This is a genomic window from Blautia sp. RTP21359st1_E11_RTP21359_211015 (assembly GCF_040910705.1).
GTDB lineage: Bacteria > Bacillota > Clostridia > Lachnospirales > Lachnospiraceae > Blautia_A > Blautia_A fusiformis.
This window is the reverse complement of record NZ_JBDGAB010000030.1, coordinates 1-44,765: the sequence shown is the minus strand read 5'-3', so window position 1 is coordinate 44,765 and position 44,765 is coordinate 1. Positions and strand designations below refer to the sequence as shown.

41 protein-coding genes are annotated in these 44,765 nt (G+C 46.6%); 6 read left to right on the top strand and 35 right to left on the bottom strand.

The features are described 5' to 3' along the window. Positions 1 to 390 precede the first annotated feature (390 nt). On the bottom strand, positions 391 to 2,634 hold the full coding sequence (gene pcrA / locus AB5026_RS11530; RefSeq protein WP_368213355.1) for a DNA helicase PcrA: 2,244 nt from the start codon (positions 2,632 to 2,634) through the stop codon (positions 391 to 393). Positions 2,635 to 2,779: 145 nt separating this feature from the next. Here pcrA and AB5026_RS11525 point away from each other — a divergent pair, with 145 nt between their 5' ends. Beyond that, positions 2,780 to 3,400, top strand: coding sequence for a DUF1836 domain-containing protein (locus tag AB5026_RS11525; RefSeq protein ID WP_021651658.1), 621 nt, complete (start codon positions 2,780 to 2,782; stop codon positions 3,398 to 3,400). A 130-nt stretch (positions 3,401 to 3,530) separates the two neighbouring features. On the opposite strand, the gene AB5026_RS11520 is transcribed toward AB5026_RS11525, so the two are convergent. Then, positions 3,531 to 3,848 carry a YerC/YecD family TrpR-related protein gene (locus AB5026_RS11520; RefSeq protein ID WP_015526079.1) on the bottom strand — a complete coding sequence of 106 codons (318 nt, stop codon included), beginning with the start codon at positions 3,846 to 3,848 and terminating at the stop codon, positions 3,531 to 3,533. 239 nt (positions 3,849 to 4,087) lie between these two features. Between AB5026_RS11520 and AB5026_RS11515 the strand changes: the two genes are divergently transcribed. From AB5026_RS11515 to AB5026_RS11505, 3 genes are read left to right on the top strand one after another with little or no spacing between them, the layout of a single operon-like run. Further along, a complete protein-coding gene (locus tag AB5026_RS11515) occupies positions 4,088 to 4,777 on the top strand; it encodes a YesL family protein (protein WP_021651657.1) in 690 nt (229 codons plus the stop codon). Beyond that, on the top strand, positions 4,777 to 5,718 hold the full coding sequence (locus AB5026_RS11510; RefSeq protein WP_059086751.1) for a TIGR01212 family radical SAM protein: 942 nt from the start codon (positions 4,777 to 4,779) through the stop codon (positions 5,716 to 5,718). The genes AB5026_RS11515 and AB5026_RS11510 overlap by 1 nt, the downstream gene beginning before the upstream one ends. Before the next feature lie 14 nt (positions 5,719 to 5,732). Next, a complete protein-coding gene (locus AB5026_RS11505) occupies positions 5,733 to 6,245 on the top strand; it encodes a DUF4364 family protein (RefSeq protein ID WP_021651655.1) in 513 nt (170 codons plus the stop codon). Positions 6,246 to 6,273: 28 nt separating this feature from the next. On the opposite strand, the gene AB5026_RS11500 is transcribed toward AB5026_RS11505, so the two are convergent. From AB5026_RS11500 to infC, 11 genes are all read right to left on the bottom strand, one after another. Further along, positions 6,274 to 7,596, bottom strand: coding sequence for a replication-associated recombination protein A (locus tag AB5026_RS11500; protein ID WP_015526083.1), 1,323 nt, complete (start codon positions 7,594 to 7,596; stop codon positions 6,274 to 6,276). A 182-nt stretch (positions 7,597 to 7,778) separates the two neighbouring features. Further along, positions 7,779 to 8,543, bottom strand: coding sequence for a polysaccharide deacetylase family protein (locus AB5026_RS11495; protein WP_173760728.1), 765 nt, complete (start codon positions 8,541 to 8,543; stop codon positions 7,779 to 7,781). Between the two features lie 102 nt (positions 8,544 to 8,645). Beyond that, complete coding sequence (locus AB5026_RS11490; RefSeq protein WP_173760730.1) at positions 8,646 to 9,266, bottom strand: AAA family ATPase; 621 nt, start codon at positions 9,264 to 9,266, stop codon at positions 8,646 to 8,648. A 10-nt stretch (positions 9,267 to 9,276) separates the two neighbouring features. Next, the gene (locus tag AB5026_RS11485; protein WP_092071187.1) at positions 9,277 to 9,987 is read right to left on the bottom strand and encodes an ABC transporter ATP-binding protein; all 711 of its coding nucleotides are present in this window, start codon (positions 9,985 to 9,987) and stop codon (positions 9,277 to 9,279) included. A gap of 14 nt (positions 9,988 to 10,001) precedes the next feature. Then, the gene (locus AB5026_RS11480; protein WP_147603281.1) at positions 10,002 to 10,760 is read right to left on the bottom strand and encodes an ABC transporter ATP-binding protein; all 759 of its coding nucleotides are present in this window, start codon (positions 10,758 to 10,760) and stop codon (positions 10,002 to 10,004) included. 2 nt (positions 10,761 to 10,762) lie between these two features. Further along, entirely contained in the window at positions 10,763 to 11,836 is a 1,074-nt protein-coding gene (locus AB5026_RS11475) for a branched-chain amino acid ABC transporter permease (protein ID WP_021977872.1), read from the bottom strand. Positions 11,837 to 11,846: 10 nt separating this feature from the next. After that, a complete protein-coding gene (locus AB5026_RS11470) occupies positions 11,847 to 12,731 on the bottom strand; it encodes a branched-chain amino acid ABC transporter permease (protein ID WP_015526088.1) in 885 nt (294 codons plus the stop codon). Between the two features lie 96 nt (positions 12,732 to 12,827). After that, positions 12,828 to 13,985 (bottom strand): ABC transporter substrate-binding protein, encoded by a 1,158-nt coding sequence (locus tag AB5026_RS11465; protein WP_059086747.1) that lies wholly within the window; start codon positions 13,983 to 13,985, stop codon positions 12,828 to 12,830. A 236-nt stretch (positions 13,986 to 14,221) separates the two neighbouring features. After that, entirely contained in the window at positions 14,222 to 14,578 is a 357-nt protein-coding gene (gene rplT / locus AB5026_RS11460) for a 50S ribosomal protein L20 (RefSeq protein WP_015526090.1), read from the bottom strand. A gap of 33 nt (positions 14,579 to 14,611) precedes the next feature. After that, on the bottom strand, positions 14,612 to 14,809 hold the full coding sequence (rpmI, locus tag AB5026_RS11455; protein ID WP_021651646.1) for a 50S ribosomal protein L35: 198 nt from the start codon (positions 14,807 to 14,809) through the stop codon (positions 14,612 to 14,614). An 83-nt stretch (positions 14,810 to 14,892) separates the two neighbouring features. Then, positions 14,893 to 15,387, bottom strand: coding sequence for a translation initiation factor IF-3 (infC, locus tag AB5026_RS11450; RefSeq protein WP_015526092.1), 495 nt, complete (start codon positions 15,385 to 15,387; stop codon positions 14,893 to 14,895). A 440-nt stretch (positions 15,388 to 15,827) separates the two neighbouring features. On the opposite strand from infC, the gene AB5026_RS11445 reads away from it, so the two are divergent. Beyond that, positions 15,828 to 16,151, top strand: a complete 324-nt coding sequence (locus AB5026_RS11445; RefSeq protein WP_021651645.1) for a DUF1540 domain-containing protein — start codon at positions 15,828 to 15,830, stop codon at positions 16,149 to 16,151. A gap of 123 nt (positions 16,152 to 16,274) precedes the next feature. Here the strand turns inward: AB5026_RS11445 and ftsZ are convergent, their stop codons facing one another. From ftsZ to AB5026_RS11385, 12 genes are all read right to left on the bottom strand, one after another. Further along, entirely contained in the window at positions 16,275 to 17,426 is a 1,152-nt protein-coding gene (gene ftsZ, locus AB5026_RS11440; protein ID WP_015526094.1) for a cell division protein FtsZ, read from the bottom strand. Positions 17,427 to 17,677: 251 nt separating this feature from the next. Next, on the bottom strand, positions 17,678 to 18,961 hold the full coding sequence (locus tag AB5026_RS11435) for a cell division protein FtsQ/DivIB (protein ID WP_059086746.1): 1,284 nt from the start codon (positions 18,959 to 18,961) through the stop codon (positions 17,678 to 17,680). After that, a complete protein-coding gene (murA, locus tag AB5026_RS11430) occupies positions 18,958 to 20,238 on the bottom strand; it encodes a UDP-N-acetylglucosamine 1-carboxyvinyltransferase (RefSeq protein WP_021651643.1) in 1,281 nt (426 codons plus the stop codon). The genes AB5026_RS11435 and murA overlap by 4 nt, the downstream gene beginning before the upstream one ends. Before the next feature lie 27 nt (positions 20,239 to 20,265). Next, positions 20,266 to 21,366: an FtsW/RodA/SpoVE family cell cycle protein gene (locus tag AB5026_RS11425; protein WP_015526098.1), complete on the bottom strand. Its 1,101-nt coding sequence runs from the start codon at positions 21,364 to 21,366 to the stop codon at positions 20,266 to 20,268. 54 nt (positions 21,367 to 21,420) lie between these two features. Further along, positions 21,421 to 22,776 carry a UDP-N-acetylmuramoyl-L-alanine--D-glutamate ligase gene (gene murD / locus AB5026_RS11420; RefSeq protein ID WP_368213353.1) on the bottom strand — a complete coding sequence of 452 codons (1,356 nt, stop codon included), beginning with the start codon at positions 22,774 to 22,776 and terminating at the stop codon, positions 21,421 to 21,423. 14 nt (positions 22,777 to 22,790) lie between these two features. Further along, positions 22,791 to 23,747 (bottom strand): phospho-N-acetylmuramoyl-pentapeptide-transferase, encoded by a 957-nt coding sequence (gene mraY, locus AB5026_RS11415; RefSeq protein ID WP_015526100.1) that lies wholly within the window; start codon positions 23,745 to 23,747, stop codon positions 22,791 to 22,793. A 63-nt stretch (positions 23,748 to 23,810) separates the two neighbouring features. Next, positions 23,811 to 25,577, bottom strand: coding sequence for a penicillin-binding protein 2 (locus tag AB5026_RS11410; protein ID WP_215638556.1), 1,767 nt, complete (start codon positions 25,575 to 25,577; stop codon positions 23,811 to 23,813). 67 nt (positions 25,578 to 25,644) lie between these two features. Further along, a complete protein-coding gene (locus AB5026_RS11405; protein ID WP_227588587.1) occupies positions 25,645 to 27,714 on the bottom strand; it encodes a penicillin-binding protein 2 in 2,070 nt (689 codons plus the stop codon). 30 nt (positions 27,715 to 27,744) lie between these two features. Further along, entirely contained in the window at positions 27,745 to 28,314 is a 570-nt protein-coding gene (locus AB5026_RS11400; RefSeq protein WP_015526105.1) for a hypothetical protein, read from the bottom strand. A 22-nt stretch (positions 28,315 to 28,336) separates the two neighbouring features. Beyond that, the gene (gene rsmH / locus AB5026_RS11395; RefSeq protein ID WP_015526106.1) at positions 28,337 to 29,272 is read right to left on the bottom strand and encodes a 16S rRNA (cytosine(1402)-N(4))-methyltransferase RsmH; all 936 of its coding nucleotides are present in this window, start codon (positions 29,270 to 29,272) and stop codon (positions 28,337 to 28,339) included. Positions 29,273 to 29,307: 35 nt separating this feature from the next. Beyond that, on the bottom strand, positions 29,308 to 29,739 hold the full coding sequence (gene mraZ, locus AB5026_RS11390; protein WP_021651636.1) for a division/cell wall cluster transcriptional repressor MraZ: 432 nt from the start codon (positions 29,737 to 29,739) through the stop codon (positions 29,308 to 29,310). Positions 29,740 to 30,042: 303 nt separating this feature from the next. Next, the gene (locus AB5026_RS11385) at positions 30,043 to 33,087 is read right to left on the bottom strand and encodes a glycoside hydrolase family 2 TIM barrel-domain containing protein (RefSeq protein ID WP_265190955.1); all 3,045 of its coding nucleotides are present in this window, start codon (positions 33,085 to 33,087) and stop codon (positions 30,043 to 30,045) included. 140 nt (positions 33,088 to 33,227) lie between these two features. On the opposite strand from AB5026_RS11385, the gene AB5026_RS11380 reads away from it, so the two are divergent. Further along, positions 33,228 to 34,034, top strand: a complete 807-nt coding sequence (locus tag AB5026_RS11380; RefSeq protein WP_015526109.1) for a helix-turn-helix domain-containing protein — start codon at positions 33,228 to 33,230, stop codon at positions 34,032 to 34,034. A 189-nt stretch (positions 34,035 to 34,223) separates the two neighbouring features. Here the strand turns inward: AB5026_RS11380 and lgt are convergent, their stop codons facing one another. The 10 genes from lgt to AB5026_RS11330 form a co-directional block, all read right to left on the bottom strand. Continuing rightward, on the bottom strand, positions 34,224 to 35,342 hold the full coding sequence (gene lgt, locus AB5026_RS11375) for a prolipoprotein diacylglyceryl transferase (protein ID WP_173739729.1): 1,119 nt from the start codon (positions 35,340 to 35,342) through the stop codon (positions 34,224 to 34,226). Positions 35,343 to 35,398: 56 nt separating this feature from the next. Further along, positions 35,399 to 36,496 (bottom strand): redox-regulated ATPase YchF, encoded by a 1,098-nt coding sequence (ychF, locus tag AB5026_RS11370; RefSeq protein WP_044961563.1) that lies wholly within the window; start codon positions 36,494 to 36,496, stop codon positions 35,399 to 35,401. Positions 36,497 to 36,641: 145 nt separating this feature from the next. Continuing rightward, positions 36,642 to 37,316 carry a thiamine diphosphokinase gene (locus AB5026_RS11365; RefSeq protein WP_021651620.1) on the bottom strand — a complete coding sequence of 225 codons (675 nt, stop codon included), beginning with the start codon at positions 37,314 to 37,316 and terminating at the stop codon, positions 36,642 to 36,644. 2 nt (positions 37,317 to 37,318) lie between these two features. Further along, positions 37,319 to 37,993 carry a ribulose-phosphate 3-epimerase gene (rpe, locus tag AB5026_RS11360; RefSeq protein ID WP_015526113.1) on the bottom strand — a complete coding sequence of 225 codons (675 nt, stop codon included), beginning with the start codon at positions 37,991 to 37,993 and terminating at the stop codon, positions 37,319 to 37,321. Positions 37,994 to 37,996: 3 nt separating this feature from the next. After that, positions 37,997 to 38,875, bottom strand: coding sequence for a ribosome small subunit-dependent GTPase A (gene rsgA, locus AB5026_RS11355; RefSeq protein WP_227588583.1), 879 nt, complete (start codon positions 38,873 to 38,875; stop codon positions 37,997 to 37,999). Between the two features lie 2 nt (positions 38,876 to 38,877). After that, complete coding sequence (gene pknB, locus AB5026_RS11350) at positions 38,878 to 41,121, bottom strand: Stk1 family PASTA domain-containing Ser/Thr kinase (protein ID WP_368213352.1); 2,244 nt, start codon at positions 41,119 to 41,121, stop codon at positions 38,878 to 38,880. Next, complete coding sequence (locus AB5026_RS11345; RefSeq protein WP_021651617.1) at positions 41,115 to 41,861, bottom strand: Stp1/IreP family PP2C-type Ser/Thr phosphatase; 747 nt, start codon at positions 41,859 to 41,861, stop codon at positions 41,115 to 41,117. The genes pknB and AB5026_RS11345 overlap by 7 nt, the downstream gene beginning before the upstream one ends. 1 nt (position 41,862) lies before the next feature. After that, positions 41,863 to 42,903, bottom strand: coding sequence for a 23S rRNA (adenine(2503)-C(2))-methyltransferase RlmN (gene rlmN, locus AB5026_RS11340; protein WP_015526117.1), 1,041 nt, complete (start codon positions 42,901 to 42,903; stop codon positions 41,863 to 41,865). Between the two features lie 6 nt (positions 42,904 to 42,909). Further along, entirely contained in the window at positions 42,910 to 44,262 is a 1,353-nt protein-coding gene (rsmB, locus tag AB5026_RS11335; RefSeq protein WP_368213354.1) for a 16S rRNA (cytosine(967)-C(5))-methyltransferase RsmB, read from the bottom strand. Next, positions 44,258 to 44,765, bottom strand: a 508-nt coding sequence (locus AB5026_RS11330) for a zinc metallopeptidase (protein ID WP_368213351.1), incomplete at its 5' end; no start/stop codon positions are given. The genes AB5026_RS11330 and rsmB, both read right to left, overlap by 5 nt.

The following is a 44,765-nucleotide window of genomic DNA, read 5'->3' as shown; positions in this document are numbered from 1 at the left end:
GAGCGAAGAAACGGTATACTGCAAACGCAATACCGGCAACAGCTGCAACAGCACCGATGATCGCCAGTACCCAAAGGACTGTGTTCTTATCTTTCTCTTCTTCTTTTTTCTTCAGTGTTGCAAGCAGTTCTTCAAGCTTTGTTGTATTTAAATTCATAACACTGCACCATCCTTTCTTTCTGTTCGGCTGTACTGTCTGACAGTAAACCGGCAGCACAGCAAAAATATTCTATCACTGTACCGACCTTTCCTAAGTGTTCTTATTATACCACCATATGTCTGATTTTACCATAACTTACGCAAATTTTAACAGGAACATTCCGGAATAATGTTATTTGCAGCTGCTTCGAAATATTTTCACAAAATATATGCAAAACGGCCATTTCATTTTCAGATCTTCTTCAGTTTGGCAAAACCTGCGAACATTTTTTTCACACCGACTTTGTCAAAATCTACCGTTACCTCGTAATCCCGGCCGCCTTCTACAATATTCTTCACGATACCAACTCCGAATTTCACATGGCGCACGGTATCACCGACTCCGTAATCCAGCTTCGCTGCCTTGGTAACGGTGAAATCCTTCTTCTGAAGGCTTGTTTTTGCCTGGAAATTCATTTTCATCTGGGCATAGGCGCTTTTCGGAGATACGATATCATCTACCCTGGGCTTTTTCTCCTGAATGGTATGTCCAAGATCTACCAGCTCCCGTGGAACCTCCCTTACAAAACGTGACACACGGTTATACTGAGTCTCCCCACGGATCATCCGCTGTTTTGCACAGGTTAAGGTCAGTTCCTTCATGGCACGGGTGATCCCCACATAACAGAGCCTTCGCTCCTCCTCGATATCCGACGGATCACCGGACCAGATGGAAGCATACCCCGGAAAAACACCGTCCTCCATTCCCACGATAAATACATTTGGGAATTCCAGTCCCTTGGCACTGTGAAGGGTCATCAGCAGCACATAATCCTGATCCGGATCAACAGAATCGATATCTGCCACCAGTGCGATCTCCTCCAGAAATGCAGAAAGTGTTGCCGGCTGTCCGGCCTCCTCCATGGCTTCCTGGAAGGATTCTGTCTTGGAGATCAGCTCATCGATATTTTCGATCCTCGCCTGGGCCTCCTCCGTTTTCTCTGCCTCCAGTTCCTTCACATAACCGGTAAGCTCAATGACCTCTTCCAGGGTTTCACGGACTGTATAGGCCTCTGCCTTACTTTTCAGTCCCTGGATAAAGGATACAAAATCATTGATCTTTCCTGCTGCCCTGCCAATGGACGGTACTTCCTCCACCACGCGGAGCGCATCGTAAAAGCTCAGGTTCATCATATCCGCATAGTCCTGGACACGGCCGATGCTGGTGAGTCCGATTCCTCTTTTTGGCACATTTAAGATCCTGCGCACAGCCAGATCATCACTGGCATTGTCAATGGTCTTCAGATAGCTTAACAGATCCTTGATCTCTTTGCGGGCATAAAAATTCACGCCGCCGACAATCTTATAAGGAACATTTGCCAGGAGAAATTTCTCCTCAAAGAGACGGGACTGGGCATTGGTCCGATAAAGTACTGCACAGTCCTTGTACTGGAATTTCCCGTTGCGGCGCCCCTGGATGATCTCTCCTGCAACATACTCCGCTTCCTCAAATCCGTTGTTGAACTGACGGAAATGTACTTTATCTCCCTCTTCGTTCTCTGTCCAGAGGCGTTTTTCCTTACGCTCTGTGTTATTGACGATCACCTCATTGGCTGCATTGAGGATGTTCTGGGTAGAACGGTAATTCTGTTCCAGGCGCACCACCTTAGCCTCTGGAAAAACCTTCTCAAATCCTAAGATATTCCCGATATTTGCTCCACGAAAACGATAGATGGACTGATCATCATCACCAACCACACAGAGATTCTTGTATTTCTCAGCAAGAAGACTTACAAATTTAAACTGGGCAGTATTGGTATCCTGATACTCATCCACCATAATATATTTGAAACGTTCCTGATAATAGTCCAGGATATCCGGATTATGCTGAAAAAGCTCCACAGTCTTCACGATCAGGTCATCAAAATCCAGTGCATTGTTTCCCCGGAGGATAGACTGATATTCCTTATACATACCTGCAATCTTCCGTGCATCCGGATCGCCGCCCGCATTCAGCTCCATCTCTTCCGGTGTGATCAGTTCATCCTTGGCATGGGAAATCTCAGCAAGAACGCCTCGTTCCTTGTAGATCTTGGTATTGATATCAAACTTCCGGAAGATTTCCTTCATGACTGTTTTCTGGTCGTCGGCATCATAAATGGTAAAATTACTGCCAAAGCCCAGCACCTCAATATGTCTGCGCAGGATCCTCACGCAGGCGGAATGGAAGGTGGAGACCCATACGCTCTCCGCACCCATTCCCGCAATTTTATTCACGCGTTCCCGCATCTCACTGGCGGCCTTGTTGGTAAAGGTGATCGCCAGGATATTCCATGGGTTTACACCCTTTTCTTCCATTAAATAGGCGATCCTGTGGGTCAGCACTCTTGTTTTTCCGGAACCGGCTCCTGCGAGGATCAGAAGTGGTCCCTCTGTATGTACGGCAGCTTCCCGCTGCATAGGATTCAATGTGTCCAAAGCATCATGTATACTCATTTTGATCTCCATTTCTTTTTCCATATGAACAGTATCTTTATATACTATCATGACTTTACTTTCCGGTAAACCCACCTCTCTGAAAAAAAGTTTCTTTACAAGTAGTATTTAAAACTATATAATAGGGAGCAGAGGTGATAATGCGATGACAGAAAACGAAAAAGAAATGATGAACAGCATTTTTGCAAAAATTGCTGAGCTTGATTATATAAAACCCGATGAAATTCCCAATATTGCTCTTTACATGGATCAGGTCACAACCTTTATGGAAGATAATCTCGCTTCCACCAAGCGTCATGATGATGACAAGATCCTGACCAAGACCATGATCAACAATTACGCAAAGAACAAGCTCCTTCCCCCGCCGGAAAAAAAGCGGTATTCCCGGGAGCATCTGCTGATGCTGATCTTTATCTACTATTTTAAAAATATCCTCTCCATCAGTGATATCCAGACCCTTCTGGGACCGATCACCGAGAAATACTTCAAGTCCGTTACAGAAAAGGACATGACTTACATCTACCAGGAGGTTTTCAGTATGGAGCAGTCACAGATCCGTTACCTGGAAAAGGATCTTATGCGCCGTTTCAAAAGTGCCGGAGAAATTTTTGAGGACGCCGACCCGGAGGATAAGGAATTCCTTCACCAGTTTTCCTTTATCTGTCTTCTTAGCTTCGACGTATACATGAAAAAAATGATCATCGAAAACATGATCGACCACATGAATTCCTCAAAAGATACGGATTCCTCAAAAAAAGACAAATAATATCCGGAGCTCACATCCGGTCATAAACGTGCGTCGCCGGGCGCACCGAAAAAAAAGAGACAGACGCACGATCGCCTGTCTCTTTTTCATTACAGCATTATCCGTTATCATCACGGTATGGACGTAAGCCTTATTCTGCTTCGCCGCCCTGCTCCCCGTTATCCTTCTTCATACGTGCAAATACCATCTCATAACCATCATTTCCATAGTTCAGGGAACGGTTCACACGGCTGATCGTAGCTGTGGAAGCTCCTGTTTTCTCGGAAATATCAAGGTATGTACGCTTATCAGTAAGCATCTTGGCTACCTCGAAGCGCTGAGATAAAGAAAGCAGCTCATTGATGGTGCACACATCCTCAAAAAATGTATAACACTCTTCCTTGTCCTTCAGGCACAGGATCGCTTCAAAAAGATGATCCACAGCCTCCGTCCTGATTTTTTTGCTCATTGTTACGCTCCTTTAAAATACATGAATTTCGTCTAATACAATACTGATATTTTAACACTCTAAATCGTGATAAGCAAGCCTTTTAGGAAAATTTAATAAACTATTTCTCTTTTTTGTCTTTCTATGGCGGACACATGATTTTCCCATTTCCACTGCCCCGGAAAACATTTGGGATTTGCTTTTTCTGCTGTGATTGGGTATACTTAAAGTAATATCCAAAAGAAAAGGAGACTTATCAAATGAATCGTTTTTTCAACATGGACAACAAATTCTTCGTGTTCATGGGACGCGTAGCAGACCTGCTTCTTCTGAATTTTCTGTGCATCCTCTGCTGCATTCCGGTTGTCACCGCAGGCGCCTCCATAACAGCTCTCTACTATGTCACACTGAAGATGGCAAGAGACGAAGAATCTTATATTGCCCGCAGCTTTTTCCGCTCATTCAAACAGAACTTCAAACAGGCGACCATCATCAATATCATCATGCTCCTCACCGCTGCTGTTCTGTTTATCGATCTTCGGATCGCCAGAGCCGGAAGCGGAGCTATGTACAAAGGACTTTTCAGTCTGTTCATTGCATTTGCACTGATCTATGCGATGATCCTTCTGTACATTTATCCGATCCTTTCCAAATTTTTTAATTCCGTCAAGAATACCTTTGTAAATGCATTCCTGATGTCCGTCCGCCATCTTCCGCTGACACTTTTGATGCTTGTGATCTCTGCGTCTCCACTCCTACTGATGTGGCTTTTTGCTTATGTGAGCTACGCACAGTTTACATCCATCCTGATCATGCTTTTTATTCTGATGGGATTTTCCACGCTGGCCTACTGGAAATCAAAGATCTTTGTAAAGATCTTCGATAACTATATACCGAAAGATGAAAACGAAGAAAACGGCGAAGAGAAAAACGAACCGAAAGAGGCATAATGAAGCGCTGGAACGACAAGCCTTATCATTCTCTGGACTATATGCTCCGGGAGCGATACGGCGAAAAGGTCTACCGGGTTGCATTAAACGGCGGCATGTCCTGTCCCAACCGTGACGGCACCCTGGGCAAAAAAGGCTGCATCTTCTGCAGCCAGGGCGGAAGCGGAGATTTTGCAGCAAACGCCGCTCTTTCCATTACAGAGCAGATCAACACACAGATCAAAAGTCTCTCTTCCAAACGCCCGATTCATAAATATATCGCCTATTTTCAGGCATATACAAACACATACGCTCCTGTGGAACACCTGCGTAAGATCTTCACAGAAGCCATCTCCCATCCGGATATCGTGGCACTGTCCATTGGTACCAGACCGGACTGTCTGGGAGATGATGTACTGGAGCTTCTTTATTCCCTGAACCAGATCAAACCGGTGTGGGTGGAGCTGGGACTCCAGACTATCCATGAAGATACCGCCAGATATATACGGCGCGGCTATCCACTGTCCTGTTTTGATACCGCAGTGAAAAATCTCCGCGCAGGCGGCATCGAAGTGATCGTCCACACCATCCTGGGGCTTCCCGGCGAAAGCCGGAAGGATATCCTGGAAACAATGGCTTATCTGAACGCCATGGATATCCAGGGGATCAAGCTGCAGCTTCTTCATGTACTGCGTGGTACAGATCTTGCCGCTGATCATGAAGCCGGTCTTTTCCGCACTTATGAACGGGACGAGTATCTGAACCTTGTCATTGACTGTCTGGAACATCTCAGACCGGATATCGTGATCCACCGGGTCACCGGCGACGGACCGAAGGATCTGCTGATCGCACCTTTATGGGCCAGCCGCAAACGAGAAGTTTTAAACCTTCTTCATCACCGGATGAAAGAAAGAGCAAGTTTTCAGGGAAAAGCTCTCGAAGCCCTTTCCCGCAGCCAGTAAAAAGGAGGATTCTTATGGCATCACCTTTTACAACCTATAAGCTTATTATTTTATATATGCTGCAGAATTCCGATGGGGATCTCACAAATTCCCAGATCACCGATTTTATCCTGGACCGGAAATACACCAATTATTTTCAGCTCCAGCAGGCAGTTTCCGAACTTGTGGAGGCAGATCTGGTGGAAATGTCTTCACAGTCCAACCGCAGTTACTATCGACTGACCTCCGAGGGAAAAAACACTCTGAAATATTTTTCCAAAGAACTTTCCTCTGACATCAAGAAAGAAGTGGAAGAATATCTCAATTCCCTCCACCGCAAGATCGAAGAACATCTCCTGACTCCTGCAGATTACTATCCCACCAAAGAGGGCAGCTACTCAGTACGTCTGCGGATCATCGAAAGCGGCGTCAGCATCGTTGATCTCAGCATCAATGTGCCAAATCTTGCTGCTGCACAGTCTGTATGTGAAAGCTGGCCTTATAAATACCAGAATGTTTATGACAAAATAATGGAGGAGCTTCTCTGAGAGGCTCCTCCGTTTTACTTATATTCATTTATTTCGCTTCTTCGTGGATCTTCTTCATATGCTCTTTCAGTTTCTTTTCATATCCCATATCACTGAGCTCGTAAAAATGTTCTCCTTCGATTTCTGATGGCAGATACTGCTGGTTTACATAATGATTCGGATAATCATGGGCATATTTATATCCGATACCATGACCCAGACTTTCGTGGCCACCATAATGGGCATCCTGCAGATGCACCGGAACGGTTGTCTTCTTCGCCTTCACGCAGCGCATGGCTTCCTGTATGGCATTTACTGCAGAATTGCTCTTGGGTGCACAGGCCATGTATGTAACTGCCTGGGAAAGAATGATCTGGGACTCCGGCATTCCCACACGTTCCACTGCCTGTGCTGCTGCCGTTGCCACGCAGAGGGCCTGGGGATCTGCGTTTCCGATATCTTCGGAAGCAAGGATCATGATCCTTCTTGCGATAAATTTCACATCTTCTCCTGCATAGAGCATTTTTGCCAGATAATAGACTGCCGCATCCGGGTCGGAGCCTCGCATGCTCTTGATAAAGGCAGAAATGATATCATAATGATTGTCCCCGTTCTTATCGTAGCGCACCACCCGCTTCTGGATACACTCAGAAGCCACCTCAAGGGTCAGATGGATCTTACCGTCTGTATCACGAGGTGTGGTGAGGATTCCCAGTTCTATGGCGTTTAAGGCGCTTCTGGCGTCTCCTCCTGCCATATCTGCCAGAAATTCCAAAGCATCCTCCTCGATCACCGCCCCATAGCTTCCCATTCCACGTTCCGGATCGTTAACCGCACGCAGGATCAGTTCCTTTATCTCCGGTATCTCCAGGGACTTCAATTCAAAGATGATCGATCTTGAAAGAAGCGCTCCGTTTACCTCAAAATATGGATTCTCTGTTGTGGCCCCGATAAGAATGATGGTTCCGTCCTCCACAAAGGGAAGAAGATAATCCTGCTGTCCCTTGTTGAAGCGGTGGATCTCATCAATGAATAGAATGGTCTTTTTTCCATACATGCCGAGATCGTCCTGTGCCTGCTTTACAACTGCTTCCATATCTTTCTTCCCTGCTACGGTTGCATTGATCTGGGTAAAGCTGGCGCTTGTGGTATTGGCAATGACTTTTGCTAGGGTGGTCTTTCCGGTTCCCGGAGGGCCGTAAAAGATAACAGATGTCAGCTTATCCGCCTTTATGGCACGATACAGCAATTTATCTTTTCCTACGATGTGCTGCTGTCCCACCACCTCATCCAGTGTTCGCGGACGCAGCCTGGATGCAAGAGGTGACTCCTGATCCAGCGTTTTTGACTTTGCGTATTCAAATAAATCCATGGCTTTCACTCCTGTATTTTCTGTAAAAAGCGGATATTCACGATCCGTATTCTTTTCATAGATCTGTATCCGGCAACGATCGTTTCATTTGTTTCCGGCATACGGACAGATTCCTTATTTTTATAATTTTACCTGTTTGCACATAAAAAAGCAATCGTTTCTGCCTTTTCGGCAAATCACAGTTACATCACCAGCAACTGATCTGCAGTTACCAGGTCATATCCTTCTTCCGTAAGCATATCCGCGATCTCCAAGGCCGCTTCCACGGAGGTAGAAAAGCTGTCATGCATCAGAATAATGGAGCCATCCTTCACTTCCCGCTGAACGATATTTTCCACAGAACGGACATTTTTTGATTTCCAGTCCAGAGTATCCACATCCCAGAATACCGGCAGCATGGTCACACAGAGCTCCAGATCCTTCGGCCAGGCCCCGTAGGGCGGGCGAAGATACATGGGATACTCTCCGGTGATCTCGTAGATCTCATTATTCGTCTTTATGATCTGCTGACAGGCCTGATCACCGGGAAGCTTATCAAGCTGCACGTGATCATACGTGTGATTACCGATGAGATGACCGTCTCTCTGCATCTGCGTTACGATCTCCTCATTTCCCCGGATATTTTTTCCCATAAGAAAAAATGTGGCATGGATCCCACGCTTCCGCAGGCCATCCAGAAGCAGAGGTGTATATGTTGCATGCGGTCCATCATCAAAGGTAAGAGCCACACGTGGACGATCCTCTTTTTCGCTTCTGTCAGAGGCTGTCTCAGCCACCGGTTCTGCTGCTTTTTGTCCGTACTGCGCCGCCACCAGCCGGAGCATCCCCTCACCGGCGATCATTCTGGTCACCCACATCCGAAATGCACTGTCTGAGATTTTTCCATATCCGCTGAGCAGGATCAATACCATTGCCACTACACAGAAATATTTTTTTCGCTTATCCATATTTCCCGCCGGATCAAATATACTTTTCCACAATATATGAAAAAATCCCCGGGAAAAGACTTTTGGCTTTTCTTTCCCGGGGAATATTCTCTGATATATGTCTTATTTTTTCAGGATCTCAAGTGCACTCTCGATCTCTTCCACGCATTTTTTATAGCCAAGGGTACCGTTATCCAGGCACAGATTGTATTTCGTCATATCTGCCCAGTCAACACCCATGAAACGTTTGCAGAAATCTTCTTTGCGTTTGTCATCCTTCTGCATAAATTTCTCAATATCCTTTGTAGTTCCGCTGAGCTTCTTGCTTGCCTCGCGGATACGGAAATCCCAGTCTCCGTAAACAAACACACGGAGAACATTGGAATAGTCTTTCAGGATCATGTTTGCACAACGTCCGATGATCACACAGGACTCTGTCTCTGCCAGCTGACGGATGATTTTTGCCTGATAATTGAACAGGTTCTCATCGGATGTGAAATCCTTGCTCTGAGGCGGGATCAGCTCACCCTTGTAGATTCCGGACTTTGCAAAAAATCTCTGCTTGGTGCTGACATTTTCGTCTGCCCGTCCGAAAAGTTCCTGGCGGATACCGCTCTCATCAGATGCCATGCGGATGATATCCTTATCATAGTAAGAAATCCCTAATTTCTTTGCAAGCTCCTCTCCGATGGTACGTCCACCGCTTCCATACTGTCTTGCAATGGTAATTACGAAATTATCCATGTCTTTCCACCTACTCTCCAAGATATGCCTTCTGAACGGCCTCGTCATTCAGAAGATCCTCTGCCTTTCCATCCATAGTAATGCTTCCTGTTTCCAGAACGTACGCTCTGTCCGCAATGGAAAGAGCCTTCTTCGCATTCTGCTCAACCAGAAGCACTGTAGTTCCGCTCTCACTTACCTCGCGGATAATGTCAAAAATCTCATTTACAAAAATCGGCGACAGACCCATGGACGGCTCATCCATCAAAATGATCCTTGGTCTGCTCATCAGTGCACGTCCCATGGCAAGCATCTGCTGCTCACCACCGGAAAGTGTTCCGGCACGCTGTCCTTTACGTTCTTCCAGACGCGGAAATCTCTTGTATACACTTGCAAGACTTTCTGCGATCTCTGCCTTGTCCTTTCTTGTATAGGCTCCAAGGAGCAGATTCTCATAAACGGACATATCCGCAAATACACGTCTTCCCTCCGGAACATGCGCCATACCCATCTCTACGATCTTATGCGCCGGTGTTCTTGTGAGGTCTTTTCCCTCAAACACAATGCTTCCGGACTTCGGAGAAAGAATTCCGGTAAGTGTCTGAAGTGTGGTTGTCTTTCCGGCGCCATTGGCACCGATCAGCGCAATAACCTCTCCCTGATTTACATGAAAAGAAATTCCCTTCAGAGCCTGGATCACACCATAGTAGACCTGGAGGTCCTTTACTTCCAACATTGCCATTGTCTCGTTCCTCCTTATTCTCCCAGATATGCAGTGATAACCGTCGGGTCTTTCAGCACTGCAGATGTCTCACCCTGGATCAGTACCTGACCGAAGTTCAGAACTGTAAGTTCCTCACAGATACCGCCCACCAGTTTCATGTCGTGCTCGATCAGAAGAACAGTCATATCAAAATGCTCCCGCACAAAACGGATAGTATCCATCAGCTCCTGTGTCTCATTCGGGTTCATACCAGCCGCCGGCTCATCCAGGAGAAGAAGCTTCGGCTCTGTGGCAAGAGCTCTAGCGATCTCCAGTTTACGCTGTTTACCATAAGGCAGATTTCCTGCCAGAGTGTCTGCTTCCTTATCCAGATCAAACACCCTCAGTATCTCCATGGCACGTTCATTCATCTCTTTTTCTACCTTGTAATATTTCGGCAGTCTTAAGATCCCGGTCAGTGTGGAATATGGATGATGATTGTGAAGTCCTACTTTTACATTGTCAAGAACCGGCATATCCTTGAAAAGACGGATATTCTGGAAGGTTCTGGCGATTCCGGCTTTGTTGATCTCGATGGTGCTTTTTCCGGTGATGTCCTGGCCGTCCAGTCTGATGATTCCCTCTGTTGGTTTGTATACACCTGTGAGAAGGTTGAATACCGTTGTCTTACCGGCACCGTTGGGTCCGATCAGTCCATAGAGCTGTCCTTTTTCAATGGTCATGTTAAAGCCGTCAACAGCACGAAGACCGCCGAACTGGATAGACAGGTTATTTACTTCCAGCATTGCCATGATCAGGCCACCTCCTTTTTCGCTTTTTTGCCTTTGAATTTTTCTACCATACGTGCTCTCCAGTCTCTTGCTGCCGGTGCCCAGTTAAAGAGCATCATGATGATCAGCACGATTGCGTAGATCAGCATACGGTAGTTTGCGAATCCACGGAGAAGCTCAGGCAGTGCATAGAGGATAATGGTTGCAATGATCGATCCTCTGATATTTCCAATCCCGCCAAGTACCACATATACCAGTACCAGGATGGACATGTTGTAATCAAATACAGATACCTTCAGAAGAGAAAGGTTATGTGCATACAGCACGCCTGCCACTCCTGCAAGGGCTGCGGAAATCGTAAATGCAAGCAGTTTGTATCTGGTGATATTGATTCCCACGGATTCTGCTGCGATACGGTTATCTCTGGTTGACATGATCGCACGTCCGCTTCTGGAGTTAACCAGGTTCTGCACGATAAACAGAGTCAGAAGAAGAAGGATCACACCGATCAGGAAAAAGTAATTCTTGATATCTTTATAAAGAGTTGCTGTTCCTGAAATACCAAGGGCACCTTTGAGGATCTGTTTTCCGCCCGGATCCATATGAAGACCGGCTGCACTGGTTGCAACGTGAAGTCCTTTGTCATCCACGCCAATGTAAAGTACATTGATCAGGTTCTTGATGATCTCACCAAAAGCCAGTGTAACAATAGCCAGGTAGTCACCGCGGAGACGAAGTACCGGAATACCGATGATCACACCGAACAGTGCTGCAACTGCCGCACCTACAAGGATTGCAAGGATAAAGCGAGGAACCTGCGGAATGGAGTCTGCAGCAACCTGTGAAAACAGGGCACTGGAAAAAGCTCCCACGCACATGAAGCCCGCATGTCCAAGGCTCAGCTCACCGGAAAAACCGACTACCAGGTTCAGGGAAACTGATGCAATGGTATAAACACAAAGGGGAACAAGAAGTCCCATAAGAAGTCTGGAAAGATTTCCAGTTGAGGAAAGTGCCTGTACGATCACAAAAAGCACAATGACAATTCCATAGTTGATCATGTTATTTTTTGTTGTTTTGTTTTTCATATTCTTCATATCGGCCACCTTACACTTTCTCCTGGATGTTCTTGCCGAACAGTCCGGTAGGTTTTACAAGAAGCACGACGATCAGGACTGCAAATACGATCGCATCTGCAACCTGGGAAGAAATATAAGCTTTTCCGAAGATCTCGATGATTCCCAGAAGGATGCCGCCGACCATAGCTCCCGGAATCGAACCGATTCCACCGAATACAGCAGCTACGAAAGCTTTGATACCAGGCATGGCTCCTGTGTACGGAGTCAGTGTCGGATAAGTCTGACAGAGCAGAAGGCCTGCGATCGCTGCAAGTCCGGAACCGATGGCAAATGTGAGGGAAATTGTCGCATTGACGTTAACTCCCATCAGCTGTGCCGCATCTCTGTCCTCGGAAACCGCCTGCATGGCACGGCCAGGTTTTGTCTTTTTTACAAAGAGGGAAAGTCCCACCATGATGATGATACATGCAAGGATGGTTACGATGGTGATTCCCTTGATGGTAAGCTCACCGTCAAACAGTGTGATGGACGGAACTTTGATAACAGCTACGAAACTCTTGGCATCTGCGCCGAAGATCAGAAGTGCCAGGTTCTGAAGCAGATAACTGACACCGATAGCCGTGATAAGAACGGCCAGGTTTGAGGAAGCTTTTCTAAGTGGACTGTAAGCTACCTTCTCAATGACAACACCAAGCAGTGTACAGATCACAACGGAAAGGATCACAGCAAGGATCGGTGACATGCCGCCTCTTGTGATACAGGTAAGGATGATATAAGCTCCCACCATGATAACATCTCCGTGTGCGAAGTTCAGCATCTTGGCAATACCATAAACCATGGTATATCCAAGTGCGATGATCGCATAGATACTGCCAAGACTGATGCCGTCTTTTAAATAAGATATAAAACTCATAACGCACCTCTTTTAATTGTTTATTGATAAGGGAAAAAGGGGACGGTTCCCACTAAAGGTGACCGTCCCCTGACCCCTAACGTTAACAGAAATTACTTATTTCATCTCTACATAAGCACCGTCTTTGATCTCGAATGCTTTCGGCTCTTTATCACACTCGCCATCCTCGGTCCATTTTGCTTTTCCGGTAAGTCCGTCAAGCTCGATGTTTGCCATGGATGCGCTCATTGCTGCACTGATGTCTGCATTTTCCATATCTGGTGTGATCTTTGCATCGTCAGCTGCAAGCTGCATTGCGTAAAGTACATCATATGTATCTGCCGCAAACTGGTTCGGGATCTCACCGTTGTGAGCATCGCCGTATGCTTTTACGAAGTTCTGGCTCTTCTCATCTGTAGCTGTTGCGGAGAATGGTGTCAGAAGCATAACACCCTCTGCAAGGGATTTATCGAAGTTCTCTACATTGAGGATACCATCCATGCCATCTACACCAAAGAATTTAATGTCAAGTCCTGCCTCAGATGCCTGCTGAAGGATCAGCGCATTGTCGGAATAGTAGTTCGGAAGGAAAAGAAGCTCAGCGCCGCTCTTCTTGATCTTTGCAAGCTGTACAGAATAGTCTGTGTTGCTGTCTGTTGTGTAAGCCTCATCTGCAACTACTTCAAGTCCGTCATCAGCAGCTGCTGCAACGAATGCGTCATGTACACCGGAGTTGTAGTCAGCAGCGGAATCATAAAGTACTGCTACTTTCGTTGCAAGTTTGTGCTCGGAAATGTACTGAGCAGATTTGGTTCCCTGTGCCGGGTCTGTGAAGCACATACGGAACTCGTTTGTTCCTGCTGTGATACAGTCAAGTGCTGTTGCGGATGGTGTGAAGAGGAATGTATCCTCAGCTGCCTCAGCTCCTACTGCGATACAGGAACCGGATGTTACAGTTCCACAGAGCATCTGCATTCCTTTATCGATCAGGTCATTGTATGCGTTAACAGCCTTCTCCGGATCTCCCTGGTCATCACCTGCGTCAAGAATCTCTACTTTATATCCGTTGAATCCACCGTTCTCGTTGATCTCATCAGCTGCGATCTTGGCTGCGTTGTATACGTTGGTACCGTACTGTGCGTAATCACCTGTCATCGGTCCGATCACACCGATCTTAAATGTCTCATCTGCTGCAAAAACGGATGTAGGCATCATCATAGCTGCTGTCATCGCTGCTGCTGATGCAACGCCGATTACTTTCTTCCAATTTCTCATAATAATCTCTCCTCCTGCGCTTTGTCGCGTTACTAATGTTTAATGGTAAAATTATAGCATCGCATATTTTTTATTTCAAGGGCAAATTTAGTTATCTGTTGTTTTTCGTCTGATTGCACAACGCGGACACTTGTCCGCTGTACAGCTTGTGTCGTTTTTCGGCAAATTGTCTGAATTTTTTTACAAAAAAATCCAGGGAAAAATTCCCTGGACTCCTTCGTCTCTTAATACTTTACTTATGCGATTGCTTTCTTAGCGATCTCAGCAAGAGCTGTGAAGCCTGCTGCATCGTTAACAGCCATCTCTGCAAGCATCTTTCTGTTGATGTCGATGTTTGCAACCTTAAGGCCGTGCATCATTTTGCTGTAAGAAAGTCCGTTCATTCTTGCTGCTGCGTTGATACGAGCGATCCAGAGCTGTCTGAACTGACGTTTCTTCTGTTTTCTTCCTGCATAGGAGCTTGTAAGAGCTCTCATTACAGACTGTTTTGCTACTCTATACTGTTTGGAACGGGCTCCTCTGTAGCCTTTTGCCAGTTTTAATGTACGGTTATGTCTTTTCTTTGCGTTTAATCCGCCTTTAATTCTTGCCATTTCTTAATTCTCCTCCTGTTCGTCTTCTCTATCTTATAAATATGGTAATACTTTCTTCATGCTCTTTACATTAGTAGAATCAACAACAGTAGATTTTCTCAGATTTCTCTTTCTCTTCTGAGATTTCTTTGTAAGGATATGGCTCTTGTAGGCTTTATTTCTTACTAATTTTCCTGTACCTGTTTTTTTAAAGCGCTTTGCTGCTGCTCTGCAAGTTTTAATTTTTGGCATTATGAATTCCTCCTTGATTTGGTACTTCTAAATTTTATATAGCATCCCGTTCTGCCCGGCTGTTGCCGTGAAGACTGAGATATCTACCGTTTCTCAGTCAGAAACATAGTCATGCTTCTGCCTTCTACCTTCGGAGCCTTCTCTACAGTCGCTATATCGGACAGAAGATCTGCGAAGTCATCAAGCACATGCCTACTGCTGGACATATGTGCCATCTCTCTTCCGCGGAAACGAAGTGTAACCTTAACTCTGTCGCCCTTGCTAAGGAACTTTCTTGCTGCATTTACCTTCGTCTTCAAATCATTCGTATCAATGTTCGGGGAAAGACGCACTTCTTTGACATCGATGGTTTTCTGCTTTTTTCTGGCCTCTTTTTCTTTTCTTGCAAGCTCGTAACGGTATTTACCGTAATCGATGATCTTGCATACCGGCGGTTTCGCCTGTGGGGCAATCTTTACAAGGTCAAGTCCTGCCTCCTGCGCTTTCGCCATCGCTTCTCTGGCGGACACGATTCCAAGCTGAGCTCCGTCCGGACCAATCAAGCGTACCTCTCTGTCTCTGATCTGTTCGTTAATCATTAAACCGCTAATTGTTGTACACCTCCATGAACATGATAGAATTATTTTTTTCTTTCTCATTAATGTAGCTTAAGCCGCACAAAAAAAGCGCAGACAGATGTCCACACTTCAAATAATTACACCTGCGCACTGATGGTTGGCCCGTCCGCAGTACTGTGCAATATTGACCTGAGTCGCTTATCTTCAGCGCTGAGGTGAGAGTGAACTCTGCTTTCTTTTCGCTACGTACTTTAAGAGGATACCATGGTGTCTGCTATTTGTCAACTGTTTTTTATATTATTATGTATTTATTTTTTGAGTATAAATTTTTCTTCTTCCGGACATACTATGCAACATCGGAATCTGTCAAGCCTTACCGCAGTGCTGACGATCAGAAAGGATGCGCATTCCGGCAGGCTGACGGTTTCCGGTAAAATCATAATTATCAGGAGGACACTTTTATGACAAGTCTTAAATGCTCCGCACACAACTGCTGCTATAACAAAAATTCTCTCTGCTCCAGGGGATCCATCAGTGTCGAAGGTGCAGATGCTCGTTATGCGGACGACACCGCCTGTGAAAGCTTCCGTGACCAGGAAGAGTGTGCTGTAAAAAATTCCGCAGATCCCTGCTGTGGGTGTGAGACCATTAACATCGACTGCAAAGCACACAACTGCACCTACAATGAGCACTGCAAATGCACCGCAGCTTCCATCAATGTATCCGGTGCCAATGCGCATCGCTGCTGTGATACAAAATGTGATACTTTCAGCTGCGAATGCTGATATCCTGAACAGAAATCCTGTTTCCATACAGAGCAGACATTCCTGTTTCTTTTGATCAGAAAGTCAAAAAGATCCGGCAGCGTTCCAGATGGAGTCTCTGCCGGATCTTTTCCTGTTCATTTATTATCTGTTCTTAAGAAAATCCGGGATCTGGATGTCCTTTTTCTGAACAGTGCTTGTAGGAGCCTTTGTTCCAAACTGTGTGGAATTCATAGTCGGCAGGCTGAAGCTTGGCATGTTAAGGTTCATACCGCCTGGCTGTGACTGGCTTGTTTTTTTGGTGTTTCCGAATACAGAATTGGAAGCTCTGTTTCCAAATGGTGTGTTCTGAAGGTTATTGTCTGTAAGACCTGTAGCAATAACTGTAATTCTCGCATAATCTGCAACAGAATCATCATACATAGCACCAAAGATGATGTTTGCATCCTCACCTGTAAGCTCCTGTACATAGCTTGCAGCATCGTTGGCATCCATAAGAGAAATATCTCCGGAAATGTTGATGATCACATGAGTAGCGCCCTTGATGGTTGTCTCAAGAAGCGGAGAAGATACCGCCTGCTGTACAGCCTCCATAGCCTTGTCATCACCTCTTGCCTCACCGATACCGATATGAGCGATTCCCTTGTCTGTCATGACTGTCTGCACATCTGCAAAGTCAAGGTTGATCAGAGCCGGCAGATTGATCAGGTCTGTAATACCCTGTACTGCCTGCTGAAGAACCTCATCAGCCTTACGCAGTGCTTCCGGCATGGTTGTTCTTCTGTCAACGATCTCAAGTAATTTGTCATTGGGGATGACAATCAAAGTGTCAACTGCTTTCTTCAGATTTTCGATTCCCGCAAGTGCATTGTTCATACGGGTCTTTGCTTCAAAACGGAAAGGCTTGGTAACAACACCGACAGTCAGGATACCCATCTCTTTTGCCGCACCGGCGATCACAGGAGCAGCTCCGGTTCCGGTTCCGCCTCCCATACCACAGGTAACGAAAACCATGTCCGCTCCCTCGATGATCTTCTTAACTTCCTCAATGCTCTCCTCAGCTGCCTTCTGTCCAACCTCCGGCTGTGCACCGGCGCCGAGACCTTTCGTAATTTTCTCACCAATCTGAAGTACAGTCGGAGCTTTACACAGTGTCAGAGCCTGTTTATCGGTATTAACACCTACAAACTCAACTCCGCCAATGGCCTCTTCCACCATTCTGTTTACCGCATTATTACCTGCGCCGCCTACTCCAATTACAATAATTTTCGCAGAAGACTCAGCCTCATTCGTCATTATCTCTAACAATGTACTTCCTCCTTTATTTCTACCTGATATCCGATTCAGTGTAATAATCTATTCCAAGCTACATATACACATAGTTATATCATATATTTTTTTCGGTAATTAATCAACCATTAATTTTGTTTTTTTATACTTTTTTCATTAAATTTCGGCACTGTTTCTATTAACCGAAACATTTACAAAACAATCTCTGGCAAAATGTCCAAATACCGGTACTATATATTAAGAAAGCTTTTTTATCTTTACTCATAATCGGACTCATCACTGTAATCGCTGTACGAATTTTCATCATAATCCTCAGCTCCTTCTTCCTGATCACTGCTGTAATCAGCCTCTTCCTCGGTGCTGTCCGTACTGCTGTCTGAAGAGTCTTCTTCATTTTCTGTATCTTCGGTATCCGTACTCTGAGCATCTGGATCTTCGGAGTCTGTTCCGTCTCCGGAGCTTTCTGCCGAAGCCTGATAATCCTCCAGAGCGCCTACGTAATTGCCATCACGGTCATATTCACTGACTCCGTCATAGCCTCCGTCTTCCCGGTAACCGCCCTTCCAGTTTCCTTTTTCTGCCATGGTTTCTTCTGTGGGGGCTTCGCCTACATAGGTCATGTTGGCATCGTACTCACCACTGCCTGTGTAATCTCCCTCTTCATCATAGCCACCTACCCAGTTTTCCTGCGCATACTCCAGATCCGTCTGCGGTTTCGGTCCTACATAGTTGCCATTTTCGTCGTATTCGCCTTCTCCGGTGTAATTTCCTTCCTCATCATAGCCTCCGGTCCAGTTTTCTGCGGAAGTCTGGCTCTCATCCTGTTCCTGCTCCAGGGTAATGTTCTTGGAATTATCATTTACATTTTCTGCATGGAGAATTCCTTTTTTTTCGGAAATCATCGGAAGGATAGCCAGAACTCTGGTCATTTTGTCTTCCAGATATTCATCCTTTCCAAGTTTAACTGTGATATCCCCGTAAACAAGACTGATCTGTCCGTCGTCTTCAAATTCAATGTGATCCGGAACCTTATCATTTTTTGCAAAAATAGTAGAAAGAGCAACTGCCGTGTTCATCACCGTTTCATCCTTGATGGGGAGTTTCTCGTTCTGGATCACTTTTTTGACTTTGATCCCGTCAAAAAACGGGATTTTTTCGTTACGTTCCGTGGATCCTTCCACAAAAATACCGTTTCTGTCAAAATAAATATAACTGTCCAGATAAGGGATACAGCCAACGATATCCTTCTCCTTCACACTGACACAGATGGTGTGCCGGTTCAGCCTTGTTACGGTATAGCCTTCTATAAAGGGAACATCCTTTGTGTTCTGCTTAGTATAAAGAAGCGGTGCAAGAACAGAATTGGATGCCAGCGGCCCCCTAAGCACCATCTTCCTGATCTGTTTTTCAGAATAATGGTTGCTGCCCATCACCTGCACTTCATCTACCTGATAATACGTAAAAAAGAAAATAATTCCTGCCAGCAGCAGGACAAGAAGTCCGCCAACTGCTTTCAGTGGCTTTTTTTTTGATGTTTTCATAAAGTTCCTCTGTCCTTTATCAGCAGACCGCCCAGTGCGGTCAGATCCTCACAGATATGTTCATAGCCTCTTTCTATGAAACAACAGCCCCGGATCCTGGTAATCCCCTGCGCGGCAAGTGCTGCGATCACAAGTGCCGCACCACCGCGAAGTTCCTCTGCCTCCACAGTACAACCGGTCAGGGGCTGCCCTCCGTATATCACAGCAACCCCATCCCGGATCTGGATCTGTGCTCCCATTTTACAGAGCCATGAAGCTGTTTTATATCTGTCTTCAAAAATCTTCTCGCGGATCCTGCTCACTCCCGGGATCGTGGCCAGTACCGCCATCGCAGGAGACTGCAGGTCTGTAGGAAATCCCGGATAAACTTCTGTTTCCAGAAGCTCCAGGGGAAAACCTGTATTTTTTCCGTTGACTATTAGTTTACCACCTACCCTGCGGCATTGTCCACCCATTTTCCGATATACGTCCAGGATTCCATCCATTTCCTCCAGAGGCGGATTTTCCAGGATGATCTCTCCTCTGGTTGCCGCCGCTGCCATGAGATAGGTCCCGGCGACAATACGGTCTGGTGGAATGCAGCTATCGCCAGCTTCAAGCTTCTCCACTCCTTCAATACAGATACAGCCATTTTCACGGATCCGGATCTTTGCCCCCATTCCGGTAAGATAATGGCAAAGCCAATAAATTTCCGGTTCACAGGCGCAGCCGTTAAGGACTGTTTTCCCCTCTGCAAGGACCGCTGCCAGAATGCCCTGTTCTGTAGCGCCTACACTTCTTTTTTGAAAAAACATCTCTGCGCCTCGGAGTTTTCCACAGGATGCCCGGATCATTCCGCCGTTTTCCACCACAGCTGCACCAAGGCGGCGCAAAACCTGGATATGAAGATCCACCGGCCGCTTCCCGATCACACAGCCTCCGGGATATCCTGTCTGTGCCTTTTTGCTCCGCCCCAGCATTGCTCCCATTAAGATCACGGAAGAACGCATTTTTCCGGAATAACACTCCGGTATCATGGTGCCGTCCGCATGGCTGCAGTCCAGATAAAGATCTTGACCTTCCCACCAGGTTTCTGCCCCCAGATATTTCAAGATCTTTTCCATCAAATATACATCACTGATTCTCGGGCATCCCCGCAGTACACTGGTCCCGGTGCTTAAGAGTGCTGCTGCCATAACCGGAAGTGCCGCATTTTTTGACCCCTGGATCCGGACGCTTCCATGTAGCGGCCTGCCTCCGGTCACGATGATCTCATCGATCTCATTCAAGTATTCCACTCCTAAAAGGGCCTCTTACTTGTTATTCTATGTGATCCTTCCATGTCTGTGACTGCTGACACTTAAGGCCAGCCCCATTTCCCCCAGAAGAAAAACAACAGAAGTTCCGCCATAGCTTACAAAGGGCAGAGTGATCCCGGTGTTGGGAATCGTATTCGTTACTACTGCAACATTCAGGACTACCTGGATCGCCATATGTGCCATGATCCCGGCGCACAGCAGCGTTCCCTGCAGATCCCGGCAGTTTAATGCCAGAATACAAAGCCTCCAGATCAAAATACCAAACAGAAAAAGTGTCAGAAAGGCTCCCAGTATCCCCGTTTCCTCACACACAATAGAAAATATCATATCATTCTGGGCTTCCGGGACAAATCCCAGCTTCTGCAGACTGTTCCCGAACCCCTTGCCGAAGATCCCTCCGCTTCCGATCGCATACAGGCCCTGTATAGTCTGAAATCCTTTTTCATATTTTTCCGGATCCCGCCAGATTGCCAGGCGTTCCAGACGATAACTCTCCGCGGCAAGAAAAACCGCAATAAATCCTATCCCCGCACCTCCAAGTGCGAGAAACTGCAGATACCTGGGATTGGCCACAAAGATCAGCAGCACACCGATCCCCAGAATGATCACCGCTGTGCTTAAGTTATTGGAGCCCACCAGACCTGCTACCGGAAGCAAAGTCATCATAGTCCTGCAGATAAACCAGAATCCAGTTGTTTTGCTTTTTGTATTGCTGATCTGCCACACCAGAAACAATATCACTGCCACCTTGGAAAACTCCGACGGCTGAAAGGAAAGCGGCCCCAGGTTCAGCCACCTCTTCGATCCATTGATCTCCTGTCCGAAAAGCAGGACTGCAGCAGACAGAAAAAGCGAAAAAATATAGGCAGCCGGCGCCAGCTTTACAGACAGTCGGTAATCTACCCGTGATGCCAGATACATAACAAGCAGCCCCAGTGCCGTGGCAAAGAGCTGCTTCTTAAAATAATAGGCAGAGTCGTGGAAACGTACTCTGCCATTATATTCACTTGCCGAAAAAAGCGCCCCGAGTCCCAATACCACCAGAATCAGAACCAGTACCCAGAGAACGGTATCTGTCTTTCCGGTCTGTTTCTGTCCTGCCTTCATGCATGGCCTCCACAGTGGTCTTTATTTCAGCTTATGTATGTATTTTTCGGATTATTACAGTGCTTTCACGTATTCCTTGAACATGTCACCGCGCTGCTCATAATTATCAAACTGTCCCCAGCTCGCACATGCCGGTGAAAGCAGAACTGCATCTCCGGGATTGGCTTTTTCCGCACAGACCCGGACAGCTTCCTTCAGATCCTCGCAGAGGATGATATCTGTAAATCCAAGACGTTCTGCTGCTGCTTTGATCTTCTCTTTCGTCTGACCGATGAGAACAAGATAACGGACTTTTCCGTCGAAGGATTCTATCCACTCATCATAGCTGGATTCCTTGTCATAGCCACCACCGATCAGAAGAGTCGGACGGTTCATTGCCTGAATCCCCTTGATGGCCGCATCCGGATTGGTTCCCTTGGAATCGTTGTAATATGCAACACCGTTTTTCTCTGTCACATACTCGATCCTGTGTGGAACTGCCACAAACTCACAGACACTCTTGCGGATACTCTCCACAGAAACGCCCGCATAATATGCCATGGCTGCTGCTGCCATTACATTCTCGTGATTATGACGTCCCAGGATCTTAAGCTCTTCGGTTTTTACGATCGGTATCTCTTCTTTTTCTGTTCTGAGAATGATCTGGTCTCCGTCCAGATAGATTCCCTGATCCAGTTTGCGAAGGCTTGAGAAATATACCACCTTCGGAACGATATTTTCACCGAATTTACGAAGGACTTCATCCTCGTAATTCAGAACACATACATCTTCCGGTCCCTGATTTTTGGTGATCAGCTCTTTTACACGGATGTATTCCTCCATGGTATGATGACGGTTCAGATGGTCCTCTGTGATGTTGAGGATCGCACTTACCTCCGGGCGGAACTGGTCAATAGTCTCCAGCTGAAAGCTGCTGATCTCCGCAACAGTTACGGAATCCTCCCTCATCTCCAATGATTTGGATGTATATGCAGTTCCGATATTTCCTACAACAAATACAGATTCACGGGCATCTCCCATGATCTTTCCGAGGAGTGCTGTTGTTGTTGTCTTACCGTTGGTTCCTGTGATCGCAAGAACCTCTCCCTTGCCTGTACGATAGGCAAGCTCCACCTCGCTCCATACCGGAAGGCCCTTTTCATAGAAGCTCTTTACCAGCGGCAGGTCTGTGGGAACTCCCGGACTTAGCACTACAAGATCAAGACTGTCCAGCGCTCTCTCCGGAAAATCTCCGGCCCAGATCTCCGGGGTGTATTTTCCGTTTGTTTTATGTAAAACTGCCTCTTTATCAAGATCTGCGTTTCCGTCATAGATCACCGGCTGTGCTCCTGCACTTCCAAGCAGATCAGCTGCTCCAATGCCGCTTTTTCCGGCTCCGAAAACGAGAACTTTTTTTCCTTTTAAATCCATTTTTCTGTTCCTCCTTATAATGCCAGGAGAGCGATCAGGCACATAATAGCAGTTACAACAGAGAACACTGCAACAACTCGTGTCTCAGACCACCCACAAAGCTCAAAATGATGGTGGATAGGCGCCATCTTGAAGATTCTTTTTCCGTGTGTTGCCTTGAAATAGGATACCTGGAGCATAACAGACAATACCTCCACAAGGTAGATCAGTCCGACCAGGATGATAAACAGCGGCATCTGCATGGCATAAGCCACACCAGCCACAAAGCCACCCAATGCCAGAGAACCGGTGTCTCCCATAAATACCTTGGCAGGATATACATTAAACAGAAGAAATCCCATCAGACTGCCCACAACTGCACAGGTGATCGGTTCCACACCACTGTTCATTCCAAGGGAAACCACCGTAAAGAATACTGCCACGATCAGGGTAACACTGGAAGCCAGTCCGTCAAGTCCATCCGTAAAATTGACTCCGTTTACTGTACCGATCACCGCAAAGAACAGTACCGGAACCGCAAACCATCCCAGGTTCAGATAATGTCCGCTCCAGAACGGGATCTTCATAGTCAGGGATACGTTGGAATAATTTACAAGATAAAAAGCAAATACAGCTGTCACAACGATCTGCAGTGCCATTTTCTGCCATGGCAGAAGTCCGTCAGAACGCTTCAGAACTACCTTCAGATAATCATCCAGAAATCCGATCAGTCCAAATCCCAGTGTCAGGAAAAGTACCGGGATGATCATCGGATAATCTCTGATATAAAACAGTGATGTTACAGTTGTTGCAATGAGAAAGATCACCCCACCCATAGTAGGGGTACCGTTCTTTTTCAGGTGGGACTGCACACCCAGCTCTCTCTCTGTCTGTCCCATTTTAAGTCTTCTTAAAAAAGGGATAACAATCGGTCCTAATACAAGGCTGATCGCAAATGAGATCAGCACAGGGATCACAACATGAAACTCCATCCTCACACCTCTAATTCTTTCGTTTTTTTATACTTCTTCAACAGTATAAGGCTTTTATCCTCATTAATCAACCCCATCTGCCCGGTTTTCCCCGAATGGAGTTTCCGTAACTGTCCTCTCGATTCCAAGATAGGGAAGTACATTTTCAAAAATACTGCGTACCACCGGTGCAGCAATGATCCCACCATAATACATACCCTGGGGTGCATAGATGATACAAAGAGCCAGGACCTTCGGATCCTCTGCCGGGGCAAACCCCAGAAATGAAGAAATATATCTGCCGGAGCCTCTGGGCAGTGTCTGAGAGGTAGCTGTTTTTCCCCCAATGGAAAACCCCTGGATCCCGGCATTTTTTCCGGAGCCTTCTGAAACTACAGTTTCCAGGATCGTACGTACTGTCCGGGAAGTCTCACCGGACACGATCCCGCTTTCCACCGGATATTCCAGTGTCCGCACCTTTGTTCCGTCCGCACTTTCCACGCTGATCCCAAAATGAGGTGTGATCCGGTTTCCGCCATTGATGATCCCACTGACGGTTGTTGCAAGCTGGATCGGTGTGATCTGAAACGACTGGCCAAAGGATACCGTGGCAAGCTCCACCTCGCCCATATTTTTGGGGTTATGCATGATCGTTCCTGCCTCTCCCGGAAGATCTATTCCTGTTTTTTTCAAAAGTCCGAACTGTTTAAAATATTTATAATAACGGTCTGCTCCAAGCCGCAGACCCACCTCAATAAATACCGGGTTACAGGAGTTCTGGGCACCTTCTACAAAACTCTGCGCACCATGTCCTGTTCTCTTTGCACAGTGGATCCGCCGATCCTCCACCACCTTATAGCCCGGACAGAAAAAACGATCCTCTGTTGACACCACTCCTTCCTCCAGCCCTGCTGCCATAGTGATGATCTTAAAAGTCGAGCCAGGTTCATAGGTATCATTCAGGCAGGGGTTTCTCCACATCCGGTTCAGAAGATCCTGCTTCTTTTCTCCCTCTGCTGCTGTTTCTTCTGTATTCAGAGTAAACGGATCGTTCAGATCAAATTCAGGCACATTGACACAGGCATAGATTTCTCCGTTCTGAGGGTTCATAAGCAGTATGGAAACTCTCTCCGCCTGTTTTTCTTCCATGACTTTACCTGCTGCCTGCTGCACATATTCCTGGATATTAACATCCAGACTGGTACGCAGAGTATTTCCTGACACCGGTTCCTTCCTCCGTTCTCCGGTTCCGTCGATCTCCACACCACGTGCATCCGTAACTGTGAGGATCTTTCCGGGCTCTCCTTTCAGGATCTCATCGTATTTCACTTCAAGACCAATGATCCCCTGATTATCACCTCCGGTAAATCCCAGTACTTTTGAAGCGAGAGATCCATAAGGATAATATCTCCGATAATCCTCATCTACCTTCACTCCCTCAAGGTCATATTCCCGGATCCTGTCTCCAATGCTTTTTTCCACGTTTGTCTGTATTCTTTCAATAGAAGAAATTTTTTCAACTTTTTTTCGGATTTCCTCTTCTTTTACAGACAATGCTCCGGACAGTACACGGATTACTTTTTCAGGATCTTTGATCTGGCTGTGTATCACCGATACTGTGCAGACTGTCCGGTTATCTGCCAGAATATTTCCCCTGATGTCCAGGATCTTTCCCCTGGCTGCTTTTATGTCACGTTCCCTCTCATGAAGATCCTCCGCCTTTTTTGAATAATATTCTGCCCGAACATTCATAAGATACCAGAGTCTTCCCACAAGTCCCAGAAGAAGCATTATGCAGATCAGAAAAACCATCCATATTTTTTTCCTGTGATAAACCATGGTCCGGATCATAAAAAAATCCCTCTCAGAGGTCGTCACTGTAATATATGACGTTCCCCTAAGAGGGTATTCTTTTTATCTATTCCAGACCGGCCTCCTCGTTGGTAAGACCTTCGCTCTGCATATCGTTATTATCTTCGGTATCACTGTCCTCCGACTCATCTTCCGGCGGACTTGGTACATTCTCATCGGAAATTGCCTCCTTCTGCCCGTCCGCGCCGGTTCCTGTTGCAGAATCGCTGATTCCCTTAAAAAGTTCCCACAGCTCTGTAGTCGGAACTTCTCCATCCTCTGCCTCATCCGGCTGTACATTCAGATACGGAAGTGCTTCGGAAAGGATTCCCTGTGCAATGTACTGTGCGTACGTACTGCTTGCCTGATCATCTACCTTCGGCTCATCCACAACTACATAGATCACAAGCGCCGGATCATCTACCGGTGCAAATCCGATAAAGGATACCAGATACTTGCCATTGCCTCGCGGAAGCTTCTCGGCAGTACCGGTTTTACCACCGGAGCTGTAGCCCTGCACCTTGGAGGTACGGCTGGTACCATGGTCTACGCTGGCAGCCATGTAGGAGCGGATATCTGCAGATATCTTCTCAGAAATCGTCTGCTTCATCAGTGTCGGAGAGATCGTTTTTACGATTCCGCCGCTGCTGTCCTTGATCTTCGTCACCAGATGAGGCTGATAGTAGTATCCTCCATTGATCACAGAACACATTGCATTGATCTCCTGTATCATGGTCAGTGTATAGCCCTGTCCGAAAGCAGAGCATGCAAGCTCCGTTTCTCCCATGGTATCGCTGGTATGGATCACACCGCTTCCCTCATTGGGAAGATCGATACCGGTTCTTGTTCCGAAATTGAAAACGCTCTGTGTCTTAAGAAAATTATCTTTTCCCATCTTTGCTGCGATCTGCATCATACCATCGTTGCAGGAATTGGCAATGACATCGGAAAGAGCTTCTGTCCCGTGAGCATCCGGCCATACCGCACATTTGATAAAAGTAGTCGCACCTTCCGCTCCAAAAGACTGTCCGCCGTCACAGACAAAATTATCGCTCTCGGAAATCGCTCCCATTTCAAGTGCGGAGCCCATAACGATGGGCTTTACAACCGATCCCGGCTCGTAGGCATCTGTCACGCAGAAATTACTCCACATTCCGTTCAGCGCTTCCACGGTTTCCTCATCGTTCATAGCAGCGATCTCACTCTGGGAATACACATTTGAAAGATCTCTCGGGTTATTCAGGTCATAACGGTCACCGCCGTCCATTGCCAGGATCTCTCCTGTTTTCGGATCCTCGATGATCACGCCTACATTTTTGGCTCCCATCTTTTCTTCAAAGGTATTTACGTATTTTTCCACGATCTGCTGAAGTCCCAGATCCAGCGAGGTCTCAATGCTTTTGCCATCCGTCGGTTCGATGATCGTCTGTTCTACATCGGAATTGTTGTTGATGTATCCGTACTGTCTTCCATCCACGCCGGTAAGTGTCGCATTGTAATATCCTTCCAGTCCGGCATCCGCCACATCTCTGGAAAGTGTAAATCCAACGGTATCACAGGCAGTCTCATTAAACGGATAAGATCTGAGATAATCTTCTTCAAACCATACACCTGTGATCCTGGAACGTTCTTTCAGCTGCGTGGCAGTCAGTTCACTGTCGTCCCCCGGATCTTCGTATTTTTCGAAGGCTTTTTTGTCGTCCATGGAAATCTGTTTCTTTACGATCTGATACTGACTTTTTTTTGTACTGCTGTCGGTGAGAAGCTTCCGCATCTCATCTTCATCCAATCCCAGGACTTCCACAAGAGCCTTTATGGTAGGCTCCACGGAATCCTGATCCTTATTGACCTCCAGACAGTCAAGGACCACATTATAGACCTTGTTGCTGGTTGCCAGGATATTCCCGTTCCGGTCATAGATATCTCCTCTTTTTGCCGGAAGTGTCTGATTTTCATATTTCTGCTGAGCCTGACTCAGCACCTGCTTTCGATATTTGCTTCCGCTGGTGGCATTGATATAGGTAATTCTTGCCACCAAACCGACTAAAGCCAGCAACACTAAGGAAAATAGTACTGCCAGCTTTTTCTTCATACTGTAATTTATTTTTTTTACCGGCCTGCGCCTTCTTGTACTCAATCGATCACCTGCTTAAAAACTGTACTTCTGTTACTTGTGTGTGTCCACATCCTGATACTGTCTCACATAACTGTTTCCTTCTGTGGTATAGGTCTGTATCTGATCCTCCGAAGGATATTTCATTCCGAGCTCGCCGATAGCTTTTTTCTTGATCTCGCTGATATCCACTGCAGAAGTGACCTGACTGTAATATGCATCGTTATCTTCTTTCAGCTGTGCAAGCTCAGATTCCAGATTTGCAACATTTTTCATACTCGCCGTGATTTCGGATTTTACCTGAAGATAATTGATACAGGTAAAAAGTACCGCGATGGAAACTGCCGTAAGAAACAGAACGAACCCCTTGTTCATGGCCATTGCCTTTTCCCGGTTCCGCTGTGCCTGTCTGCTTACCACCTGTTTTGCCGGTGTCACAGGTACTGCGGATTTCTGTTTTCTTTTCTGAGCCAGCCGTCGCCTTTCCTGTATCTCGGGCAGATCAGTCCTCTGAGGAACTTCCTGCAGCCGTTTTACCGCATTTCCCTGAACATACATTTCTCTGCTGTTCCTGACGGTATTTCGATTTCTTCTGGCTGTAGTCCCTCTTCCTGTCTTCGCCATTTGCCTACCTTCCATCTCTCAACTACATTTTCCGTTCAAAAATACGAAGCTTCGCACTTTTGGACCTCGGATTCTCTTCCATTTCCTCTTTTCCCGGTAAGATCGGTTTCCTTGTGATCACCTTACCCTTGGATTTCTTTCCGCATACGCAGACCGGAAAATCCGGCGGGCAGGTACAGGGATTTTCATTTTTTCGGAAAATGGTCTTAACGATCCTGTCTTCCAGAGAATGGAATGTAATGATACAGATCCTTCCTCCGTCATCCAGGAGATCGATCATGCCGTCCAGGGAATCCCGGAGCACGTCAAGCTCCCGGTTGAGCTCAATACGTATTGCCTGAAAAGTCCTCTTGGCCGGATGTCCTCCTGTAGCTTGTATTTTCATGGGGATCGCACCCCGTATGATCTCTGTCAGTTCTCCGGTTGTCCGGATCGGTGCCTGCTCTCTGGCAGCCACAATGTGTTTCGCTATATTTTTGGCAAATTTATCTTCGCCGTAATCGCGGATAATCCGATACAGCTCCCGTTCCTCATAACCGTTGACTATATCACCGGCTGTACGGCTCTGTCTTCTGTCCATTCGCATGTCCAGAGGAGAATCGTACCGATAGGAAAAACCTCGCTCTTCATTATCCAGCTGATAAGATGACACTCCCAAATCCAGCAGGATCCCGTCCACCTTCTCAATGCCACGGGATCTCAGCTCATCTGCCATGTAACAATAATTGCTGCGAATGATTGTCACCTGATTAAAGGCTGACAGCCGTTCACTCGCAGCAATTATCGCATCCTGGTCTTGATCTATGCCAATAAATCTCCCCTTGGCAGAAAGTTTCTTACACACCTCTGTGGCGTGTCCCGCTCCTCCTAAAGTGCCATCCACATAGATTCCATCCGGCTTTACCCTTAAGCCGTCAATGGTCTCATTGAGTAATACAGATTTATGCTTAAATTCCATATCCGTCTCCTGTGGGATTTCTACCTGCGTTATGCTCAAATGACGATTCCTATGTTCTGCATGCTTTCCGCAATGCTGTCCATATCATCATAATTGCAGTTCTCGCTCCACTTCTCTTTGCTCCAAACCTCGATCCGGTTCAGATTACCCGTAAGCACCACATCCTTATCCAGACCAGCGAACTGGCGCAGCGTCTGCGGCACCAAGATTCTTCCCTGCTTATCCAGCTGACATGTTGTAGCTCCGGCTACAAAGAAACGTGAAAAGGTTCTTGCGTCTTTATTTGTAAGTGGTAATGCTCGGAGTTTCTCTTCAAAAGCAACCCATTCATCCATCGGATAAATAGAAAGGCAACCATCCAACCCTCTTGTCAGTACGAACTCTTCCCCTAAGAGTTCCCTGAACCTGGAAGGGATGATCAGACGCCCCTTCGCGTCGATCGTATGATTATACTCGCCCATGAACATGAAACCCACCTACTCTCGTGAAACACGATTCTCCCCTTCGTGCTTCCAGGGTGCAAATGGTGTGTTCTGCCACTCATCCCCATTCGCTACCACTATTCACCACTTTCTACCACTTATGTAATCATTCTAAACTATTTACCATGAAAAAACAAGTGCATATCCAAGTTTTTTTTCATTTCATGAAATATCCACAGGTTTTTTTTCAACCTGTTTATTTTCTGTGCATTATTATGAAATGAAAAAGCTTCCGGACAGTCGCCGGAAGCTTTTTTCTGACTTTATGTTCTGTTATTTTATGACATTTTAAAGGCCTTTGAACGCAAAGGAAAATTTCATCTTTCCATTAGTATCCAGAAGGTATTCCGGATGGGTGCGGGCACCCCAGCTGTCATCTCCTCCAACACCCATCTGCGCCTTTGCGGCACGGACAACGGTATAATGGATTGCCGGAAGCTCATAGGGATGCATGGCATTTTCCATTTCATGAGGAGTATATGGAAGTGCCGAGAACATCATCGGGCCGTTTTCTTTATCCATCTCAAAGAGCATTCCTCTACCCTTTCTGTCTGTGATCTTTGCCCAGCGTACTTCCTCCTTGTTTCCGCATTCCTGCGGCACAAGATAGCGTGCCATATTGTCTGTCACGAGATTCTCATAAATGCCGAGCTTTGCGCCATGCTTCCGGTCTGCATAAGTCTCTGCCGGTCCCAGGCCGTACCACTGAACATGATCATAATCCGCATTGAATTTAAAGAGTACTCCGAACTCCGGCATATCACCCAGCTCTTTTACAGGATCATAGGTCAGCGTTGTCTTTACTCTTCCATCTCCGGTTACCTCATAGGCAAGACGGCATTCACTGGCAGGCGTAGTTGGCAGGATGTAGGTAAAAGCAACCTCCACGCTGTTTTCGTGAACCGTTGTCTCCGGAGCATTGGCCGGACCATACATGCCTTTTCGGTAATCCTTATGACTTGCGTACATGCTGGCGATCTTCCACTGTGCATAGCGCATCTGCATCAGACTTCCGCAATCATTATCTGTAGGGGCTCTCCAGAAGTTGGGCTTCGGAATCGCTTCGATCATTTCTCTTCCTGCATATTTATACGAAACCAGACCACCATTGAGAACGGAAAACAGCACTTCGAAATTTTCCCCGCGGACACCGATGTTATGAAGGCTTCTCACAAGCTCCACGCCACACGCAGGAGCTTCCGGTGTTCCTTCCACCTGATAAACATACTGGCCGAAAGCAACCTCATGTCCTGCCTCTGCCCAAAGTGTTTTTTCTCTGAGAAGGAAGGCTACGGTTACCGTATATTCGCCCGGGCGCTGCTGTTTTCCAAATGGAAGTCTGTAGGTCTGTTGGCTTAAAGGCTCCACCGCTGTATCCAGTGTCTCTGTGCGGAGGACATGACCGTTCTTTGCAAGAGTCACTTCACACCGGAATGTGTCCGTATTTACAAAAAGATTTTTGTTAATGATCTTAACAGAATCCTCACTTACCTGCGCAGTGATATTCTGGTAGTTGAATTTTACCTCCTGCATCTTTGGTGAAGCATCTCTGTCTCCGCCGTATGCGATACCGTTTCCACTGAAATTATAATCTGTAGGACGTTCACCGAAGTCTCCGCCGTATGCCTGGAATTCTTTACCGTAACGGTCTTTTTTGTAAATAGACTGATCAATGTAATCCCAGATAAAGCCACCCTGATATTTCGGTTCTGTATCTGTAAGATCTGTATATTTATGCATTGCACCGCAGGAATTTCCCATTGCATGGGTATACTCACAGCAAATAAACGGCTTGCTGTCATCCTTTGCAAGGAACTCCCGGATCGCTTCTACGGAAGGATACATCTGGCTTTCCATGTCACTGGTGGCATTGTAGCTGCGGTCATGGAAAACCCCCTCATAATGTACCAGTCTTGTAGGATCATTCTTGCGGTAGAACTCAGACATCTCAAAGATATCTTTTCCACCAAAGGATTCATTTCCACAGGACCAGATCAGGATCGCCGGGTGGTTCTTGTCACGCTGATACATGGAATTTACACGGTCTAGCATCATGCCCAGCCATTCTGGTTTGTTGTGCGGAACGATATCCGTGTGATCTCCGGTAAATTCTGCTATATCCCAGGTTCCGTGAGACTCCAGATTGTTTTCTGCGATCATGTAAATACCATATTCATCACAGAGACGGTAGATCGGAGATGCATCCGGATAATGACAGGTACGGATCGCATTGATGTTGTTCTGTTTCATGATCACGATGTCTTTGAGCAGTTCCTCCCGGGACACATGTCTTCCTGTGACAGAGCTGAACTCATGACGGTTCACACCCTTGAATACGATACGTTTTCCGTTAAGGGTCATGATACCATCCTTCATTTCAAAACGGCGGAAACCAACTTTCTCCGGGATAATCTCCTGGAGCTTTCCGCTTTCATCACTGATCTCCAGCTCCAGATCATAGAGATTCGGCTCTTCTGCACTCCAGAGAAGGGGATCCTGAATCTCCCAGGTACAGGTATCCTCTCCGTTCAGAGATCTTTCCTCCTGCAAAAGGATCTCTCCCTTTCCGGAAAGTGTAAGCTTCATTTTTCCTTTTCCCCAGGTACTGGTCACAATCTCAAGCTCGGCTTTTTTGAGAGTTTCATCCGGAATGGCACGGATCCTGAGATCATATACATGGACATCCGGTACCGTAAACAGATAAACATCTCTGTAAATTCCGGAAAAACGGTAAAAATCCTGATCCTCGCACCAGCTGCTGGCTGTCCATTTAAACACCTGTGCCGCCAGCTTGTTCTCGCCGTCCTTCAGATATTCCGTAAGCTCGAATTCTGACGGAGTAAAAGAATCTTCACTGTATCCCACAAATTTTCCATTGAGCCACAGAGCCAGGCCGCTCTCTGCTCCCTGGAATGAAACAAATACTCTTTTTCCTTTCATGCTCTCCGGCACATGGAAATATCTCACATAGCTTGCCACCGGGTTAAAACGTTCCGGGATCTGTCCCGGATGAAGTTCTTCATGGCCTTCCCACGGATACTGGACATTGGCATACTGCGGTGCATCATATCCTTCCATCTGGATATGTGCCGGCACATAAATGTCCTCCCAGTCCTTACAGGAATATGCTTCTTCCTCAAAGCCTGGGATAGCAGATGCATAATTCCGTGCATAATGGAACTTCCAGAGACCATTCAGACTGTGACGGAAAGAAGTTTTCCCATCTTCTCTCTCTTCCTCACAGCGATAATATGTATGATCTGAGTGGGCATCCATTCTTCCGTCGCTGAAATACCGGGGATCTTTTAACAGAGAATGATCAAATTTTTTCATTTTTTCCTCCTGCCCGGCAGATTCTGTTTTTTCTGCCGGATTCTTCGTTTTTTATGCTATGATCATTATAGTATAATCCACCGGATTATGGTATAATATGTTTCGCCAAAATATATAACATTTAGAAACAGGTGAATATCATGTCGATCTATTTCAGAAACACTCCGGTCAGTGCTCCCTTCATGTTTGAATCTCTTGGGAACCACTGGAATCAGGTTAATATCTTCCGTCCGGACGGATATCCGTATTATCATTACCTCCAGACTGAAAAGGGTACCGGACGCATTGAAGTCCGTGGAAAATTTTATACTCTCGGAGCCAACGAGGGCATCCTCATCGCCCCCGGTGTCCCTCATTCCTATCACAGGGAGTCTACTTCATGGACCACGATGTTTGCCACCTTCACAGGAACATTGGCAGGCAGCATTCCTTCCATGACAGACAACCAGGAAGTGATCCTTATCGAAAAGGAACAAGGAGCCAGTATCCGGAAAATGATTTCTTCTACCTTGCGTAAATATCATCAGCCCACACCGGATATGAAATCTCTTTCTTCCGACTGCTATAATTTTCTTATGAATTTTACAGACTGTGCAGCTTCTCCGAAGATACAGGATAATCCTCTCTACCAGAGATATGTGATTCCGGTAATAAAAGAAATCGAAACCGGTTATCAGCAGGATATCACTGCAGCGCAGCTGAGCCGGAGCGTTTTTGTCTCTCCGCAGTATCTTTCCCGTCTGTTCCGCCGTTTTATGGGCTGCTCGGTTTACGAGTACGTTACCATGTACCGCATCAGCCGCGCACGTGAGCTTCTGCTTTCCAGACCGGATATGAAGATCCAGGATGTTGCCGGCGCTTCCGGATTTTCCGATGCCAGCCACTTTATCGCCATGTTCCGTAAAGTCACAGGCACAACTCCTCTGGATTTCCGAAAGATGTACTGATATATTCCTACTGCACAGCACAAAAACTGCCCTGCCGGAAACGTCGTAGAAGACGTTTTCCTGCAGGGCAGTTTTCTGCTGCTCTTATCAGCCAAATGCCGGTATCCTATATTCTGATCCATCAGACAAAAGCATCTGTATCCTATATCTGTTTGCTCTCAGTTTCCGTAATATAATTCCAGAATACGGTCAACTCTTTGGCTGGCCTCCAGATTCTTCAGAAGATCGCTCCTGCTCCTGATCTGGCTGTCCAGCTTCTTCCGTTCCTCCTGCAGTTGCCGCAAAAGTGACGCTTTCCGAAGAGCTTCCTCTTTCTTCTGTATCTCGTTCTGATCCATTTTTTTCTCCCTGTACAGTCTCTGTTTCCAGATTCTCTGCTACATTTTCCCGTTGCTGTTCCGCTTCTTTCTCTGCCTGCTGATCTTTCTCGATCCTTCTCATCCGTACTTTTGCCCGCTTTCTGGACATCACGCGTTTCACTGCAACTACCACGGTGCAAAGAACAAAAAGTATTACCGAGATTACCAGTGAAACATCCACGCCGGTTCCCGGAAACAGTATTTTATCTGTGCGGAACCACTGGATCACTGCTCTTCCAAGACCATAGCCTGCCAGATATCTCAGAAAGATCTCTCCCTGAAATACTTTTTTGCGAAGCAGCATCATAAGCACCAAAAGCACAAGCAGACACCAGAGACTTTCATAGAAAAACAAGGGCTGTACCAAAATCCAGGTACCACCGTCCACGGTTTGAAGCTTTTCACGCATAGCCGTGGTGACCTCTCCTGCCCGTACCGCAGTCAACGGCAGCTGCATGGAAAAAATGTTGTCTGCATATTCCCCGAAAGATTCTCTGTTAAAAAAGCTCCCCCACTTTCCTATTATCTGCCCGATCAGAAGTCCCATGCAGGCAAGATCTGCCATCTGCCAGAAGGATTTCTTTCGGATCCTGCAGTAGACCGCACCACCCAGCACACCGCCCAGAAGTCCGCCATAAAACATAAGTCCTCCGGACCGTATATTCAGAAGCTGTCCCGGATCATTTTTATAAAGGCTCCAGGAAAAAGCCGCATAAAGCAGCCTTGCCCCTGCCACACCGGAAAGCAGCGTTATGATGGCCAGATCCAGATATGCATCCGGATCTTCATGATTTCTTCTGGCTTCCAGTACCACAAAAAAGATTCCCAGAAGCATTCCTATCGCGATCAGGACGCCATAGATCGTGATCTCAAAGCCAAAAATCTCAAAGGATCTCGGCACATGATCCAAAACCAGATTTAATCCGGGAAACCGAATTGACATATCCATAAAATCACCTGTTATAATTTTTCAGCTTACAGCCGGTATTTCACAGACGTTGGTGATCACACGTTAAATCTGAATAAGATCACATCTCCGTCCTGTACAACGTACTCTTTTCCTTCCATACGTACAAGGCCCTTCTCTCTGGCACCTGCATAGGAACCGCAATCCAGAAGATCCTGATAATTCACAACCTCTGCTTTGATAAATCCACGTTCAAAGTCTGTGTGGATCTTACCTGCTGCCTGCGGTGCCTTGGTTCCGATCTTGATAGTCCATGCTCTTGTCTCATCCTCTCCTGCTGTCAGGAAGCTCATAAGGCCAAGAAGGTGATAGCTTGCGCGCACCAGCTTCTCCAGGCCGGACTCTGTCAGTCCCAGATCCTCAAGGAACATCTTTCTCTCATCCTCATCCAGCTCGGAGATCTCCTCCTCGATCTGCGCACAGATCACAAATACCTCGCTGTTCTGTTTGGCAGCGTATTCACGTACTGCCTGTACATACTGATTGTTCGCCCCATCATCTGCGATATCATCCTCTGCAACGTTAGCCGCATAGATCACCGGTTTTGCAGTAAGAAGATTATAGGTTGCAAGCCATGCATCCTCATCTTCGTTCTCTGTTTCCAGAGTAATGGCAAGCTGTCCCTCTTCCAGATGCGCCTTTACTTTTTCAAGGAATGCAAGCTCTTTGGCAGCTTCCTTATCCATACGTGCAGTCTTGGTAACCTTGGCAATTCTTCTCTCGAGGATCTCAAGATCAGAGAAAACAAGCTCCAGATTAATAGTCTCGATATCGCGGAGCGGATCAATGCTTCCATCTACATGAACAACATTGGAATCCTCAAAGCAGCGTACCACGTGAACGATAGCATCTACCTCACGGATATTTGCAAGGAACTGGTTTCCAAGTCCCTCTCCCTTAGATGCGCCTTTTACAAGACCTGCAATATCGACGAATTCGATCACTGCCGGTGTTACTTTTTTTGATTTATAAAAATCTCCGAGAAGATTCAGTCTCTCATCCGGAACGGTTACAACCCCCACATTGGGGTCGATAGTACAGAACGGATAGTTTGCGGATTCTGCTCCGGCTTTTGTCAGTGAATTGAATAATGTACTTTTTCCTACGTTAGGAAGTCCTACGATACCTAATTTCATCTCTCTATATACATCCTTTCGATATATTTATTTACAGTATTTTTCAGATACTCTTTAAACAGGCCTTTCCGTTTTTCAGGCCATTCCTGTCCCATATTACCATACACAGCCTGAAATCGCAACTGTGAGGCATTTGTTGTTACTGTCAGTCCCTGGACATGATCATCAGAAGCTGCCCGCTTTCATACAGGATCTCTGCGGTTTCTTCCGAAATCTCATTGCTGACGGTCAGGCCACTGTCTTCTACTGTCAGATGATATCCGTTCAGCGGATACTTAAATCCCCTCAGAGTGAGGCCTGTCACATCACCTCCCACAGTAAAGAATGAAACATATTTTCCAAACTGCTCCTCTCTGTGCAGTATAGTTCCGCTTTCTGCAAGTGTGATATAATTCCACTGATCTGCGATCGCAATACGAACGCCCTGTTCCTTACCCATAGAAAGCAGTCCCAGATTCGCCAGCACATGATCCAGCCTTGTGCCGGTAGCTCCCAGGATCAGGATATCCTTTGCACCCTTGCGGATCATCTGGTTTACCGCAGACTGTGTATCCGAATCATCCTTCTCTGGCTTCAGCCTGATGATCTCCGGTCCCTTCAGGCTTTCCATATATTTTTGGCCTTCTTCGGAAAGACTGTCAAAATCCCCAATTGCAAGATCCGGAATAAATTCCCGGTTTTTCATAAACCATTCCATCCCCTTATCTGCAGCAACAAGAGTGATTTTCTCTCCTCGGCTTTCTTCTATTCTTTTTTTTAAAAAATCGAGGGCAAAACCATTCTGGATATTGCCCCCGCTGATTATTATTGTATCGATCATTTTCAGTCCAGCTCTTTTTTGATATTGTGGATTTTTTCTGTAATGTGTCTTACATTGGCTGCCACATCGCCCTTAAATACCCAGGAACCTGCGACCATGAGGTTTGCACCGGCACGCATAACCGTCTCCAGTGTATCATCATTGATACCACCATCTACCTGGATATCAACATCCAGCTCTTCTTCATCAATAAGCTCACGAAGCTCCTGGATCTTCTCCGTGCATTCGTCCATGTATTTCTGTCCGCCAAATCCTGGCTGAACAGTCATTATCAGCACCATATCTACATCTTCAAGAAGATGGCTGATGTCATTTACCGGTGTGGATGGCTTGATCGAAACTGCCGCCTTTACCCCTGCTGCCCTGATCTGCTCCAGTGTACGCTCCAGATCCTCACATGCCTCCGCATGTACAGTAATGGAATCTGCTCCGCATTCTACAAAATCGCGGATATATCTTTCCGGTTCTGTTACCATCAAATGTACGTCGAAAAACATGTTGGATTCTTTCCGGATCGATTTGATCACCGGCATTCCAAAAGAAATGCTGGGAACAAAATCTCCATCCATAACATCAATATGCAGATATTCAACGCCTTCCTTTTCCAGAATTTTGATCTGTTCTCCCAGTCTGTTAAAATCTGCTGATAAGATCGACGGGCACAATCGGTATTCCATGACTCAGTATCTCCTTTTCTCTTTTAATTCCTGGTGCAGCTCCAGATAATCTTCATATCGGAGTCTGCTGATCTCATTGTTCTCAAGGGCTTCCTTAACAGCGCAGCCCGGTTCATGTATGTGACGGCACCCCTGAAAGCGGCACTGTCCTTCATATCTTCGGAACTCTGGAAAGTAATCCTTCAGTTCCTGCTCCTCCATATTTTCAATATATAAGGAGGAAAATCCCGGCGTATCCACAAGGAATGTATCCTGTGCCACCGGTATGATCTGTGCATGGCGCGTGGTATGTTTTCCCCGTTTCAGCTTACGGCTGATCTCACCGGTTTCCATCTCCACTTCTTCCTGAAGGGAATTTGTAAGAGAAGATTTTCCCACGCCGGATGGGCCGGCAACCACAGTTGTCCTGCCCTGAAGCACTTCTTCGATCTCGTCGAGTCCTTCTCTCTTCAGGGCACTTGACAGGATCACCTGATAGCCGCAGCTCTGGTATGTTTCATAGAGAAATTCCAGCTCTTCCGTTGTTGCCAGATCTTTTTTGTTAAAACAGATGACTGCCGGAACACCTTCCCTCTCCATCATAATGAGGAAACGATCCAGAAGCATGAAGTTCGGCTTCGGATTATCCATGGCAAAGATCACCAGTGCCTGATCTACATTGGCCACAGCCGGACGGATCAGAGAATTCTTACGCTTGTGGATCTCCGTCACACTTCCCTCCAGTTCCTTTTCATCCAGAACTGTAATGTCCACATTGTCACCTACCAGAGGCTTGAATTTATCCTTACGGAAAATTCCCTTGGCTCTGCATTCATATGTATTACCGTCTTCTGCATATACGTAGTAGAATCCGGCAATACCTTTGATTATCTTTCCCTGCATGATCACTCAGCTTTCTTGAATGTAACCGTGTAGGTTCCAAGCTGCTGATAATCCCCGTCTACCTCTTCATAGAGATAGATGGTTCCTGAGGTAACGCCCTCAGCACCTGAGATATCAAGCTGATACGGGAAGCTGATATTCTGTCCATCAATGATGGTGGATGCCTTAGGCTCACCGTTTACGTCCTGGATCAATTCCAGACGGATCGCGCCTCCATTGTAGCCGGACGGAGTATCCAGTGTCTGTGTACATTTCCAGCCTGTGTTTGCATTGACATCTGCTGTAGATGTAGTTGTGGATACTGTGCTGTCCGCAGATGCTGTGCTGTCTGTAGATGCTGTACTATCTGCAGATGCTGTGCCGTCTGCAGATGCTGTGCCGTCTGTGGATGCTGTGCCGTCTGTGGATGGAGCCTTGTCACCGGAGCTGATGGTAATGCTGATCGGCTGATCCGGGTCCGCTGCCGCATAGGCTTCCGGATCCTGTGCGATAACTGTACCTGCAGCTTCTGTACTCTGCTGTTCTGTTATCTGGATATCAATAAATTTACCTAAAGTAGTAAGTGCATCATCCTTGGTCATTCCCACAACACTCGGGACCTCAGCATTATCGCCATAATCGACCCCTCGGCTGACTGTCAGTGTCACAGAAGAGCCTGCCTGCACAGAAGTACCTGCTGCCGGCTCGACATTGTAAACATATCCCGGATCTACCAATGCATATCCGTTGTCATCTGTGTCACTGTATTCTTTCTGGACATTTACCTGAAGTCCAAGATCTTCCAGAGTCTGCTGTGCATCGATTCCTGTGCGTCCATCCAGATCCGGGATCGTAACCTGTGCTGTTCCGGTGCTTACCCAGTATTTCACAGTTGTATTGGCTTCAACCTGTGTTCCCGCAGCTGTCTCCTGACGGGAGATCCTGCCTTTTTCCTGATCGGATGCCTCCTCACCGGCCATCTGGACACCCAGATGTGCATCGTTTGCAAGTGTTTTAGCCTCTTCCTCTGTCTTGCCTACAAGATCAGGAACGGTTGCCAGACCGTCAGCTGCTGATTCCTGCTTCGCTTCTGCCTTGCTGCTGTCTGCAGCTCCGCTGCTGCCGGTTCCAAACAGTCCTGCGGCACGTCCAAGCACTACCACAAGAACGATCAGAAGGACTGCACCTCCGATCAGTGCCGCAATCGTCAGACCTCTTCCGGAACCATGATGCTTCTTTTTCTTTCCGGATCTATGCTCGGATCTCGGTCTGTATTCTTCCTCTGCATCATCGTAATCGTTATCGTCGTATTTTTCTTCCTCAAGTGCGGTGATCTCCGGTTTTGTGATCTGCTTCGGTGTATGTTTGATCTCACCAAGCTCTTCTTCTGAGATCACAACCGTCTTGGCATCGTTGTCAACTGTAGTAAGCTTTACAAAATCACCCTGGGGATCGATCAGAGAATGCTTCAGGTCTGCGATCACATCCTCCATACGGCTGTAACGACGATCTACACTTTTCTGTGTACATTTCAGAATGATCTGCTCCAGACTGTACGGAAGGTCCGGTGTATAAACACTTGGCGGAACCATCTCTTCCTGCAGATGCTTGATAGCGATCGCCACAGTGGTATCTCCGTCAAAAGGAACTCTTCCTGTGACCATCTCATACAGTGTGATTCCAAGAGAATAGATATCGCTCTTCTCATCGCTGTATCCGCCTCTCACCTGCTCAGGTGAGCTGTAATGTACAGATCCCATTACATTGGAGCTGATCGTATTGGAAGATGCAGCTCTGGCAATTCCAAAGTCTGTCACCTTTACTTTACCATCTGTGGAGATAATGATATTCTGGGGTTTCACATCTCTGTGAACGATACCATGGCTGTGTGCCGCCTCCAGACCCATAGAAACCTGGATTGCGATACTTGTAGCCTCTTTAATGGAAAGCTTTCCCTTCTTGGAGATGTATTCCTTCAGAGTGATACCCTCGATCAGTTCCATAACAATGTAATAAACACCGCCGTCATCTCCTACGTCAAATACATTGACGATATTCGGATGTGTAAGACCAGCTGCCGCCTGGGCCTCACTTCTGAATTTCTTTATAAACGTGGTGTCTTCCCGAAACTCCGGTTTCAGGACCTTCACTGCAACAAAACGGTTCAGCTTATGGTCCATAGCCTTATAGACATCTGCCATTCCGCCAGTTCCGATTTTTCCTACGATCTCATAGCGCTCGGCTGTGATCATTCCCGTCTTCAACATGCTTCCACCTCATTCGTGAATGGCTCTACCAGTACGACTGCAATATTATCCTTACCACCATTCTGATTTGCTTCCCGAAGGAGCGCACTGCCCTTCTGATCAATATCTGCTTCCGGATCGGATATGATCTCCTGGATCTTCTCATCTTCAACCATATTGCTGAGACCGTCTGAACACATCAGGATCGTACATCCTTTTTCAAGTTTCAGATCAAAGAAATCCACATCCACCGTTTTCTCCGCGCCAAGTGCCCTTGTAATGATGTTCTTATCTGGATGATTCCGTGCTTCCGCTTCGCTGATCTCGCCCATTCTCACCATTTCCTGTACCAGGGAATGATCTCTGGTGACCTGGCGGATTCCGTCCTGGATCACATATAAACGGCTGTCACCCACATTGGCTACATAGGCATACTGATCTACAATAGTCGCCACCACCATAGTGGTTCCCATGCCCCGGAGGTTTTCGTCTTCCTGCGCACGGTTTCTGATCTCCGTGTTCGCAGCTTCGATCGCATGACGAATAACCTTCACAGGATTGTAATCCGCATCTTCACGGATTTCATCCACAAGGATCCGTACTGCATGTGAGGATGCATAGTCACCGGCGTTATGGCCGCCCATTCCGTCCGCGACTGTGAAAAGATTAGGCAGATTTCCAACCGGACCTTCAGATGCAAACACGTAATCCTGATTCATCTTCCGCTTCTGCCCTACATCAGTAGCTGAGTATATCCTCATGTCACTTCTCGCTTTCTGTTTTTTCCATGTAACTTTTTCTTAGCTGTCCACAGGCACCGTCGATATCGCTGCCCATTTCCCTTCTAATAGTAACATTAATTCCGTATTTTTCAAGTTTTATTTTGAAATTCTCCACAGCCTGTCGAGTAGACCTCACATAGGAGCGTTCCTTGATGGGATTGACCGGAATCAGATTTACATGGCAATTAATGCCTTTTATACGGCCTGCCAGCTGTCTCGCATCTTCTTCACTGTCGTTGACGCCGGCTACAAGACTGTACTCAAAGGTGATCCTTCGGCCTGTTTTGTCAAAATAATTTCTGCAGGCATCCAGAACCTCATCCATAGAATACTTATTCGCGATCGGCATCAGTTCCTGTCGTTTTTCATCATTTGGAGCATGAAGGGAAAGTGCCAGAGTGATCTGAAGCTTTTCTTCAGCCAGATCATACATCTTCGGCACGATCCCACAGGTAGAAACCGTCACATTTCTCTGACTGATCCCAAGACCGTTTTCGTCGGTAAGGATCCGGACAAAACGGACAAGATTGTCATAATTATCCATCGGCTCACCGGTTCCCATCACAACTACATTGGCCACACGTTCACCGGTATCTGCCTGGATACGGTAAATCTGATCCAGCATCTCGGACGGTTTCAGGCATCTGGTCAGTCCTCCGATGGTAGATGCACAGAATCTGCATCCCATACGGCAACCCACCTGAGAAGAAATGCACACAGAATTTCCGTGGTGATACCGCATGAGAACACTCTCGATCACATTTCCATCTTCCAGCTGGAACAGATATTTTCTGGTTCCGTCAATTTTTGAGATCCTTACATCTGCCTGGGTCAGTGCTGTGATCGGATAAGCCGAAAGCTTTTCCCTGAGGCTTTTGGAAAGATTTGTCATTTCATCCCAGGAGGTAACCAGCTGCTGGTGAAGCCATGCATAGATCTGTTTCGCCCGGAAAGGCTTTTCACCGATCTTTGTCATGAATTCCTTCAATTCCTCCATGGTCATGGATTTTACATCTGTCATTTTCTGTTATTTCCTTCTGAATCTGGCAATAAAGAATCCATCTGTCTTATGTATTCCCGGCAGAAGCTGCAGATAGCCAAGCTTCGTGGACTTACAGTGCAGTTCCTCCGGAATATACGGATCCAGGCTTTCCAGCCGGTACGGATAATTCTTTAAAAACCATAATACATTTTCTTCGTTTTCTTCCCGGGCAATGGTACATGTGCTGAAGATCAGCGTTCCATCCGGTTTCACATACTTTGCAGCCTTATCCAGGATCATTCTCTGGAGCATTACGATCTCTTCCTGTTTCTGCGGAGTTGCCCGGTATTTGATTTCCGGTTTCTTGCCGATAACTCCATAACCGGAGCACGGTACATCCGCGATCACAATATCCGCAGCCTGTTCGGAATCCGGATCATATACCGTTGCATCCTGAACTCTGGCTTCCACATTGATCACTCCGGTCCTGTGGATGTTTTCTTTGATAAGATCTGCCTTATACTGACTTACATCTCTGGCATCCACATTTCCGTAATCCCCCATTTTGTCTGCCGCATGGATGCTTTTTCCACCTGGTGCAGCGCACATATCGATGATATGGTCACCTTTTTTCGGACTTGCAGCTTCCGCTACAAGCATAGAACTTACATCCTGCACCAGGATCTTTCCCTGAAGGAAGGTCTCAAGTGTCAAAATATGATTGTAATCGGAAATCTTCAGTGCATAGGGAAGATAAGGAGCCTGTTCTACTGTCACTCCCTGAGACTTCAAACTGGTGACGATCTCTCTCAGAGACGCCTTATGAGTACGGCACCGTACTGTGATCGGTCTTTCTGTCAGAAAATCCTCCAGGATCTTCTCCGTAGTCTTCACTCCGTAGGCTGCTTTCCATTTTTCTACCAGATATTCCGGCATGGAATATTTCACAGAAAGATAACGGACTTCGTTTTCTTCCCTGGAAGGAAGCTCCAGATCACCGATCTCTCTTACGATCGTACGGAGCACCCCGTTGACAAAGGGCTTTAGATTATAAAAGCCTTTTCGCTGTGCCAGCTTTACCGCTTCATTGCATACTGCACTGTCCGGAACACTGTCCATAAATTTCAGCTGATATACCGCACTTCTCAGGATCTCACGGATCTGCGGTTTCATCTTGTTTACAGAAACCTTGGAAAAAGAATCGATGACATAATCAATATAGATCCTGTATTCCAGGGTTCCCTCACATACTCTTGTAATAAAGCTACGTTCCTGTTTCGGAAGAAACTGATATTTGGAAAGCGCATTCCGGATCGCAATATGGCTGTGCTCACCCTCCTCCTCGATCTGTAACAGGATCTCAAGGATCAGTTCTCTGGTATTTACTCCGCTGCTAATCACGATCTCTACCTCCTGCAAGGATAATCAGTCTCAGAAGCTGCAGAATAGATGCCGCCAGAGCTGCTACATAGGTAAGCGCTGCCGCTGTAAGTACTTTTCTTGCACCCTTTTTTTCATCTGCACCTAAGATACCTGTACTTTCCAGCATTTTAAGCGCTCTGGAAGACGCATTGATCTCAACCGGAAGTGTCACCAGCTGAAACAGTACTGCCAGTGAAAACAAAACAATTCCCAGAGTTACCAGCGGATCAATGGAAAAGATCAGTCCTGCGATAAACAGCGGCCATGAAAGCTGGGAACCAATATTTGCGGCAGGTACAATGGCTGAACGGATATTCAGTGGTGCATAATTGATCGCATCCTGGATCGCATGGCCACATTCATGTGCTGCCACCCCCACAGCCGCCAGAGAATTTCTTCCATAAATATCTTCTGAAAGGGAAACCGTTTTCGTTCTCGGATCATAGTGATCCGTAAGACTTCCGCGGATCGGAACCACC

What these genes read in the sequence shown, in the direction of transcription:
- pcrA (WP_368213355.1), bottom strand. Translation starts at nt 2,634, where the DNA reads ATGAGTATACATGATGCTTTGGACACATTGAATCCTATGCAGCGGGAA.
- AB5026_RS11525 (WP_021651658.1), top strand. Translation starts at nt 2,780, where the DNA reads ATGACAGAAAACGAAAAAGAAATGATGAACAGCATTTTTGCAAAAATT.
- AB5026_RS11520 (WP_015526079.1), bottom strand. Translation starts at nt 3,848, where the DNA reads ATGAGCAAAAAAATCAGGACGGAGGCTGTGGATCATCTTTTTGAAGCG.
- AB5026_RS11515 (WP_021651657.1), top strand. Translation starts at nt 4,088, where the DNA reads ATGAATCGTTTTTTCAACATGGACAACAAATTCTTCGTGTTCATGGGA.
- AB5026_RS11510 (WP_059086751.1), top strand. Translation starts at nt 4,777, where the DNA reads ATGAAGCGCTGGAACGACAAGCCTTATCATTCTCTGGACTATATGCTC.
- AB5026_RS11505 (WP_021651655.1), top strand. Translation starts at nt 5,733, where the DNA reads ATGGCATCACCTTTTACAACCTATAAGCTTATTATTTTATATATGCTG.
- AB5026_RS11500 (WP_015526083.1), bottom strand. Translation starts at nt 7,596, where the DNA reads ATGGATTTATTTGAATACGCAAAGTCAAAAACGCTGGATCAGGAGTCA.
- AB5026_RS11495 (WP_173760728.1), bottom strand. Translation starts at nt 8,543, where the DNA reads ATGGATAAGCGAAAAAAATATTTCTGTGTAGTGGCAATGGTATTGATC.
- AB5026_RS11490 (WP_173760730.1), bottom strand. Translation starts at nt 9,266, where the DNA reads ATGGATAATTTCGTAATTACCATTGCAAGACAGTATGGAAGCGGTGGA.
- AB5026_RS11485 (WP_092071187.1), bottom strand. Translation starts at nt 9,987, where the DNA reads ATGGCAATGTTGGAAGTAAAGGACCTCCAGGTCTACTATGGTGTGATC.
- AB5026_RS11480 (WP_147603281.1), bottom strand. Translation starts at nt 10,760, where the DNA reads ATGGCAATGCTGGAAGTAAATAACCTGTCTATCCAGTTCGGCGGTCTT.
- AB5026_RS11475 (WP_021977872.1), bottom strand. Translation starts at nt 11,836, where the DNA reads ATGAAGAATATGAAAAACAAAACAACAAAAAATAACATGATCAACTAT.
- AB5026_RS11470 (WP_015526088.1), bottom strand. Translation starts at nt 12,731, where the DNA reads ATGAGTTTTATATCTTATTTAAAAGACGGCATCAGTCTTGGCAGTATC.
- AB5026_RS11465 (WP_059086747.1), bottom strand. Translation starts at nt 13,985, where the DNA reads ATGAGAAATTGGAAGAAAGTAATCGGCGTTGCATCAGCAGCAGCGATG.
- rplT (WP_015526090.1), bottom strand. Translation starts at nt 14,578, where the DNA reads ATGGCAAGAATTAAAGGCGGATTAAACGCAAAGAAAAGACATAACCGT.
- rpmI (WP_021651646.1), bottom strand. Translation starts at nt 14,809, where the DNA reads ATGCCAAAAATTAAAACTTGCAGAGCAGCAGCAAAGCGCTTTAAAAAA.
- infC (WP_015526092.1), bottom strand. Translation starts at nt 15,387, where the DNA reads ATGATTAACGAACAGATCAGAGACAGAGAGGTACGCTTGATTGGTCCG.
- AB5026_RS11445 (WP_021651645.1), top strand. Translation starts at nt 15,828, where the DNA reads ATGACAAGTCTTAAATGCTCCGCACACAACTGCTGCTATAACAAAAAT.
- ftsZ (WP_015526094.1), bottom strand. Translation starts at nt 17,426, where the DNA reads ATGACGAATGAGGCTGAGTCTTCTGCGAAAATTATTGTAATTGGAGTA.
- AB5026_RS11435 (WP_059086746.1), bottom strand. Translation starts at nt 18,961, where the DNA reads ATGAAAACATCAAAAAAAAAGCCACTGAAAGCAGTTGGCGGACTTCTT.
- AB5026_RS11425 (WP_015526098.1), bottom strand. Translation starts at nt 21,366, where the DNA reads ATGAAGGCAGGACAGAAACAGACCGGAAAGACAGATACCGTTCTCTGG.
- murD (WP_368213353.1), bottom strand. Translation starts at nt 22,776, where the DNA reads ATGGATTTAAAAGGAAAAAAAGTTCTCGTTTTCGGAGCCGGAAAAAGC.
- mraY (WP_015526100.1), bottom strand. Translation starts at nt 23,747, where the DNA reads ATGGAGTTTCATGTTGTGATCCCTGTGCTGATCTCATTTGCGATCAGC.
- AB5026_RS11410 (WP_215638556.1), bottom strand. Translation starts at nt 25,577, where the DNA reads ATGATCCGGACCATGGTTTATCACAGGAAAAAAATATGGATGGTTTTT.
- AB5026_RS11400 (WP_015526105.1), bottom strand. Translation starts at nt 28,314, where the DNA reads ATGGCGAAGACAGGAAGAGGGACTACAGCCAGAAGAAATCGAAATACC.
- rsmH (WP_015526106.1), bottom strand. Translation starts at nt 29,272, where the DNA reads ATGGAATTTAAGCATAAATCTGTATTACTCAATGAGACCATTGACGGC.
- mraZ (WP_021651636.1), bottom strand. Translation starts at nt 29,739, where the DNA reads ATGTTCATGGGCGAGTATAATCATACGATCGACGCGAAGGGGCGTCTG.
- AB5026_RS11385 (WP_265190955.1), bottom strand. Translation starts at nt 33,087, where the DNA reads ATGAAAAAATTTGATCATTCTCTGTTAAAAGATCCCCGGTATTTCAGC.
- AB5026_RS11380 (WP_015526109.1), top strand. Translation starts at nt 33,228, where the DNA reads ATGTCGATCTATTTCAGAAACACTCCGGTCAGTGCTCCCTTCATGTTT.
- lgt (WP_173739729.1), bottom strand. Translation starts at nt 35,342, where the DNA reads ATGGATATGTCAATTCGGTTTCCCGGATTAAATCTGGTTTTGGATCAT.
- ychF (WP_044961563.1), bottom strand. Translation starts at nt 36,496, where the DNA reads ATGAAATTAGGTATCGTAGGACTTCCTAACGTAGGAAAAAGTACATTA.
- AB5026_RS11365 (WP_021651620.1), bottom strand. Translation starts at nt 37,316, where the DNA reads ATGATCGATACAATAATAATCAGCGGGGGCAATATCCAGAATGGTTTT.
- rpe (WP_015526113.1), bottom strand. Translation starts at nt 37,993, where the DNA reads ATGGAATACCGATTGTGCCCGTCGATCTTATCAGCAGATTTTAACAGA.
- rsgA (WP_227588583.1), bottom strand. Translation starts at nt 38,875, where the DNA reads ATGCAGGGAAAGATAATCAAAGGTATTGCCGGATTCTACTACGTATAT.
- pknB (WP_368213352.1), bottom strand. Translation starts at nt 41,121, where the DNA reads ATGTTGAAGACGGGAATGATCACAGCCGAGCGCTATGAGATCGTAGGA.
- AB5026_RS11345 (WP_021651617.1), bottom strand. Translation starts at nt 41,861, where the DNA reads ATGAGGATATACTCAGCTACTGATGTAGGGCAGAAGCGGAAGATGAAT.
- rlmN (WP_015526117.1), bottom strand. Translation starts at nt 42,903, where the DNA reads ATGACAGATGTAAAATCCATGACCATGGAGGAATTGAAGGAATTCATG.